Here is a 57,671-nt window from a genome sequence, read left to right on the forward strand (position 1 = left end):
GACGTCGCCCATGCCGTCGCCGTGGTGCGGGAGGACCGTCCCGGCGACCAGCGGCTGGTGGCCTACGTGGTGGCCGCGCCGGGAGCGGTGCCGGATCCGGCCGGGCTGCGGGCGTATGCCGCTCGTGTGCTGCCGGAGCCCATGATCCCGTCCGTGGTGGTGCCCCTGGACGCGCTGCCCCTCACCCCGAGCGGGAAACTGGCCCGCCGGGACCTGCCCGCCCCGGAAGCCGACGCACCGGCCGTCGGCCGGGCTCCGCGCACGGCCGCGGAGGAGATCCTGGCCGGTCTGTTCGCCGAGGTGCTGGGCGTCCCTGGCGTCGGCGTCGACGACGGGTTCTTCGACCTCGGCGGGCACTCGCTGCTGGCAACCCGGCTGATCTCCCGGATCCGGGCCGTGCTCGGGATGGAGCTTTCGGTACGGGACCTGTTCGAGGCGCCCACGGTGGCGGGCCTGGCAGCCCGGATCGACGTCGGGGGTGAAGAACGGCCTGCCCTGCGCGCGGCGGCCCACCGCCCGGACGTGCTTCCGCTGTCCTTCGCGCAGCGCCGGCTGTGGTTCCTGCACAAACTGGAAGGGCCCAGCCCGACCTACAACATGCCCTTCGCGCTGCGCCTGTCCGGGGACCTGGACACCGGTGCCCTGCACGCCGCCCTGAACGACGTCGTCGCCCGGCACGAGACCCTGCGCACGGTCTTCCCCGAGATCGGCGGGGAGCCGCGACAGGTGATACTCGGACCGGGCGAGGCGGAGGTGGAGCTGCCGGTCCACCAGATCGACGAGGACGGACTCACCGGGGCGCTGGCCGCCGCGGCCGGACACCGGTTCGACCTGACGACCGAACCCCCCCTGCGGGCCTTCTTGTTCGCGCTCGGCCCGGACGAGCACGTGCTGCTGCTGGTGATCCATCACATCGCGGGTGACGGCTGGTCGAACGCCCCGTTCGCCCGGGACCTCTCGGTCGCCTACACAGCCCGCTGCTCCGGCCAGGCCCCCCAGTGGGCGCCGCTGCCCGTCCAGTACGCCGACTACGCGCTGTGGCAGCGCGGCCTCCTCGGCAGCGAGGACGACCCGGACAGCCTGATCTCCGCCCAGATCGCCCACTGGGAGCGCACACTGGGCGGGCTGCCCGAGCAACTGGACCTGCCCACCGACCGGCCCCGTCCGGCGGTGGCCAGCCACCGTGGCGGGAGGGTGCTGTTCACGCTGGACGCGGGCCTGCACCTACGGCTCGCCGAACTGGCGCGTGAGCGCGGAGCGACCCTCTTCATGGTGTTGCAGGCCGGGCTCGCCACCCTGCTCAGCAGGCTCAGCGGGGGCACGGACATCCCGATCGGCAGCGCCATCGCCGGGCGCACCGACGAAGCCCTCGACAACCTCGTCGGGTTCTTCGTCAACACGCTCGCGCTCCGCCTGGACACGTCGGGGGACCCGTCCTTCGCCGGCCTGCTGGAGCGGGTACGCGAGACCGACCTCGCCGCCTACGCCAACCAGGACGTTCCCTTCGAGCAGCTGGTCGAACTGCTCAACCCGGTCAGGTCGGCGGCCCGGCACCCGCTGTTCCAGGTGATGCTGACGCTGCAGAACAACGCCGACCCCGAGTTCGCCATGCCCGGCCTGCGGGTGACCCCCGGCATCGCCGAAGTGGGCGCGGCCAAATTCGACCTGCTGTTCAGCCTCACCGACAGGTACACCGAGGACGGCGGCCCGGACCGGGTCGACGGAGTACTCGAGTACAGCGCGGACCTGTTCGACCACGGCACCGCCGAGACGTTGGCCGCCCGCTTCGTGCGGCTGCTGGAAACCGCGGCGACCGGGCCGGACCGGCCGATCAGCTCCCTCGACATCACCGACGCCGCCGAGCGCGAGCGCCTGCTCGTGACGTGGAACGGCACCGAGACCGAGTTCCCGCTGACGCTGCTGCCGGAGGCGTTCGAGGCACAGGCGGCGCTGACGCCACACGCCGTCGCCGTGACCGACGGCGGTACCGACCTCAGCTACCGCGAGCTGAACGCGCGGGCCAACCGGCTGGCGCATCTGCTCATCGGCCGCGGAATCGGCCCGGAGCAGGTGGTGGCGGTCGCCCTGCCGCGCTCCGCCGACCTCGTCGTCGCGCTGCTGGCCGTGGCCAAGGCGGGCGCCGCGTACCTGCCCGTCGATCCGGCCCACCCGGCCGCGCGGCTCCGCTACGTGCTGGCCGACGCCCGCGCGGCCTGCGGACTCACCCTGAGCACGCTCGCCGCGGACCTGCCGGAGACGGGCCTGAACTGGCTCGCGGTGGACGACCCCGAGGTGGCACGGGCCGCCGAGGAGCAGCCGGAGCACGACCCGTCCGACGCCGACCGGGAGACGGGGCTGCGGCCGGCGCATCCCGCGTACGTGATCTACACCTCCGGCTCCACGGGCCGTCCCAAGGGCGTGCTCGTCGAGCACCGCGCCCTGGCCGCCTACCTGGACTTCGCCCGCCGGGCCTACCCCGGCACAGCCGGGACCGCGCTGCTGCATTCACCGGTCTCCTTCGATCTGACCGTCACGGCGCTGTTCGCGTCGCTGACCGCGGGTGGACGGGTGCTGGTCGGCGACCTGTCCGACGGCTCGCCGGTTCCGGGCCCGTACACATTCCTCAAGGCGACGCCGAGCCACCTGGCCCTGCTCGGCGCCTCACCCGGGCAGGAGGCGGCGGTCGCGGACCTGGTCGTGGGTGGCGAGCAGCTCACCGGTGACCTGCTCGCTTCGTGGCGGCGGTCGCATCCGCAGGCCACCGTGGTCAACGAGTACGGGCCGACGGAGGCCACGGTCGGCTGCATCACGTTCCGCGTGCGGCCCGGGACCGCAATCGCGGACGGTCCGGTGCCGGTCGGGCGGCCCGTCCCGAACATGCGGGCATACGTGCTCGACGCGGGGATGCGGCTGGTGCCGCCCGGCGCGACCGGAGAGCTGTACCTCGCCGGGGCGCAGCTCGCCCGCGGCTACCTGAACCGGCCCGGCCTGACCGCGGAGCGGTTCGTGGCCGACCCGTTCGGCGGGCCGGGGGCCCGGATGTACCGGACCGGTGACCTGGCCCGATGGACCCGCGGCGGGGATCTCGTCTTCATCGGCCGCGCCGACGAGCAGGTCAAGGTCCGCGGGTACCGGATCGAACCGGCGGAGATCGAGGCGACCCTGTCCCGGCACGAGGCCGTGGCCCAGGCCGCGGTCGTCGCCCGGGAGGAGGAGCCGTCCGGCACCCACCTGGTGGCCTATGTCGTCCCCTCGGCCGACGGGCTGCGCAGCGGCGAGGCGGCCCGGGCCCAGCTCGGCGATTGGCAGGAGGTGTACGACTCCCTCTACGGCACCGAGCGCGCCGCCGCCGAGCCGGCCCCGTTCGGCGAGGACTTCGCCGGCTGGACCAGCAGCTACGACGGGGAGCCGATCCCGGTCGAGCAGATGCGCCAGTGGCGGGACGCCACCGTCGCGCGTATCCGGGAGCTGCGGCCACGCCGCGTGCTGGAGATCGGCGTGGGCAGTGGCCTGCTGCTCTCCCAGCTCGCGCCGGACTGCGAGGCCTACTGGGGCATCGACATCTCGGCGGACGCCATCGAACGGCTGCGGGCCCAGGTGGCCGAACGGGCCCTGGCCGAACGCGTGGAACTGCGTGTCCAGCCCGCCACGGACGCCGACGGCCTGCCGGCCGGCTACTTCGACACGGTGGTGATCAACTCGGTCGCCCAGTACTTCCCGGACGCCGGCCATCTCACCGACGTGATCGGTACGGCACTGGAGCGGCTCGCCCCCGGCGGGGCCCTGTTCCTCGGCGACGTACGTGACCTGCGGACGCTGCGGTGTCTGCACACGGCGGTGCAGTTGCGCCGCGCCACGCCGTCCGCCGACATCGCCGTGGTACGCCGCGCGGTGGAGCAGGCGGTGCTGCTGGAGAAGGAACTGCTGCTCGACCCCGCGTTCTTCACCGCGTTCGCGGGCCGGCGGGACGACATCGCCGGCGTCGACCTGCAGGTCAAGCGCGGCGCCTACGTCAACGAGCTGAACCGCTACCGGTACGACGTCGTGCTGCACAAGCGGCCGACCGCCGGTCTGCGGCACCTGGAGGCGGTCCCGGAGCTGCGGTGGGGCCACGACGTCACCGGACTGGAGGCACTCGAACGGAATCTCGCCGAGAACCGCGTGCCCGCGCTGCGGGTCACCGGGGTGCCGGACGAGCGGGTCGCCGACGAGGCCGCCGCCCTGCGCGCCCTGGACGAGGGACGGCCACTGCCCGAACTGCTCGCCCTTCTCGGGGCCGCTGAGCGGTCGTCGGCTCCGCGCCTCGGCCCGGACGACTTCTGCGAACTGGGCGAGCGCGCCGGCTACCGGGTGGCGGTGACCCGGTCGGGCGGTGACGCCGAGAGCCTCGACGTGCTCTTCGTGGACCCGGCCGCGACCGCGCTCGACGGTGTGCACCGCCCGGCCCCGTCGGCCGCGCCGCCGGCGGCGCTCGCCAACGACCCGGCGGCAGCGCGGCAGCGCGCCGAACTGGTCGCCGCACTGACCACCTCGCTGCGGGAGCAGCTGCCCGAGTACATGGTCCCCGCCGCCGTGGTGATCCTCGACGACCTTCCCCTGACCGCGCACGGGAAGCTCGACCGGGCGGCGCTGCCCGCGCCGTACCTCGGCTCGCCGGCGGGCTCGCGCCGGCCCGCCACGCCCCGGGAGCAGGTGCTGTGCGACCTGTTCGCGCAGGTACTCGGCGTGGCGGCGGTCGGCGTCGACGACAACTTCTTCACCCTCGGCGGGCACTCGCTGCTGGCCACCCGGCTGATCAGCCGCATCCGCGCCGCCCTCGGTGCCGAACTCGCCGTCCGGACGGTGTTCGAGGCGCCCACGGTCGCCGGGATCGCCGAGCGGCTCGGTGACGCTGAGGCACACCAGGACGAGGTGCGGCCGGCCCTGCGGCCGGTGCCCAGGCCCGACGCGGTGCCGCTGTCCTTCGCCCAGCAGCGCCTGTGGTTCCTGCACCGCCTGGAGGGACCGAGCGCGACGTACAACATGCCGATCGCCCTGCGCCTGCGCGGCGAAGTGGACCAGAGGGCGCTGCGGGCCGCGCTGGCCGACGTCGCGGCGCGGCACGAAAGCCTGCGCACCGTGTTCCCGGCGGCGGGCGGCGTGCCCCGTCAGCTCGTCCTCGGCGCGGCCGACGCCCGCCCCGAACTGATCGTCCGGCACCTCGAAGAGACCGGGCTGCGCGCGGCCGTACGCGAGGCGGCGCGCTACCCCTTCGACCTCGCGGTCGACCTGCCGCTGCGGGCCGAACTGCTGGTCCTGGGCGAGCGTGAACACGTGCTGGTGGTGCTGGTGCACCACATCGCCGGCGACGGATGGTCGATGGCCCCGCTCTCGCGGGACCTCGCGACCGCCTACGCCGCGCGGCGCCGGGGAGAGGCACCGTCATGGGCGCCGCTGCCGGTCCAGTACGTGGACTACACGCTCTGGCAGCGTGCCCTGCTCGGAGACGAGAACGACCCGGACAGCCTGTTGGCCCGGCAGGTGGCGCACTGGGCCGAGACCCTGACGGACCTGCCCGAGCAGCTCGTGCTCCCGGCGGACCGCCCCCGCCCCGCCGTGTCCACCTACCGGGGCGAGATGTTCGGCTTCGATCTGAGCCCCGAACTGCACCGCAGGCTGGCGGGCCTGGCCCGGGTCGAGGAAGCCAGCCTCTACATGGTGCTGCACGCCGGACTGGCCGCCCTGCTCACCAGGCTCGGTGCCGGTACGGACCTGCCGATCGGCAGCGGGATCGCCGGGCGGCGCGACGAGGCGCTCGACGACGCGATCGGGCTCTTCGTCAACACGCTGGTGATGCGGACGGACACCTCGGGCGACCCGACGTTCAGCGAGCTGCTGCGGCGCGTGCGGGAGACCGCACTGACCGCGTACTCCCACCAGGACGTGCCCTTCGAGCACTTGGTGGAGGCACTGAACCCGGTCCGCTCCCCGAACCGTCACCCGCTGTTCCAGGTGGCACTGGTGCTGCAGAACACACCGGCGGCCGGCCTGGCGCTGGCCGACGTCGATGTCACGCCCGAGCCGGCCAGCTCGGGGACCTCGCGCTTCGACCTGTTCTTCAGCGTCACCGAACGGCCCGCGCCGTCGGGTGCGGCGGCCGGCTCCTTCGGCGGGGTGCGCGCGACCGTGGAGTACAGCACCGACCTGTTCGACCGGCAGACCATCGAGGCGATGGCCGCACGGTGGATCCGGCTGCTGGAGGCGGTGACCGCCGACCCGGCACGGCCCATCGGCCAGGCCGACCTCCTCACCCCCGCCGAACGGACCCGGATGCTCGGCGCCCCCGACGACCGGATCGCCCCGGCCTGCCTGCCGGCGCTGTTCGAGGCGCAGGCGGCCCGGACTCCGGACGCGGCGGCCGTCATCGCCGAGGACCTCACCCTGTCGTACGCCGAGCTGAACGCGCGGGCCAACCGCCTGGCCCACCTGCTGATCTCGCGTGGCATCGGGCCCGAGCAGACGGTCGCACTGGCCTTCCCCCGCTCCGCCGACCTGATCGTGGCGGTCCTCGCAACGCTCAAGGCGGGGGCGGCCTACCTCCCGCTGGACCTCGGCTACCCGGCGGAGCGCCTCGCTTTCATGCTCGGCGACGCCCGCCCGTCGCTGCTGCTGACGGGCGGCACCGGTGGCGCCGAGGTACCCGGCGCCACCGGCCTGCCCAGGCTGGACCTGGACGCCGGCCCGCAGGTCACCGCGGACCTGGCCGCCCGGGCGGGCACCGACCCCGATGACGCCGACCGGGTACGGCCGCTGGCACCCGCCGACCCGGCCTATGTCCTCTACACGTCCGGCTCGACAGGCAGGCCCAAGGGCGTGGTGGTCACCCACGCCGGTGCGGCCGGCCTGGTGGCGACACAGACAGAGGCCTTCGGCGCCGGACCGGGCAGCCGGGTCCTGCAGTTCGCCTCGCCGAGCTTCGACGCGGCGTTCTGGGAACTGTGCATGGCGTTGCTGACCGGGGCGGCGCTGGTGGTGGCGCCGGCCGAGCGGCTGCTGCCCGGCCCGGACCTCGCCGCGCTGGCGGCCGAGCACCGCGTGACCCACCTGACGGTGCCGCCGGTGGCGCTCGGCGTGATGACCCCCGACCAGCTGCCGACCGTGACCACCCTGGTGGTGGCCGGTGAGGCCTGCCCGCCGGAGACGGTGGCGGCCTGGAGCCGAGGCCGGCGGATGGTCAACGCCTACGGGCCGACCGAGTCGACTGTCTGCGGGACGATGAGCCGGCCGCTGACCGGCGAGGGAGGCGTGCCGCCCATCGGCACGCCGATCCTCGGCACCCGGGCCTATGTGCTCGACGCCGGGCTCCGCCCCGTGCCGCCGGGCGTGGTGGGCGAACTGTACCTGGCGGGCGCGGGCCTGGCCCGCGGCTACCTCGGACGTCCGGGCCTGACCGCCGAGCGGTTCCTGGCCTGTCCGTTCGCAGAGCCGGGGACGCGGATGTACCGCACCGGGGACCTCGCGCGGTGGAACTCCGACGGTGATCTGGAGTTCGCCGGGCGCGCCGACCAGCAGGTCAAGGTCCGGGGGCACCGGATCGAACTCGGTGAGGTGGAGTCGGCGATGGCCGCCCATCCCGGCGTGGGGCAGGCGGTCGCGGTGGCCCGCCAGGACGGGCCCGGCGGAAACCGCCTCGTCGGATACGTCGTACCGGCGAAGGACACCGCGGAGACCGCGGACGGGGCGCGTGCCACGGACACCGGTGGTGCGCCGAACGGGTCGGACCGGGTGCTGGGCGAGTGGCGGCAGCTGTACGACACGCTGTACGGCGAGTCGGAACTCGCCCCGTTCGGCGAGGACTTCACCGGCTGGAACAGCAGCTACGACGGACAGCCCATCCCGGAAGCCGAGATGCGGCAGTGGCGGGACGCGACCGTCACGCGGATCCGCGAGCTCCGGCCCGGGCGCATCCTGGAGATCGGCGTCGGCCGCGGCCTGATCCTCTCCCAACTCGCCGCGGACTGCGACGAGTACTGGGGCACCGATCTGTCGGCTGCGGTGATCGAGTCCCTGGCGGCCCAGGTCGCCGATGAGCCGGCGCTGGCCGACAAGGTGGTGCTGCGGGCACAGCCGGCGGACGACCCCACCGGGCTGCCCGAGGGCTTCTTCGACACCGTGGTGCTCAACTCGGTGGCCCAGTACTTCCCGGACGCCGGCTACCTGACCGAGGTGATCGGCAACGCGATGCGGCTGCTGGCGCCGGGCGGCGCCCTGTTCCTCGGGGACATCCGCAACCTGCGGCTGCTGCCGATGCTGCAGGCGGCCACGGGCAACGCCGGGCAGGAGCGGGAGCTGCTGGTCGACCCGGACTTCTTCCCGGCCCTGGCAGGTGTGGTGCCGGAGGTCGGGGCCGTGGACATCCGCCTCAAGCGCGGGCGGTACCACAACGAGCTGTCCCGCTACCGCTACGACGTCGTCCTGCACCGCACGCCGCTGGCCTCACCGCCCCGGCCGTTCGGCGACGCACCGGCGGTGCGCTGGCCGGAGCTGGCCGGCGGAGTCGAGGAACTCGCCGCACTGCTGGACGAGGACCGGCCGGACCGGCTGCGGGTCACCGGGATCCCCAACGCCCGGCTGGCGGGCGAGGCCGCCGCCGCGCCGGTGGCGGCCGTGGACCCGGAGGTCCTGTGCGCGCTGGGCGAACGGCTCGGGCTGTGGGTGGCCGTCACCTGGTCGGGCACGGAAGGGGAGGACTGCTTCGACGCGCTGTTCGCCGATGCCGGGGACGGCGCCGACGCCAGGGACGATGGCGGTCCCGCGGTCACGGGAGGGTACCTGCCGGTGGTCCCCGCGGTGGCGGACCGTTCGTCGCTGCGGGCCTTCACCAACGACCCGGCGGCCATGACGGCGCCGGTCGCACTGGGCACCTCGGTGCGCGCCCGGCTGCGGCAGAAGCTGCCGGAATACCTGGTTCCGTCGGCCGTCGTCACGCTCGACGCCCTGCCGCTGACGCCGAACGGGAAAGTCGACCGCAAGGCGCTGCCCGCGCCGGAGTCCTCCGGCGCGCCGGCGGGCCGGCCGCCCGCCACCGCACGGGAGCGCCTGCTGTGCGACATCTTCGCCGACGTACTCGGCCTGCCGGCCGTCGGAGTCGACGACAACTTCTTCGACATCGGCGGCGACAGCATCGTCTCCATCCAGGTGGTCAGCAAGGCTCGCGCCGCCGGGATCGCACTCGCCCCCCAGGACGTGTTCCAGCACCGGACCGTCGCGGAACTGGCCGCGGCCGCCGGAACGCTCGGCGGGGAGCCGGCCGAGGCCGAGGCACCGCAGGCGGGCATCGGCACGGTGCCCCTGACACCGGCCCTCCACGCGCTGCGGGAGCGGGACCCCGATCCCGGCACCCGGTACGAGGCGGTGACCGTGGAGGTCCCGGCCGGGCTGGACGCGGAGCGGCTCGAAGCGGCCCTCCAAGCGGTCCTGGACCATCACGACGCGCTGCGCACGCGCCTGACCCGTGTCCCCGGCGAGGCCCCGCGGACGGGCCCGGACGAGTGGCTGCTGGAGGTGACGCCGCCCGGCACGGTCCGGGCCGGGGACCGCCTGCACCGGGTCACCGCCGCCGCGAGCGAGGACCTGACCGCAGCGGAGGAGCGGGCGGCGTCGGCCCGCCTCGCGCCGGAGTCCGGGGTGGTGGTCCAGGCGGTCTGGTTCGACGCCGGCCGCGGCCGGCCCGGGCGGCTGCTGCTGGTGCTGCACCGCCTCGTCACGGATCCGGAGTCCTGGCGGATCCTGCTGCAGGACATCGCCACCGCCTGCGCGGCGTCCGCCGAGGACCGCCGCCCGGAACTCCCCGCGGTCGGCACGTCGTTCCGGCGATGGGCCCAGCACCTGCGCGCCCAGGCGCAGGACGCGCGGCGGGTCGAGGAGCTTGCGCGCTGGACCGGCATCCTCACCGAGCCGGACGGGTCCCATGACCCCGGCCCCGAGCCGGACGAGCCGGGGCGGGACACCGGCGTTCGGCCGGTGGAGAGCTCCGGGGACACGGCGGCCGGGGCCGGCACGCTGACGATCACCCTGTCCGCCGAGCGCACCGAGGCGCTGCTCACCACCGTTCCGGCCGCTTTCCACGCCGACGCCGAGGACGTGCTGTTGACCGCGTTCGCGCTGGCGTTGGCCGACTGGCGGCGCCACCGGGGATCCGGCCGGCCGAGTGGCACGGACACCCCGGCGAGTGGCACGGACACCCCCGGCATCAGGAGCGACTCCGTGCTGATCGACGTACGGCGGCCCGGCCGGACCGGCATCGCCGAAGGCGTCGACCTGTCCCGCACCGTGGGCTGCTTCACGGCCGTGCATCCGGTCCGCCTGGACCTGGGCGGCGTGGAGTGGAACGAGCTGTGGAACGGCGGGCACGCCGTCGGCACGGCGCTGAAGCGGGTCAAGGAGGAACTGAGGTCCCTGCCGGACGGCGGCCTGGGATTCGGCCTGCTGCGCCACCTCAACCCCGAAACCGCCCCAGTCCTCGCCGTCCGGCCCTCGCCGCAGGCCGCGTTCCACTACCTGGGGCGGCTGCCGCAGACACCCACCGGCTCCTGGCCGGGCGAGCCCGGCATGCCGCCGGAGTACCGGATCGAGGTCAGAGCGGCAGCCGTGGAGCATCCGGACGGCCCGCGGCTGACCGCCACCTGGTGCCGGCCGCCGGCCCGGTTCACCGAGGCCGACCTGCGGCACCTGGCCGGCACCTGGGCGCGCGTACTGGAAGCGCTGGCCGCCCACGCCACCCGGCCCGACGCCGGTGGCCGTACCCCGTCCGACGTACCGCTGGTCCGGCTGAGCCAGGACAAGCTCGAACAGCTCGAGGCCGCATGGAGGAGAAAACGATGACGCAGGCGGACGTACAGGCGGAACTGGAGGACATCCTGCCGCTGGCGCCACTGCAGGAAGGGCTGCTGTTCCACGCGCTCTACGACGAGGCGGCGCTCGACCTCTACACCCTGCAGATGGCCTTCGACCTGGAGGGCGCCCTCGACGCCGAGGCGCTGCGCGCCGCCGCGCGCGCCCTGCTGCGGCGCCATGCGAGCCTCCGGGCCGGTTTCTGGCACGAGGACCTGGACGAGCCGGTGCAGATCATCCCGCGCGAGGTGGCGCTGCCCTGGGAGGACGCCGACCTCAGTGCGGTGGATCCCGCCGAGCGGGAGGCCGAGGCGGAGCGGATCGCGGTGGCGGACAGGGTCCGCCGCTTCGACCCGGCCCGACCGCCGCTGCTGCGGTTCACGCTCATCCGGCTCGGGCAGGCGCGGTACCGGTTCCTCCTCACCGCCCATCACCTGGTGCTGGACGGGTGGTCCGTGCAGTTGCTGCTGGACGAGCTGTTCCAGCTCTACACGCGGGGCGGCCGGGAGGACGCGATGCCCCCGGCGGCCCGGTACCGCGACTACCTGGCCTGGCTGGCCGGCCAGGACCGGGCGGCAGCCGAGGACGTCTGGCGCGAAGTGCTGAAGGGCGTCGACGAGCCCACCCGGGTCGCCCCCTCGGACCCGTCCCGGGCGCCGGAACTGCCCGGCCAGGTTCTCCGCGACCTGCCGAGCGACCTCGCCGCCGCGCTGGACGGCCTCGCCCGGCGCGAGGGCCTGACCCTGAACACGGTGTTCCTGGGCGCCTGGGCGATCGTGCTCGGCCAGCTGACCGGCCGGGACGACGTGGTGTTCGGCACCACGGTGTCCGGGCGCCCGCCCCAGGTGCCCGGAGCCGAGAAGATGATCGGCCTGTTCGCCAACACGCTGCCGGTCCGCGTCCGCCTCGACCCGGCGGAGCCGCTGACCGGCATGCTGACCCGACTGCAGCAGGACCAGACCCGCCTGATGGCCTGTCAGCACGTGGGTCTTGCCGGCATCCAGCGCACCCTGGACTCCGGTGAACTCTTCGACACGGCGACCGTGTTCGAGAACCTCCCGGCCGGCGAGAGCGAACTGGCCGCCGCAGCGCACGGCAGCGGACTGCGGGTGACCGCGAGCCGGAGCCACGGCGTCACCCACTACCCGCTCAACTTCATGGTGATGCCCGGCAGGCCGCTGCGGCTGCGCCTCGACCACCAGAGCGACCTGTTCGGCCGCGAAGCCGCGGAGGCGATCATGGGCCGGGTGGTCCGGGTCCTCCAGGCCGCCGTCGCTGACCCGGGCCGACGGATCGGCGCCCTGGACATCCTGACGCCGGACGAGCGGGCCCAGGTGCTGGTGGAGTGGAACGGTACGCCGGGTGAGCCGCCGTCGGTGCTGGTGCCCGAGGCCTTCGAAGCACAGGCTGCGCGGACTCCGGAGGCGGTGGCCGTGGCCGCCGGCGGGACGGAGTGGACGTTCGCGGAACTGAACGCCCGGGCGGACACGCTCGCGCGGCGCCTGGCCGGCCACGGTGTCGGGCCGGACACGCTGGTCGGACTGTGCGTGCGCAGGTCGGCCGGGATGATCGCGGCCGTCCTGGCCGTGTGGAAGGCCGGCGGGGTGTGTGTGCCGCTCGACCCCGGCTACCCCGCGGAGCGGCTGTCGCTCATGCTCGCCGACGCGTCCGTGCCCGTGGTGGTGACCGAGCGGGCACTGGCCGGACTCCTGCCCCGGAGCCGGGCCGCCCTGGTGCTGCTGGACAGGGACGATCTGCCCGACACGGACGTGGACGCCGGCGTGCCGCCGAACGCGTGCGCGCAACTGCCGGCGGTACGCGCGGACCACGCCGCGTACGTCGTGTACACGTCCGGGTCGACGGGCGTGCCGAAGGGTGTGGTCGTGACGCACCAGGGGCTGGCCAACCTGTTCGCCAGCCACCGCGACCGGGTGTTCGCCCCGGCCGCGGCCGCGGTGGAAGGGCGCCGGCTGCGGGTGGCGCACACCGCGTCGCTGTCCTTCGACGCGAGCATGGGGCAGCTCCTGGGCCTCGTCGCCGGACACGAACTGCACGTCGTGGACGACGACACCCGCCGCGACGCCGTCGCCCTCCTGGAATACGTACGCGACCGGGGCGTCGACTACCTCGGGATCACACCGTCGCTGCTGAGCGAACTGGCCGGGCTGGGAATGCTGGACGGCCCCGGCCACCGGCCGGGCGTGATCCTGCTCGGCGCGGAGGCCACGGGAGCCGCGCTGTGGGAGACACTGCGCGCGTACCCGGGCACCGAGGTGCACAACTACTACGCGCCGAGCGAGTGCACGGTGGACGCCGTCGGGGCCCGGGTGCGCGACAGCGACCGGCCGGTGATCGGCCGGCCGATCCAGAACATGCGGGTCTACGTGCTCGACGCACGGCTGCGCCCGGTACCTCCCGGCGTGGTGGGGGAGGTCTACCTCTCCGGCGTCCAGCTCGCCCGCGGCTACCTGAACCGGCCCGGCCTGACCGCGGAGCGCTTCGTCGCGGACCCGTTCGGCGGGCCGGCAGCCAGGATGTACCGGACCGGTGACCTGGCCCGCTGGACGACCGCCGGACTGCTGGAGTTCGCCGGGCGCGCGGACGAGCAGGTGAAGCTGCGCGGATTCCGTATCGAGCTCGGCGAGGTCGAGGCGGCGCTCGCCCGGCACGCCGCGGTCACGCACGCGGTCGCGACGGTGCGTGAGGACCGGCCCGGCGACCAGCGCCTGACCGCCTACGTGGTGCCCGCGCCCGGCGGCAGCGTGCACCCGGGCGAACTCCGGGAGCACCTCGCCGGGACGCTGCCCGAGTTCATGGTTCCGGCCGCGATCGTCGTCCTCGACGCGCTGCCGCTCACCCCCAGCGGGAAACTGGCCCGCCGCGAACTCCCGGCCCCGGGGCCCGGCCTCCACGGGGCCGCGGGCCGGGAGCCGCGCAGCCAGGCGGAGGAGATCCTGTGCGGCCTGTTCGCCGAGGCGCTCGGGATCGCGCGAGCCGGAATCGACGACGACTTCTTCGCTCTGGGCGGGCACTCGCTGCTCGCGACCCGGCTGGTGTCACGCATCCGCGCGGTGCTCGGCGCCGAACTCGCCGTACGGGACGTGTTCGAGGCCCCGACCGTCGCCGGACTCGCGGGCCGGCTCGACGCGTCGCGCGCGGGCGCCCGGCGACGGCCGCCGCTGCGCTCCGTGGGTGAGCGGCCGGACGACCTGCCGCTGTCGTTCGCCCAGCAGCGCCTGTGGTTCCTGCACCGGCTGGAGGGCCCGTCGGCCACCTACAACATGCCGTTCGCCCTGCGCCTGACCGGGAACCTCGACGTCTCGGCGCTGCGCGCCGCCCTGGGCGACGTGGTGGCCCGGCACGAGGCGCTGCGTACGGTCTACCCGGACGCCGGGGGCACGCCGCGCCAGCGCGTCCTCGCCCCCGCCGACGCGGCCGTCGAACTGCCCGTGCAGCCGGTCGACGAGACCGGCCTCGCCGCGGCGATCGCGGCCGCCGCGGCCCACCGGTTCGATCTCACGGCCGAACCACCCCTGCACGCCGTGCTGTTCGCCCTCGGCCCGGACGAGCACGTCCTGCTGCTCGTGCTCCACCACATCGCCGGGGACGGCTCGTCCAACCGCCCGTTCGTCCGCGACCTCTCCGACGCCTACGCCGCGCGGCGCGCGGGCCGCGCCCCGTCCTGGGCGCCGCTTGCCGTTCAGTACGCCGACTACACCCTGTGGCAGCGGCGGTTCCTCGGCGCCCAGGGCGACCCGGACAGTGTGCTCTCCCGCCAGGTGGAGTACTGGCGGGAGACCCTGAAGGGGCTGCCGGCCGAGCTGGAGCTGCGACGGGACCGGCCCCGCCCGGACGTGGCCGGCCACCGGGGTGCCACGGTGCCGCTGCGCCTGGGTGCGGACGTCCACGCGCGGCTCGCCGGGCTGGCCCGGGCGGGCAACGCCAGTCTGTTCATGGTCGTCCAGGCGGCCCTGGGGGCGCTGCTCACCCGGGAGGGCGCGGGCACCGACATCCCGATCGGCACGCCGATCGCGGGGCGCACCGAGGACGCGCTCGACGATCTCGTCGGATGCTTCGTCAACACGCTGGTGATGCGCACCGACACCAGTGGGAACCCGAGCTTCGTGGACCTGCTCGGCCGGGTCCGCGAGGCCGGCCTGGCCGCACACGCGAACCAGGACGTGCCCTTCGAGCATCTGGTCGAGGTGCTCAAACCGGCCCGCTCGGCGGCCCGGCACCCGCTCTTCCAGGTGATGCTGACCGTCCATCACGCCGAGGACCTCGCCGTGGATCTGAGCGGCCTGCACTGCCGCGCCGAGGAGGTGGAGTCGCAGTCGGCCAAGTTCGACCTGCTGTTCCGGCTCGCCGAGCGGCACACCGCGGACGGCCTGCCCGGCGGCCTGGAGGGCGGCGTCGAGTACAGCACGGACCTGTTCGACCGGCAGACGGTGGAGGACCTGGTGACCAGGTTCGAGCGTCTGCTGGACGCCGTGACCGCCGACCCGGACGAGCGGATCTGGCGGCTCGACACCCTCGCGCCCGCGGAGTGTGAGCGGGTCCTGCGGGCGTGGAACGACACCGCGCGGCCCCTGTCCCCGCTGACGTTGCCGGAGCTGTTCGAGGCGCAGGTGGCCCGCACACCGGACGCACCCGCCCTGGCCGCAGCCGGTGTCAGCCTGTCCTACGCCGAACTGAACGCGCGGGCGAACCGGCTCGCCCACGCCCTGATCGGGCGCGGCGCCGGACCGGAGCGGGTCGTGGCCGTCGCCCTGCCACGCTCGGCCGAACTGGCCGTGGCGCTGCTGGCCGTGCTCAAGTCCGGCGCGGCCTATCTGCCCATCGACACGAACCATCCGGCCGAGCGGATTCGCACCGTGCTCGACGACGCCCGGCCGGTCTGCGTCCTCGACGACCCGGACCAGGTACGGAACCCCGGCGACCAGCCGGACACGGATCCGGGCGATACCGCCCGCGCCACGCGGCTGACGCCGACGCACCCCGCGTACGTGCTCTACACGTCCGGCTCCACCGGCACGCCCAAGGGAGTGGTCGTCCCGCACGCCGCCGTGGTCAACCGGCTGCTCGGCATACAGGCCGAGTACGGACTGGAGCCCTCCGACATCGTGCTGTACAAGGCGCCGACGGCGTTCGACGCGTCCGTGTGGGAGTTCTTCTGGCCCCTGACCACCGGCGCCCGGATCGTGGTCGCCGAACCCGAGGGACACCGCGACCCGGTGTACCTGGCCGCGGTGATCCGCGAGCACGCGGTGACGACCGTGCACTTCGTGCCGTCGATGCTGCGAGTCTTCCTGGACGAACCCGCCGCGGCCGGCTGCACCAGCCTGCGCCGGGTCCTGACCGGCGGTGAACCCCTTCCGGCGGACCTGCGGGACCGCACCCTGAACGTGCTGGACGTGGCCCTGCATCATCTGTACGGCCCGACGGAGACCGCCATCCACGCGACCTCCTGGACCTGCGAGCGTGAGCCGGCCACCGGATCGGACGCGGCCGGCCGCCCGGTGCCGATCGGCCGGCCCGTCACCAACGTGCGCGCCTACGTGCTGGACGCGGGACTCGGCCCGGTGCCGCCGGGCACGGTGGGGGAGGTCTACCTGGCCGGCGTCCAGCTCGCCCGCGGCTATCTGAACCGGCGCGACCTCACGGCGGAGCGGTTCGTCGCCTGCCCCTTCGGCGCCCCGGGGGAGCGGATGTACCGGACCGGGGACCTCGCGCTGTGGACCGCGGACGGCGTGCTGCGCTTCGTCGGCCGTGCGGACGACCAGGTGAAGCTGCGCGGGTTCCGCATCGAGCTCGGTGAGGTCGAGGCGGTACTGGCCCGGCACGAGACGGTCGCGCGGGCAGCGGCGGTGGTACGCGAGGACGAGCCGGGACGGCGCCGGCTGGTGGCGTACGTGGTCGCGGCGCCGGGCGCCGATCCGCGGGAGACCGATCTGCGTGCCCACGCCGCGGCGGCGCTGCCGGAGTTCATGGTGCCGGCCCACGTCGCCGTGGTGGCCGCCCTGCCCCTGACGACCAGCGGCAAACTGGACCGGCGAGCCCTGCCGGAGCCCGGTCCGCGCTTCGTGACGTCCAAGCGGCCGGCGCGCACGCCCGAGGAGGAGGTTCTCCGCGGTCTGTTCGCCGAATTCGTCGGCGTGGCCGGAGCCGGAATCGACGACGACTTCTTCGAACTCGGCGGGGACTCGCTGGCGGCGATCCGGCTGGTGAGCCGGATCCGGGACACGATGGGCCTCGACCTGTCGGTCCGGGACCTCTTCGCCGCGCCCACGGTGAGCCGCCTCATGGACCGGCTCGACCTCGGTGTCTCGGGCGACGCCTTCGACGTGCTCCTGCCGCTGAGGACCTCCGGCGGACGCCCGCCGCTGTTCTGCGTACACCCCGCCGGCGGCCTGAGCTGGTGTTACACCGGGCTGCTGCGACTGCTGGGGCCGGACTTCCCGGTGTACGGGCTGCAGTCCCGCGGCATCGCGCGGCCCGATGTGTACCCGGAGACGATGGACGACCTGGTCACCGACTACGTGGCGCAGATCCGGTCGGTGCAGCCCACCGGCCCCTACCACCTCCTGGGCTGGTCGTTCGGCGGCCTCGCGGCCCACGCGGTCGCGGTCCGCCTCCAGTCCGAAGGCGAGGAGGTGGCCATGCTCGCCCTGCTCGACTCCTACCCCCGCGATCCCGGCACCCCGATTCCGCCCGCGGACGAGCGGGAAGTCCTCGCCACCCTGCTCGACTTCGCGGGCCACGCCGAGGACGGCGAGGGCGGCGAGCCACTGCGCATCACCGATGTCATGGAGATCCTGCGGAGCGGCGGCGGGCACCTGGCGGACATCGAGGAGCGCCGCGTCGTGGCCCTCACCGAGGTCTTCACCAACAACACGAAGCTCTCGGCGACGCACGTCCCGGGCCGGTTCGACGGGAACGTCCTGCACTTCACGGCCACGGCCGAACGCCCGCCCGGGGTGCCGACGGCGGCCGTCTGGGAGCCCGCCGTCACCGGGCGTGTGGAGCGGTACGCCGTGGACTGCACCCACCGCGAGATGTGCGGTCCCGAGCCGCTGGCCCGGATCGGCAGCGTGCTGGTCGAGCGGCTGAACGGCGCCGCATCGCCGGGCGGGCACACCCGGTAGCCGGAGAACCGGCGAAGGCCCGGCAGACCAGAGGACCGGCCGGTGATCCGGTCCGGGAAAGCAGAAGGAAGAAAGGAAGCACAGCCATGACCAATCCCTTTGAGAACCCCGAGGGCACGTACCTGGTGCTGGTCAACGACGAGGGCCAGCACTCCCTCTGGCCCTCTTTCGCGGACGTCCCGGCCGGATGGGAGGTCGCCCACGAGGAGGACACACGGGAGGCCTGCCTCGCCTTCGTCGAGGAGCACTGGACCGACATGCGTCCGAAGAGCCTGGCAGAGTCCATGGACCGGGCCGGTTCCTGACGCGTCGGTACACGCGCATCCGATCTTGAGGAGGACCGGTTTGCTGACTTACCAGGAGTCCGCCATCGGCGGCGTCGAGGAGGTGACGCTGGAGCTGACGGCGCAGGAGACGGAGCAGTTCCGGAAGGTCGCCGCCGAGATGGCCGACGGCCTGCCGCACCCGGGCCTGGCGAACCCGGCGCTGCTCGACGACTCCGACCTGCTCGCGGACATCGAGCTCGCCGCGCGCTGGCTCCCGCCGAGGCTGGCCCGGGCGCTCAGCCGCTTCCGGAAGGCGGGCAACGCGCACGGCACCCTGATCGTGCGGAACGTGCCGATCGACGACGACCTGCCCCCGACACCCGCCGAGGGTGTCGTTCCTGACTGGTCGCGGCTGTCCTTGGCCACCGCCGCCCAGCTCGCGACGGTGTCCTGGCTCGGCGACGTCATCGCCTACGCCGACGAGAAGTCCGGCCGTCTCGTCCAGGACATCGTCCCGGTCAAGGGCGCCGAGCGGCGGCAGGAGAACAGCGGCAGCGTGATGCTCGAACTGCACACCGAGGACGGCTTCCACCCCTTCAAGCCGGACTTCGTCACACTGCTGTGCCTGCGCGCCGACCACGAGCGCCGCGCGTTCACCATGTCCGGTGCGATCACCCAGGCGCTGCCCCGGCTGTCCGCCGAGTGCGTCTCGGTGCTGCGCCGGCCGTTGTTCCGGATCCGCCACAGCAGCTCGTTCGGCGGCACCGGCACCGACGACGTCTCGACGCCACTGCCCGTCCTGTCGGGACCGGACGCCGAGCCCGAACTGATCGCCGACTTCCACGCCATGGAAGCGGACGGCGAGAGCGCGGCGCGGGCGCTCGACGAACTGCGTGACGCCATGACCTCGGTGCTCGTGGGCACGGTGCTGGACGTCGGCGACCTGATCGTCGTGGACAACCGGGCCGCTGTGCACGGCCGCACCGACTTCCAGCCCCGTTATGACGGGCAGGACCGGTGGCTGCGGCGTTGCTTCGCGGTCTGCGACCTGCGCCTGTCCCGTGGCCTCAGGGCGGCCGGGTCCCACGTCTGCGAACCCTTGCCACCGAGGAGCCGTCCGTGATGACAGGACCGCTTGTCGACGCGGCGGGGGCCAGTGCCGGACCCCGAGCACCAGAAGAGGCCCAAAGGGTGCTCGACGTGAGAGGACTGCGAAAGTCCTACGGCGAGTCGGCCGTCCTGTGCGGCGTCGACCTGGAGGTCCGTTCCGGGGAGATCGTGTCCCTGCTCGGACCGAACGGTGCCGGCAAATCGACCTTCGTGTCGATCGTGGCCGGGCTGCGCCGGGCGGACTCCGGCTCGGTCACGATCGCCGGCGTCGACGCGTTCGCGCAGCCTGGGGCGGCGCGGCGGATGACAGGTCTGGCAGCACAGGACCTGGCCGTCTACCCCGTGCTGAGTGCGCGCCACAACCTGCAGCTCTTCGGCGAGTTGGCCGGCCTGCGCGGCAGGGAGCTCGGCACGCGCATCGGCGAGGTGGCGCGCGCGCTGCGCATCGAACCGCTGCTGAACCGCCCGGTGGGCCTGCTCTCGGGCGGCCAGAAGCGACGCGTGCACACCGCGATGGCGTTGCTGCACCGGCCGCGGCTGCTGCTGCTCGACGAGGCGACCGCGGGCGCGGACGTCGAGACCCGTACCTACCTGCTCGACGTCGTACGCGAACTGGCGGCGGACGGCTCGGCGGTCATCTACTCCACCCACTATCTCCAGGAGGTGGAGATGCTCGGGGCGTCGGTCGCTCTGCTCGAAGCCGGCACCGTGATCGCGCGTGGTTCGGTACGCGAACTGGTGGCCGGGCACTCCACCCCCGCGGTGGAATTCCGCTTTGCCGGGCCCGCGCCGCTCGTGGTGGCGGAGCCGGGCCGCGAGGGCTTCGCCGAATGCCACGACGACCTGCTGCGCATCGCCACACCGGACCCGGCCGCCACGATCGCGGCGACGATCCCCGCCCTCGGCGAGGACGCCGGGCGGCTGCGCGGTGTGGAGATCGTGCGGGCCAGTCTGGAGACCGTCTACCTCGCCCTGACCGGGCGCCGGTACGCCTCCGGCGGTGAGCTGTCGTGATGGGCCGCGCCGGCGCGATGATCATGCGCCACGAACTCCGGGTCATCGGCACCATGCCGGGCTCGACCCTCTTCGGGATCGCCATGCCGATCGTGCTCGCGGCACTGACGCAGGGCCTCTTCACAAGTGCCGTGCCGACCAACAGCGTCAGCGGCACCGGCGGGGCCGAACTCGCGGTCCCGGGGATGGCGGTGGCCTTCGCCGCGCTCGGCGCCGGGCGCCCCGGCTTCGCGTTCTTCCGCGACTACGGCTGGGGTACCTGGGACCGGCTCCGGGCCAGCCCCGCGTCGACACTGGACATCGTCGCGGGCAAGGTGTCTCCCTGGGTGATCATGTCGCTGGTCCAGATGCTCGGGCTGTTCGTCGCCGCGATACCCCTGCTCGGCTTCCAGGTCTCCGGTTCCTGGCCGGCCCTGATCCTGGTGTTGTTCGGCACCGCGCTGTGCCTGTGCACCTTCGGTGCTCTGATGACCGCCGTCTCCCGTACATCCCAGCAGCTCAACACGATCAGCAGCGTCTGCGGGCTCGCGTTCGCCGCACTCGGCGGAGCCTTCGTCCCGCTGTCCGCCCTGCCGGACTGGGTGGACGCCGTCGCCCCCTGCTTCCCGACGTACTGGGCCGTGCGCGGGCTGCACGCGGTCGTGCTGGAGCAGGGCGGCCTGGCCGAGGTGGCCCTCCCGGTCGGGGCGCTGCTCGGCTTCACCGCCTTGTTCGCGCTCCTGACCACGGCCCGGTTCCGAGCGGGGGAGAGCAAGGTCTACATGGGCTGAGCGGCCGCCCGGACGGCGAAGGCCGGTATCACGCGGCTGGTTCACCGGAACGTGAACGCGTCGACACCAAGCAGTTCGATGAAATGTGGAGGACTCAGTGCTCGGGACGGATGTTGGTGCCCAGGTCCAGGCGTTGGCCGAGGAACACCCGGATATTCATTCCTGCCTCGATCCCGATCGAGTGGAGGACCAGCAAAGACGGGCCTTGGAGCTCTTCGGCCGGACGGACGACTTCGGCGACACCGGCAGCGGCGGCCGGGGGGAGAGCTACGTCGTCGCTCAACGCTCGACCCGGACCCGCGCCCGCGGGATCAACCAGCTTGTCGACCTCGTCACCGGCAACAGCCGCGCCGCCTCCCGCATCCTGGTCGACCTGCTGGGCGGCGACGGACTGGTGAGCCGCGTGGTGGCGCTGACCGGGCGGGACGACGCCGTGATAGCCACCTGTGACGCCTCGCCCTTCATGGTGGAACAGGCCTGGGCGAGCGGGATTCCGGCGCTGCGGCAGCGGGCCGAATCACTGCTCTTCCGTGACGAGTCGGTCGGCGGTGTGCTGCTCGCCTACGGCAGCCACCACATTCCGGTGGCGGAGCGCGGCACGGTGGCCGAGGAAGCGTTCCGTGTCCTGCAGCCCGGTGGAATCTTCGTCCTCCACGATTTCCTCACCGATTCACCGGTGGACGTGTGGTTCAGGAAAGTGGTCGACGTGTACGCGGCGACCGGCCACGACTACCCCCACTTCGAGCGTGACGAGGCCGTCTCCTGTCTGGGTTCGGCGGGCTTCGAGGACGTCGTCCCCGTCCTCATGGACGACTCCTTCGTGGTTTCCGGCGCCACGAAGGAGCAGGCGGAGCTGGAACTGGGGCGGTACATGGCCGACATGTACGGCCTGGAGAAGCTCTACGACGAACTCGGCGCGCAGGACACTCACCGCCGCACGTTCGAACTCGTCTGCGACATCTTCCGCTACGAGGACGTCGCCGGCGCATACCGCGAAGTCCAGGCCTCGTTCGACGAGAGCAGGTCCGTGTGGACCGTGACGATGCCCCGGGAGGCACTCGTGGTCTCCGGACGCAAGCCGGCGGCCTGGTCATGAGGCTCCCCGGTTCACGGAGAGACACCTGAACCGTCGGCCCCGGTCTCCTGTCCCGCGACATTCAGAAATTCCATGGCGGTTTCCATGCTGATGTACCGATCGATCACCGAGGCGCAGATGATGCCCCGCCTCATCAGGCTCGGTCCCAACCTGTACGGCGCGTGCTTCACGCTGATGAAGCTGCTGCCCGCCCACTACATACTCGGCCGCGCCGTCCGGCGCGGCGACCTGGACGACGACACCGTGGTCGTGGAGACCACGTCGGGGACCTTCGGCCTCGCGCTGGCCATGGAGACCGCCTTGCTGGGGCGCCGGCTCGTGCTGGTCAGCGACCCGGCCATCGACGCAAACCTGCACCGCCGGCTCACCGACCTGGGCGCGGTCGTCGAGATCTGCCCCGAGCCCGCGCCGGTCGGCGGATTCCAGGAGGCACGGCTGCGCCGGCTCGCCGAGATCCGGGCCGAACTGCCCCTGACCTTCTGCCCCGAGCAGTACAGCAACCCCGACAACCCCCGCTCCTACGGCATGGTGGCGGAGATGATCACCCACACCCTGGGCACGGTGGACTGCCTGGTCGGACCCGTGGGTTCGGGGGGCTCGATGTGCGGCACCGCGGGCGGACTGCGCGAGTCCACCCCGCACACGCTCGCCATCGGCGTGGACACGCACCGCAGCGTGCTCTTCGGCCAGCAGGACGGCCCGCGCGCGCTGCGCGGTCTGGGCAACAGCCTGTGGCCCGCCAACCTCGACCACGCCACCTTCGACGAAGTCCATTGGTGCTCGCCCGCCGAGGTGTACGCCTCCACGCGCAAGCTGCATGCCACCCACGCCCTCTTCCAGGGGCCGACCAGCGGCGCGGCCTGTCTCGTCGCCCAGTGGTGGGCCGCGCGGAACCCGGACGCGCTCTGCGTGGTGATGCTCCCCGACGAGGGCTACCGGTACCAGGCGACCGTGTACGACGACGCCTGGCTCGCCGATCACGGCCACCTGCTCCCCGACCCGCCCGCCGAACCGGCCGTGGTGGACTCCCCGGCCGAGGCGGGCGACGACTGGACCCGTATCACCTGGGGACGACGCCGCTACGAGGACGTGCCCGGCACCGTACCGAGGACCGAGGACCCGCTGCCCGAGCGGGTGCCGTCATGACCGGCACCGGCCGGCTCGCCCGCACCCTCGGCCCCCGCACCCGCCGCGTCGTCTACGGCGAGCCGGGGCCGGACGACGTCCGCCGCGAGCTGGGCCACACCTCCACCGTGGACCTGGCGCACGTGGTCATGCTGACCGAGTGCGGGCTCCTGCCCGCGGACGCCGCCGCCGCGCTGCTGCGGGAGATCACCCGGCTCCGCGCCGACGGCTTCTTGGAGCTGCACGGCAAGGAGGCACCGCGCGGCCTCTACTTGATGTACGAGGGCCACCTGGTGGCCGTGCTCGGCGCCAAGGCGGGCGGCAAGCTGCACACCGGCCGTTCCCGCAACGACATCAAGGCCACCATCACCGCCATGCGCCTGCGCGCGGAACTGCTGGACCTGACCGGCGAGATACTGCGCCTGCAGGCGGTGCTGCTGTCCCGGGCCCGCGCCCACCAGGACGCGGTGATGCCGGTCTACACCCACTACCAGCCCGCCATGCCGGTCAGTTACGGCTACTACCTGGCAGGGATCGCCACCGCGCTGGACCGGGACATCATCGCGCTGCGCCACACCGTGGACGAACTGGACCGCTGCCCGCTGGGCGCCGGCGCCGTGTCCGGCACCGACCTGCCCATCGACACGGCCCGCACCGCCGCCTTGCTCGGCTTCGCCGAACCGCCGCTGCACGCCATGGACGCGGTCGCCTCCCGCGACACCCTGCTGCGTGCCCTGGCCGCGGCGGCCGGCGCGGGGCTCACCCTCAGCAGGCTCGCCACCGACCTCCAGCTCTGGAGCACGCAGGAGTTCGACTTCGTCCGGTTCCCCGAGCGGCTGGTGGGCGGCAGCTCCGCCATGCCCCAGAAGCGCAACGCCTTCCTGCTGGAACACGTCAAGGCCAAGGCCGCGGCTGCCGTCGGCGCCTGGACGGCGTCCGCGTCGGCGATCAAGTCGACGCCGTTCACCAACTCCATCGAGGTCGGCACCGAGGCGGTGGCCGGGGCGTGGGCCGCGCTGGCCACCGTTCGCGACTCGGTGCTCCTCGCCCAGGTCCTCGTCTCCGGAGCACGTCCGCAGCCCGAACGGATGCGGCAGCGGGCCAGGGACGGATTCGTGACCGCGACGGTCATCGCCAACCGGCTCGTGGTGCAGGGGGTGCCGTTCCGCACCGCGCACCACGCCGTGGGCGCCGCCGTGCGCGAGGCGGTAGAGGCGGGCGAACGCGAACTGACGAAGATCACCCTGCCGGACGGCGCGTCCGCCGGCGTCAGCACCGAAGTGTCCTCGCTCGCGGAGGTGGTCGCGGCCCACACCCGCGGCGGCGGCCCCGGCACCTGCGGCACCACGGTGCGCACCCTGCGCGGAACTCTCTCCGGGCACGGAGCGTGGCTGGAGAGCCACCGAACGCGGCTCGCCCGGGCGGAGGCCGCCCTCGACGCCGCCGTCGAAGAGGTCGCGACCGGAGGGCGTACGGGAACAGGAGACGCGGGATGAGCGCGACACAGCCGTGGCTGGCCTTCCTGGAGAGCAACACCACAGGCACCGGACGCGAGTTCTGCGTCATGGCCCGGGCGCGTGGTCTGCGGCCGGTGCTGCTCACCCGTGACCCCGACCGTTATCCGTACGTGGCCGAGCTGGGCATCGACACGGTGGTCCTCGACACCGGCGACGAGGCAGCCGTGCTCGACGCCTGCTCCGCCCTCGCCGACGGCACCGGACCGGCCGGAGTCGCCTCCAGCTCCGAGTACTTCGTGGCGACCGCCGCCCGCGTCGCCGCCAGGCTCGGTCTGCCCGCGGCCGACCCGGACGCCGTCGCACGGTGCCGCGCCAAGGACGCGCAGCGTGCCCTGCTGGCCGCGGCCGGCGTGCCGGTGCCCCCGTTCGTACCCGTCTCCTCTCCACAGGAGGCGGTCCATGCCGCCGGTACGATCGGCCACCCGGTGGTGCTCAAACCGGTCAGCGGTTCCGGATCCGCGGGGGTACGGCTGTGCCGTAGCCGTGCCGAGACCGCGGAATGGGCCCGCACGCTGCTTCAGCGGACAACGGACGAGCGGGGCGCCCCGACACCGGGCCGGATCCTTGTCGAAAAGGCGGTGGACGGCCCCGAGTTCTCGGTGGAGACGTTCGACGACACCGTCGTCGCCGTCGTCGCCAAACACACGGGCGCGACGCCGTACTTCGTCGAGACGGGCCACGACGTGCCCGCGCCCGTGCCGTCCGGCGATGCCGCCGCCCTGGGCAGGACAGCACTGAGGGCACTGGCCGCGCTCGGCCTCGGCTGGGGGGCGGCCCACACCGAACTGCGCTGGTCCGAGGCGGGACCGGTGGTCATCGAGGTCAATCCGAGACTGGCCGGCGGCATGATCCCGGTCGCGGTGGCCTCCGCGACCGGCACGGACCTCGTGGACGCCGTCGTCGCGCGCGCCGCGGGACAGGACCCGCCGTCCCCCGGCCGCGGGGCCGGACACGCAGCCGTCCGTTTCGTCATGGCGGCCGGCGAGGGACTCGTCGTCCGCGTCGAGGGGACGGCGGCCGCGAGCGCGGCCCCGGGCGTCGTGGTGGCCCAGGCCACGGCGGCCGTCGGGCGGCAGGTGCGGATCACGCACTCGTTCCAGGACCGCCTGGGCTGCGTCGTCGCCACCGGCGCGGACACCGGGGAAGCGGGCCGACGGGCGGAGAGCGCCGCCCGATTGATCAGATTCGAGCTGGTGGAACCGGCAGTGCCGGCAGCGCCGGCCGGACCGGAAGAAGGAGCCAGGGGCAGATGAGCGAGCACCACATTCAGCACACGTTCACGACGATCCCGCGGTGGACGCTGCCGGCGGTCGCCGAGCACGGTACGGGGGAGTGCCGGACACAGCTGTCCACCAGGGTGACGGACGAGCTACGCCGGATCGCCGCCGAGACGGCAGGGGGGCTGCCGGCGGTGCTCTTCGCCGCCCACGCCCGGGTCCTCGCCACCGTGACCGCCGAGCCGGACCTGCTCATCGGCCGGGCCGCGGGCCGGGGCACGGCGCCGCTGCGCATGACCGTCACCGACGGCACGTGGACCGAGATGACCGCCCGTGCCGCCGACGCGCTGAACGCCGACCATCACGCGGAGGCTCGGCCGGAGGTGGTCCTCGACCTGTCCGCGATCGAAGAGGCGGACGGAACGCCCCATGACGGAGGCGGGGAACTCGGCGAGGGCGTCGTCCTGCGCGTGGTCTTCCTTCCCGGCGGCGACGGACTCGGGCTGCGCGTCCTGCACGACCGGGCCGCGTTCAATGCGGAATACGCGCAGCGGCTCGCGGGATATCACGTAACGGCTCTCGAACTGCTCGCGGCGGACCCGGGGCGAAACCACCACACGCAGAGCCTGCTGTCCCCGCAGGAGGTGGAGACCCAGCTGTACGGTCTGGCCGGGCCGCGCGAGGAACCCGGCGAGCGCACCTTCGTCGACCTCTTCGAGGAGAAGGCGCGCGAGGTGCCCGACGCCGTCGCGGCCGTACACCGCGACACCCGCTGGAGTTACCGCGAGCTGGACGAACGCGCCAACCGGGTGGCCCGCGCGCTCCTGGACGCCGGAGCGCGGCGCGAGGACGTGGTGGCCGTCGTCATGGACCGCACCCTCGACTGGATCGCCGCCGCCCTCGGAGTGTTCAAGGCCGGCTGTGTCTACCTCCCGGTACGCCCGGACTTCCCCGCCGACCGGGTGGCCGCCCAGTTCGCCCGCAGTGCCTGCGCGTTCGCGCTCATCGAAGAGGGCAGCGAGCAACTGGTACGGGACACCTTCGCCCAACTGGCCGACCCGCCGGGCATCCTGTCGGTGCCCCGGATCCAGGCTTCGGGCGCCTCCGCCGCACCGCCCGGGGTTCCGCTCGAACCCGGCCAGGCCGCGTACATCTACTTCACGTCCGGATCCACCGGAGCCCCCAAGGGGGCGCTGTGCGAGCACGCGGGCCTGCTCAACCACCTGCACATGAAGATCGACGACATGCAGATGACCGGCGGCGCGGCGGAGGTGGTGACACAGACCGCCTCGCAGTGCTTCGACATCTCCCTGTGGCAGTTCGCGGCTCCCCTCCTGGTCGGCGGCAGCGTACGCATCGTCGACACCGAAGTGCAGCTCGACGTCGCCGCGTTCGCCGACGAACTCGTCAAGGGGCAGGTCACCGTCGCGCAAATCGTGCCCTCGTACCTGGAAGTGCTGCTCACCCACCTCGAGCAGCACCCCCGCGACCTCGGCGTGCTGCGCACCCTGTCGGTCACCGGCGAGGCGCTCAAGTACGAACTGGTGCAGCGGTGGTTCGCTGCGCACCCGGACATCAAGCTGGTCAACGCCTACGGCGCCACCGAGGTGTCCGACGACACCATGCACGAGGTCCTCGACCGGGTGCCCGACCGCGACTTCGTGACCGTCGGGAGGTCTCTGCGCAACGTCAACACCTACGTGCTGGACGAGAACCTGGCTCTCGCCCCGCTGGGCTCGCCCGGGGAGATCGCCTTCTCCGGGGTGTGCGTGGGCCGCGGGTACATCAACGACGAGGAGCGCACCCGGCAGGCTTTCCTGCCCGACCCGTTCCGCCCGGACACCCGCATGTACCGCACCGGCGACTTCGGCCGCTGGCTGCCCGAGGGACGCATCGAGTTCCTGGGGCGCCGCGACGAGCAGGTCAAGATCCGTGGATTCCGCATCGAGATCGGCGAGATCGAGAACAAGCTGCTGACCATGGCGGGGGTGCGCGAGGCGGCGGTCGTCATCGACGGTGGATCCGGCGAACTGCGCAACCTCGTCGCGTTCTTCAGCGGTGACGACGAACTGACGCCCGAGCGCCTGCGGGACTTCCTCGCCGGGCTGCTCCCCGACTACATGGTGCCCGCCTACATCCACCAACTGGAACGACTGCCGCTCACCGAGAACGGCAAGGTCGACAAGAAGGCGCTGGGCCGGCTGGCCGGCACCCTCGGCCACGCCGACGCACCCTACGCCGCGCCCAGCACCCCCGCGGAACGGCGGCTGGCGATGCTGTGGGCCGAGGTGCTGGGGGTACCGCTGGAGCGAATAGGCCGGGCCGACAACTTCTTCGAGCTGGGAGGGACCTCACTGGCCGCCGTACGGCTGCTGGTCCACCTGGACCGGGCACTGTCGCTGAAGGACCTGGTGGCCAACCCCGTGCTCAGTGATCTCGCCCAGGCCCTCGACGGGCAGGGCGGCGGCACCCACAGCGGTCTGCTGCAGCCGCTGTCCCAGGTACGCGACCCGCACCACACCCTGGTGTGCTTCCCCTACGCGGGCGGCAACGCCGTCAACTTCCGCTCCCTGGCCGCGGAACTGTCGCGGGACGGCATCGCGGTGCTGGGCGTCGAACTGCCGGGCCACGACTTCGCCGGCGCGGACGAGCCGCTCGCCGACGTCGACGACGTCGCCCGCCGGGTACGGGACGAGATCCTCCGGCAGGTCCGCACGCCGGTGCTGGTCTGGGGACACTGCGCCGGGGCCGCTGCCGCGCTGGAGACCGTCCGCTTGCTGGAGGCCGAACGGCGGCCCGTGGAACGGGTGTTCATCGGTGCGTTGCTGCTGGAGGACACCGGGGCGCTGCGCGCGGAGATGGCCGGGGTGACGGCCGCGGACAACCAGGCTCTGCTGTCCCGGTTGCGAGCCGAGAATGCGTACGTCGAACTGGACGACCTCAAGCCGGAGCGGGCCGACGTGGTCGGGCGGGCCTACCGTCACGACGTCCTGACCGCCAACAGCCACCTGATCGCGATCCGTGAGAACGCGCAGGCCCACCACGTCGACGCCCCGCTCGACATCGTCCTCGCCCTCGACGACCCCTCCACCGCGCGTTCGGCGCGGGGAGACGAGGAGTGGAAAGCCGTGTCCGACCGCGTCACCCTGCACGAACTCGACCAGGGCGGCCACTACTTCGTCAGCACCCGGTCGGCACAGACCGCCCTGCTGGTGCGGGCGGCCTGCGCGGCCCCGGAGCAGCGGGGCCGGGAGGAATCCATCAAGTGACGACGAGCCAACCGGCACTGACGCCCGATGCGGACTACCGCCGCGTCGCCGCCACCGGGGTCAGCGCGGCCTTCGGCACCTTCGGAGAGCTGCTGCAGGGCGTGCTGCCCGAGGAGGACGGGGACTTCCTGGTCACGCTGCCGGTCGCCCGCTGGGCCATGGCAAGGTTCGAACTCGTGCCGGACTCGGCGGCGTTGCAGGTATGGCCGGCGCACAAGAGGAAGGCGTTGTGGCTCACTTCGATGATCATGGAGGATGCGCGGCGATCCGCAGGAGGTGTGCTGAAGATCGACAGCACCATTCCCGAAGGCAAGGGGCTGGCCAGTTCCTCGGCCGACCTGGTGGCCACCGCTCGGGCGGTGGCCAATGCCTTGGACGAGCCGATGCCGCCCCGGCGCATCGAGTCGTACCTTGCGAGGATCGAACCCACCGACGGCGTGCTCTACCCCGCGGTCGTGGCCTTCCACCACCGCAGCGTCCGGCTGCGGGCCCGGCTCGGCTCGCTGCCGTCGATGGCCGTTGTCAGCGTCGACGAGGGCGGCGCGGTGGACACGGTCGACTTCAACAGCATTCCCAAGCCGTTCACCGCGGCGGACAAGCGGGAGTACGCCCGGCTGCTGGAGCGGGTCACGCGCGCGGTGGCCCGGCAGGACCTGGCCGAGGTCGGCCGGGTGGCGACCGCGAGCGCGCGGATGAACCAGGTGCTGCGCCACAAGTGGTCGCTGGACCCACTGATCGACATCTGCCGGGAGGTGGGTGGCCTCGGAGTGGTGGTCGGGCACAGCGGCACCACGCTCGGAATCCTGCTGAACACGGCGGCTCCCCACTGCCCCGGCCAGTTGGCCGTCGCCGCCCAGGCATGTCAGGAGCTGGTCGGAAACGTGACGGTGTACCGCACGCTGAGCTTCCCCTGAGACCGCGCAGCTTTCCGAGGGCACCCGTCTGCCTGAGCACGGTCGGTGAATCCGCCTCGCTGGATCTCGTCCAGCGGGGCGGATCGCCGCGAAGGGCGGGATCAGGGACGGAACGGCTCGCCCATGCCCACCAGGATCTCGCGCTCACCCCGGTAGGGCTCTCGGCTGTGCGCCATACGGACGTTGTCGACGACCATGAGGTCGCCGCGCCGCCACGGCTCGCGGATGGTGTGGGCCTCGTACACCTTGTTGATCAGGTCGACCGTGGCCCGGTCCAGGGGCGTTCCGTCGCCGTAGAACGTGTTGAACGGTAACCCCTCGGGGCCGAACTCGCCCACCAGGAAAGCGCGTACCTCGGGGGCCATGGTCCACTCGCTGAGAAACGCGATCTGGTTGAACCAGCACCGCTCACCGGTGACGGGGTGCGGGACCACGGCCGGGCGGGTCTGAACCGTGCGCAGCCCGCCGTCCGCCCCCCAGCTCGGTTCGATGCCGTGCTGGGCGCAGTAGCGCTCCACCTCGGCGCGGTCGTCGGTGCCGAACGCGTCCTGCCAGGAGGTGCCGACGTACGGGTTGTAGTGCCGGGTCAGTCTCCAGCCGTGGCGCTCGAAGCGCTCCACGAGGTCGTTCGGCAGGTCGCGCAGCACCGCGCGGCTGTCCGCGACCGCTGTGACCCCGGCGCTCGTCGGCGGTGTCAGACAGGCGAAGGCCATCGTCCGCGGCGCCTCGGAGGCGTAACTGAGCTCATGGTGCATGCACATCGGCTGGTCGGCCGGCCAGTGCGAGGACGAGTACACGCCGGGTCCGTACGTGTCCCGCGGGGCGAACCCCTCGCGTTCGGTCATGCCGTCGCCGACGACCGCCCGGATCGCGGCGACAGCCGTCTCCCGGGTGTCCAGGACCAGGCCGCGGACGAGGACGGCTCCGTGCTCGTCCGCCGCGGATCGTATCGCGTCGAGGTGTTCGCCTATCCAGTCGGCGGCGTGCGGCGGCGCCGACGAGGCGTCCAGGAGCGCAAGGGGGCCGGGGCGGTGGTCGGTCATGAGTGCTGGCCTTTCCAGATCAGGGGTTCGGCCCGGCCGTCCGTGGGATCGGGAGGACACCAAGGGCACCGGACAGGGCTTTCACGGGCGTGCGATGGTGGGGGCTCGGAGAGACCGGCCACCCGGTGCCAGGCCACGACTCGGCCGGTCCTGGCGAATCACTCCGTGCCAGGAAGCTGGTGAGGAAGGGGCATGACTCCTGCCGACCGGAGCCGGTCCGGGTCGGCGCGTCCAAGAGCACCACGCCCACGGAGATCAGGATAGCCAACCGGGCGACGGCGCGCAGGCCTTGGCGGAGCCGGTACCCCCAGGCGACGGTGGAGCGGTCCACGCCGAACCAGCAGGCCGGCACGGAGCGGGTGGCCCCGTGACGGACGTGGGCGAGGGTGGTCGGCAGCCGGTCGACGAACACCGGCCGGTGCCGCGCACCGGGCTCGCTGACAGTCGGCGAGCGAGGCTGATGACGCTGGACCGCACGCCGGGTACCACGCGTCGCACCCTGGCCGACGCGAAAGCGAGGCGCCTGGCGGGCAAAGGCCCAGCTCAGGCGCCGTTTTTCGCGTTCTTAGAAGAAGCCCAGCTTCTTCGGCGAGTACGAGACGAGGAGGTTCTTCGTCTGCTGGTAATGGTCGAGCATCATCTTGTGCGTCTCGCGGCCGATGCCCGACTTCTTGTAGCCGCCGAAGGCCGCGTGGGCCGGGTAGGCGTGATAGCAGTTGGTCCACACGCGGCCCGCCTTGATCTCGCGGCCCAGGCGGTACGCCGTGTTGCCGTCACGGGTCCAGACGCCCGCGCCCAGGCCGTACAGCGTGTCGTTGGCGATTTTCAGGGCCTCGTCGACCGAGTCGTAGGTGGTGACCGAGACGACCGGGCCGAAGATCTCCTCCTGGAAGATCCGCATGTCGTTGGTGCCGCGGAAGATGGTCGGCTCGATGTAGTAGCCGCCCTCGAGCCCCGGCACGGCGCGCGGGTTGCCGCCCGTGACCAGTTCGGCGCCCTCCTGCTTGCCGATCTCGAGGTAGGACAGGATCTTCTCGTACTGGTCGTTGCTGGCCTGGGCGCCGATCATGGTGGCCGGGTCCAGCGGGTCGCCGCCCACGATGGCCCGGGTGCGTTCGACGCACCGGGCCATGAACTCGTCGTAGATGGAGGAGTGCACCAGGGCCCGGGACGGGCACGTGCACACCTCGCCCTGGTTGAGAGCGAACATCACGAAGCCCTCGACGGCCTTGTCCAGGAAGTCGTCGTCGGCCGCCATGACGTCGGGCAGGAAGATGTTCGGGCTCTTGCCGCCCAGCTCCAGCGTCACGGGGATGAGGTTCTCGCTCGCGTACTGCATGATCAGACGCCCGGTCGTCGTCTCGCCGGTGAACGCCACCTTCGCCACGCGAGGACTGGAGGCCAGGGGCTTGCCCGCTTCCACGCCGAACCCGTTGACGACGTTGAGCACGCCCGCCGGCAGCAGATCGGCGATCAGATCGATGACGTAGAGGAGGCTGACCGGCGTCTGCTCGGCCGGCTTGATCACCACGCAGTTGCCGGCCGCCAGCGCGGGTGCCAGCTTCCAGGCGGCCATGAGGATCGGGAAGTTCCACGGGATGATCTGCCCGACCACGCCCAGTGGTTCGTGGAAGTGGTACGCGACGGTGTCGGCGTCGATCTCCGCGATGCTGCCCTCCTGGGCGCGGACGACTCCGGCGAAGTACCGGAAGTGGTCCACGGCCAGCGGGATGTCGGCGGCCAGGGTCTCGCGGACCGGCTTGCCGTTGTCCCAGGTCTCGGCGACCGCGATCTTCTCCAGGTGCTGCTCGATGCGATCGGCGATCTTGTTGAGGACGCCCGCGCGTTCCGCGGTGGACGTACGGCCCCAGCGGCCGGCCGCCCGGTGCGCGGCGTCCAGGGCCAGGTCGACGTCGGCCGCGGACGAGCGGGCGACCTCGCAGAAGGACTTGCCGGTCACGGGGCTCGGGTTCTCGAAATAGCGGCCCTCGACGGGGGCGGCCCAGTCTCCGTCGATGAAGTTGTCGTAGCGGCGGGCGAAGGTGACGATGCTGCCGTCGGTTCCGGGCTGCGCGTACACCATGGCGGCTCTCCTCGGTGAGATGACGGGCGAGTGACGGTTCACGCCGTCGTGACGCCCTCACTGTGCTGCCGGGAGGTTGGCGCAAGGTTGGTGCCGGACCGTGGCCGTCAGTCACGCCCTGGCCGTCAGTCGCGCCAGGCCGTGGTCAGCCGGCCCGCGGCGATCGCCCGGCGGGCGTCGTCCGGGCCGAGCAGACGGAGAGCGTGCTCGTGGATCTCCGCGTCGTACGGGGCCCGTTCGCCGTAACGCAGGGCGTGTTCCGGGCGGGTGCTCGCCAGTACGGCCTCGCGGACGGCCACTTCGAGACGGGTGCGCCACTCCTCGATGCCCGGTGCCTCGGAACGGGGGAGCAGGGGGCCGCCGTAGAGGCGCAGGGCGGTGTCGGTGTCGCCCTGCTCAAGAGCGGTCAGAACGTCCGCCGCGTCGCAGGACACCGGGACCGTCAGCGCGTAGCGGCGGGCGGCGATGCCGCCGTCCAGGGCGCGGCGCAGGTGGGAGATCTCCGCCTTGAAGGTGGACGCGGTGACCGGCCGGTCGCCGTACAGGGCGGCGCGCAGCCGGTCCGGCGGGAAGCCGCCGGGCGTGAGCGCGAGCAGGGTGAGGATCTCCAGCTGGCGCGGGCGCAGGGCCATTCGACGTCCCTCCCGCTCAGCCTGTTCGGTGCCCAGGCACGCCAGCCGCACCGGGCCCGGACGAGGCTGTTCCGTGGCCAGTCGGGCCTCGATCGTGGAGACCAGCGTGCGTACGGTGGACATGGCCAGCGGGTGCGAGCGGTCCCAGGTGGTCGACAGGTCGAGGACGCCGAGGACACGGCCGTCCGGGCCGTGCACGGGGGCGCAGTAGCAGACCCAGCCGTGCAGGGCCGACACCAGGTGCTCGGCCGAGAACACCGAGCTGGGGCGGCCGGTGCGCAGGGCGAGGGACAGCGCGTTGGTGCCCATGGCCTGCTCGTCCCACCGGCCGCCCGGTGCGAAGTTGACGCGCTCGGCCCGGCGGCGCATGGCCGGGCCGCCGCAGGTCCACAGGATGGTGCCGGACTCGTCGGTGACCGCCGTGACGAACCCGGCGTCCTCGGCGATGCTGCGCAGTTCCCCGGCCAGGCCGGAGACCGGCCGGTACAGCGGCGAGGACGTCCAGCGCTGGTGCACCGGGCCGCCGTCGGTGGCCGGGGCGCTGTCCCGCCCGGGGTCCACACTGCTCAGCGAACGCGCCCAGGACTCGGTCACCTCGTGGCGCAACGCCGCGCTGCCGCCCGGCCGCGCGCCCGCGACGCTCAGCCGCGGCACCCAGCGGGACCACTCGTGCTCCAGCACGGCCCTGCGCTGCCGGAGGTCAGGTGACATGGCCTCTCCCTGCCGTCGTCCCGGGAGGACCGGCTCCGGGCACGGGCCGGGCACGGGCCGGTCCTCGGCCTGAGGTCAGTGTTACCGGACGCACGGGGCCGGGGTCGAGGAAACCGTCAGAGCCGGAAGCCGCCGTTCCGCGGGAACGGCCGGGGAGCGACCCCGTGGCCGGATCGAAGCGGCTCGGGGACCGGCCGGCCCACAGCGGCCCTGCTCTGGACTCGGGGTCCGCGTGCCGCCGTACGGGTGACGGGTTCACTCGACCCGACGGACGGAGCCAAGCACGCGTACCAGCGCCGGGCCGTGCCGCGTTGCCCTGGCATGGACAGCAGTGAGACGGCGCGGCGTCCTCTCGGGACCGACGCCGCGCCCCGGTCGTACGCCGAACTCACCAGCGGATACGGCGGGCATCCGCCCCTCTGCGCGCCGCTCGTCGCCGAGTGGCGGGCCCGGGGCCGAGTCGTCCCGGAACACCGTGACGGCCAGTGGGTCTCCTTCGCCGCCCCGTCCGCGAGCGAGACCTGGGCCGCCCTCACCACCTGGACCGCCGGCGGGCAGCCGGGAGCGGCCACTTCCGACGGCCTCCGCCTCACCAGCAGTCGGCCGCCGCGTGCTCCGCGCTGACCGGGGCCAGCACCGCGAGCGTGCCGGTGGCCTCCCGCAAGGCCGACTCGAGCGCGCCGGGGGTGTGCAGGGTGCCGGTTCCGTCCGGCGGGACGAGCCACTCCAGGCGTCCGGCGGGCCGGTACGGCGGCGGCACGGCGACCCAGGAACCGCGCCCGACATGCCGGACGCCGAACCCGACCCACTCGCTCGCCGGATCCGGCGGCAGGAAGAACCCCACTCGGCGTGCGACGCCGTCCACCAGTGTGGGGCCGGGTGCCTTCAGCGGGTCCCGCCACAGGATGTCCAGGGCGAGCAGGCCGAGCCGGTCGGGAACACTGAGCACGTCCCAGTACCGCCCGGCCTCGACGAGTACCGTGCCCATGCCGTGGTCCCACTCCCGTTTGCACTCCTGGGGGTCCGTGGCGGCCGCGGCGAGCCACTCGACGGCTTGCTTCCACATGACGCTCTGCATGGCCACCCCAGGCGCAGTCGGCCGCGCCACGGCGGGCGCACGCTGGACACGGGCCGGTGACCCGTGGGGTTTCGACCCCGCGCGCCGGTCCGGCACCCCCATGCTCGTAGATATTTCTACTCACTGGAAAGGGTGGCGCGGCCTGGCGTTTGCGTCGGCCGTCACCAGCGGGGGAGCTTCAGCCCGTACTCCGGCTGGAGGCGGCGAACACCCGATCGTAGGTCTGGGCGGACTCCGGGGCGCTCCGGGTCCACACCTCCAGGGTGTTCGAGCGTGGCTGCCGGGCGGAGCGCGCGGCGGAGCCGCTGCGGATCGATCACTCGCCATGTCAATACATGGCTGGGAGATCTCACCGGCGCCACACGCTGCCGGTTCGATGCCGGAGAAACGACAACGGCCCCCACCGGGAAGGCCGGTGGGGGCTGTGTGAGCGGGCTTCGAGGTCAGCCGTTGCGCTCGGCGTTCCTCTTCTTGATGCGGGCGGCCTCCTTGCGAACCTCCGCCTGGGTGGCGCGCTCGCGCACCAGCCACTCGGGGCTCTCCTGCTTGAGCGTCTCGATCTGCTCGGTGGTGAGGGGCTCGGTGACACCGCCGCGGGCGAGTCCGGCGATGGAGACGCCGAGCTTCGCCGCTACCACCGGACGGGGGTGCGGACCGGTGCGCCGCAGGTCCTGGAGCCACTGCGGCGGGTTCGCCTGGAGCTCGTCGAGCTCGGCGCGCGAGACGACACCCTCCTGGAACTCTGCGGGGGTGGCCTCGAGGTACACACCCAGCTTCTTCGCCGCGGTCGCGGGCTTCATGGTCTGGGTGCTCTGGTGCGACGTCATGCGGTCCAGGGTATCGAGCACGTGCACGAGCTCCGACCACGGCCGGTAACCTGGCCAGGTGACAGGCTCGGAAGTTCCCTCCTCGTTCCGGCTCGTGTACGCCCCCGGGGTGATGCCCGACAAGTGGGTGCGCGTCTGGAACGAGCGGTATCCCGGTGTCCCGCTGCACCTCGCGCAGGTGCCCGCCGCGGCGGCGGCCGGGCAGCTGCTCGGCGGGGAGGCCGACGCGGGTCTCGTACGGCTGCCCGTGGACCGGACGGTCTTCAGCGCCATCCCCCTCTACACCGAGCAGACGGTCGTCGTCGTACCCAAGGACCACCTGGTGACGGCCGTCGACGAGGTGACTTGCGAGGACCTGGCCGACGACATCGTGCTGCACCCGCTGGACGACGTCCTCGACTGGGAGACACTCCCCGGGCGGCCCGCCTTCGAACGCCCCGCCACCACGGCCGACGCCGTCGAGCTGGTCGCGGCCGGCATCGGCGTCCTGATCGTCCCCCTGTCGCTCGCCCGCCTCCACCACCGCAAGGACCTCACCCACCGTCCCCTCAGGGACGCCCCGTCCTCGAGCGTGGCCCTGGCCTGGCCGGAGGACGCCACGACGGACCGGGTGGAGGACTTCATCGGCATCGTCCGCGGCCGGACGGTCAACAGCACCCGGGGCCGCAGCCAGCCTCCGGCACAGGAGAAGAAGACCGGCGGCACGGGCAAGGACGGGGCCCGGCGGAAGCCGGCGGCAGCCGGGCAGCCGGGCGCGAACCGGCGCGGGGGCGGACCCGGGGGAACGTCCAAGGGCGGCAAGAGGGGCAGGCCCCGACGGCGGTCCTAGGGCCGGTGCAGGTGACGTTTGCCCGTCGAGGAGCGGCGTCCGGTGCGTGCTCTCGCCGTGCCGAGCTCCACGCACCATGCCCCGCTCACCGGCGTTGACAAGCGCTGCCGATTCCCCGCGCCGTGATCCGAACGACAGACCCGAGCGCTCGGAAGGGCACCCGGCTCCCCGCCGCGCGAGCCCCGCTGGCCGACGGCGAGGGGCGCTCGCCTGAGCCCGGCGGGCCCCACCGCCCTTGCATCCGGGCCGGCCCCGGACCGGGGCCGGCCGCCCTCGCTCAGCCCGCCGACGGAGTCGGCTGCGGCTGCCCGAAGGACGGGTTGGGAGCGACGGTCTGGAAATCCTTCAGTTCTTCCGGGACCGGCAGTACCTTGATCGGCGCACCCTGCTGCGGCGGCGGCGGTGTCGTCTGGTCCTGGGGCAGCTTGGCCGGGGCGGTGATCTGGAAGCTGACCTGCTCCTGGTTGATCAGGCCGGTCTTCTCCAGGACCGTGATGTGGTCGAGAACGGTGTCGTTGGTCGTGTCGGCGAGCTCCCGCACCAGGCTGTTCCGGGTGGTGGCCCGGATCTTGGCGATCGTCGGGAAGATGCCCCCGTGCGCGACGCGCATCGTGGTCACGGCCGTGGACTCGAACTCCTTGCCGGTGGCCCCTTCCGCCGTCGCCACGAACTGCTGCTGCTGCGGCGACGCCTCGTTCGGCAGGGTGATGCCCATGTCCGTGGCGATCTTGCGGCAGCCCGCGTCGAGCCGGCCGTGACCCACGAGCAGGTGCTTGGCGACTTCCTGCATCTCCGGCGCCGTGCTCCGCTGCTTGATCAGCTGCGCCATGGGGTACTCCCACAGTCCGGCCGCACGCACGCGGACGACGAAGTCGCGGTCCGCCTCGGTCAGCGGACCCCACTGGGTGTTCGCGATGATGCGGTCCTGGCCGGAAGCCGTGTTCTGCACGCCCAGCATGCTCGGGTAGGCGAGTGCGGTGAGCGTCAGGATCAACGCGCCGCCCACGAACGCGGTTCCTGCCGTGCTGCGCGAGATGCGCATCGTGCCTCCTGGGATATGAACGGCCCAACGCCAGGAAGTACGGATGCCAGGAGCGAAACAATCACCGCTCCCGCAAAAAAGTTCGTAAGTTCGCGCGGGCCGTTCAAGTTCCTGAACGGCCCGCCGCGCGAGGGCGGTTCAGGGCCGGTACGAAGCCGCGCCCGCCGTGCTCACCACCTTGACGCCGTCCGCCCTGCCCAGGAGCCCGGCCTCCACCCACGCGTCCACGGTGGACCGCACCCGGGCCACCAGTGCCCCCTTGTGCGGGAACGGAGCCCCGGCCCAGATCTCGTCCAGGAGTGTGGTGCCGCCGGTCTTCGCCGGGTTGGCGATGCCGGAGTCCAGGCCGCCGAACACGACCTTCGGCTCCGAGCGCCGGAAGTAGGCGTGCGTCGGGTCCTGCGTCCCCTCGAAGAACGGCGCCCACTCGGCCCCGCCCAGCGTGAAGTGCAGCGGCTTGCCCGGCACCGGCGTGAGGGAGTGCCGCAGGTCCCCGGACAACCCGGCGTCGCGGTACAGCCCGACCTTCAGGTACTCCGTGGCGGAGTCGCGGGCGACCAGGTTGACCGGGCCGTGGAACAGGGTCTGCAGGGACGGGTCGTCCAGGGCTTCCTCCACCCGCGTCCGGAACGGCATGACGATGCGGACGGTGTCACCGGCGCGCCAGGTACGGGACACGTCGAAGTAGCTCCCCGGCCTGGGAGTGCCGGACACCGCACGCCCGTTGACGGCCACCCGGAACCCGGCGGTCGCCCACGCCGGCACCCGCAGCCGCAGCGTGAACGAAGCCCGGCCTCCGCCGAAGGTGAGCGTGCTGCCCTGCTCCCTGGGGAAACCGGTGCTCTGCGTGACCGTGACCCCTCGCTCGGCCCAGGTCAGCGTGGACGGGCTGTACAGGTTGACGTACAGGGCGCTGCCGTCGGAGCTGGTGAAGTACACGGACTCCTGGTACTTCGTGGCGCTCTCCATGCCCGTGCCCTCGCAGCAGGTCGTGCCCTGCTTGGGCGTGTAGTCCCGGACATGACCCGGCGTCAGCCCGATGAAGTACGTGACGAGCGGCTTCTCCGAGTCCGGCCGGTCCTGCTTCGAGCCGAGCACCTGGTTGTACAGGGCCCGCTCGTAGTACTCCATGTACTTCGGGTCCTGCTCGTGGAAGAACAGAGTCCGGCTGAGCTTGAGCATGTTGTACGCGCAGCAGGTCTCGGCGGTGGTCGCACCGATCGTGCCCGCGATCACGCCCCGGGCCTTCCAGAACTCCTGGGTGCTGGTGCCGCCGATGCCGTACATGCGGTGCGGTACGACCATGTCCCAGAAGTTCTTGGCCGCCGTGAGGTAGCGCTCCTCGCCCGTCTCGTCGTACAGCCGCACATGGCCGGTGAAGATCGGGATGTGCTGGTTGGCGTGCAGCCCGTCCAGGATGTCGGTGTTCGCGGCACACGCGTCGATCAGCCGGTCCAGGTCGAACAGCTTGGCCAGCGCCAGGTGTTCGGCCTTGCCGGTGAGGGCGTGCAGATCACAGATCGCCTCGACGATGCCGCCGAACTCGCCGCTGGAGAAGATTCCCCACATGCGCTGGAGCGTGGCCTTGGGCAGCTTCGACAGCCGGGAGTACATCCAGTCGCACATGCCGGACGCGAGATCCAGGGCCCGGTCGTCGGCCGTGGCGGAGTACGCGTCGAGCAGACCCCGCAGGATCTTGTGCGCGGTGTAGTACGGCGCCCACACCTTGGTGTAGTCGGACGTCGTCCGCGACTCCAGGTCGATGAACTGCGTCTCCGGGTAGGCCGCGAGGAATCCGGGGTGGCTGGGCGCGCCCCAGGTGCGGCGCAGGGTGGCGTTGAGGTCACGGCCGGAGGCGTCCGCGAAGGAACCGCCGGTGGTCTCGTCGAAGGCGTACGAGGCGAGGTCGCCCCGGCCCGTGGAGGCGTCGGCGGCCCGGCGGGTCTGCAGCTCGGTGATCTCGGCCGCGGTCAGGGCCCGCGAGAAGACGTTGAACTCTTGGCAGGCACCGGAGAAGACCGGGTCGGCGGAGTAGTTCGAGCGGCCGAGCCAGTTGTGCTTCGGCGTGCCGAGGGCCGCGGGGGTGAGGCTCATCGCGGTGTTCCGCGCGACGGCCGTGCCGTCGACGTACAGGGTGCCGGTGCCGCCCGCGATCGTGACCGCCAGGTGGCTCCACCGGTTCAGTGGCAACGGGGCGGTGCCGTCGAGCCCCTGCTCGCCGCCGGCTCCTGACGTGGTGATGGCGAAGCGCGGCACCCCGGCCTGGTTGCGGGCGGCCAGATACAGGTACCGGTGGGTGTCGTCGCCGAATTCGAAGACCCGGGCCCAGTCGGCGTCGTGCGTGGGCCGTACCCAGACGGACAGGGTGACGGCCGACGCGTCGCCCAGCACCGCGGCCGGCACGTCCACGTACTGGTATGAGCCGCGTACCTGGTCGGCGGCGGTCCCGAACCTGCCGGCGACGGTGAGCACCTCGGGAGCTCGCCGCAGCGCCGCTCGCACCTCGGTCAACGCCCCGACCATGGTGCCGATCCGGTCGGCGAAGACCTGCTCTCCGGTGCCGCGGTACGCCTGCGCCAGCATGGTCAGGAAGTGGCCGGTGTAGTGGCCGCGCAGGTTGCCGTTCGCCTCCCCGTCCAGGCCCTCCCAGCCGCCCGGGGCGACCGCGCCACCGGTGCCGAGACCGGCGTTGGCGCGGAACACCTGCAGCAGCCGGTCCACGTCGTAGCCCCTGGCGAGGTCCAGCATCAACCGCCGTTTGTCGGCGAAGACGCCGGGTCCGAGGCTCACGTCCTCCAGGGCGAAGGGCCGTACGGTCCAGGCGGACGGGATGCCGGCGGCGGCAGCGGTGACGGCGGCCACCGCCGCGGCGCGGCCTGACGTGGTCCGGTAGATCGCCGGCGTGGCCGTGGCGACGGCCGCGGCCTGGAGAAGGGCTCGTCTGGAGAGAGGCCGTGCCATGTGTGCTCCTCCACGGGGTCCACGGTGCTCGCCTGTTCGAAATAGCGAACTCTGTGCGAGTGATCGACCAGACCCTAGGGAGGGGGCGGGGGAGCGTCAACGGTTCGGGGGCGGCGAGTTCAGGAAACTCCGGCCGAGGCCACGAGCCAGTCGTATGCGGATCGTGCCGTGAACTCCCGTTGCCCGCCCCGCAGAAGCAGCCCCGCCGTGGCGAACTCCAGGGCGTCGGCGTGGGCCGCGACGTACGGGACTGCGATGCACCGCATACCGGCCGCGTGCGCGGCGGCGGCACCCGGGGGTGCGTCCTCCAGCACCACGCAGTCCTCGGGGCGTGCCCCCAGTCGCCGGGCCGCTTCCAGGAAGACGTCGGGGGCCGGCTTGCCGTGCGGGACCTCGTCGGCCGAGACCGCGGTCCGCAGGCAGGCGTCCAGGCCCGTGCCCGCCAGCACCGCCTCGATGGCCTCGGGCGACGACCCGGAGGCCACCGCCATGGGCACGCCCTCGGCCGCCAGTACCTCGACGAACCGGCGCATCTCGGGGTAGGCGCGCGTGGAAGCGCGGGCGAGTTCGAGATACCGGTCGTTCTTGGCGGTGAACAGCTCCTCGACACCGGCCCGCAGGCCGTACCGCTCCTTCCAGTCCGCGACCGTCTCCCGCGTGGAGATGCCGACGTACCGCTCGTGGTCCGCCCAGGTGAAGTCGGTGACGCCGTGTTCGGCGAGGGTCTGCCGGCCTGCCTCGTAGTAGTTCGGCTCGCTGTCCACGAGCGTTCCGTCCAGATCGAAGATGACCGCCGTGCCGCCGAGGTCGCTCATGGCGCCAGCATGTCAAAGGGCCGTGATCCCAGGCCCCGGCGGGTCAGGTCCGCACCGCCCGCCCGATGGACTCCACCAGCGGCAGCATGCGGTGGGCGACCCGCTCGCGCAGGGCGACCTCGGTGCGCGTGCGGACGACGCCCGGCATGCTGATCAGCTTCTGGACGACGTCCTCCAGGTGTGCGTTGTCCCGCGCCACGACCCGGGCGAGCAGGTCCCCGCCGCCCGTGATGGAGAACGCCTCGACGATCTCGGGCACCGCGGCCAGCGCGTCGCCCACCTCGTCGAGATGGCCCTGGGTGACCTCGATGTGCACGAACGCGAGCACCGGGTGTCCGAGCGCGGCGGGGGAGAGGGCCGGTGCGCTGCCGGTGATCACACCGTCGCGCTCCAGACGGTCGAGCCGGGCCTGGAGCGTGCCCCGGGCGATGCCGAGGAGCCGGGCGTACTCGCGCACGCTCGTGCGCGGCTGCTCCAGCAGCAGCCGCAGGATGCGGGTGTCGAGCTCGTCCACGGGCATGCCGCGTCCTCCTCGTCCGTTGGCCCTGCCGCGGCCGCCCTCCGGCCTCTTTCACTGTACCAATGGACCAGTCTGAGAGGAGGCTGTTGAGCCAGTGGCGCCCGGGGTGCTGATATGGGTACGTCGATGGCGCTGCGGACCCCGCGGCGCCTTTTTCATGCTTTCTCCTGCCGGCGTTTCGAAAGGGGCGGTAAGCGGTGCTGAAGAGGGTGTTCGTGGCTCCGGATCCCGGGCGGACGCGGTTGCGGTTCGCCACCCGTGCCGTGCTCGGTATCGCGCTCGCCGTGGCCGTGTGCGGATCGACCGGGCACTCCCTCACGGGCGCCGTCACCGGCGGTCTCGCCGCACTGCTCGCCCTGTTCACCGTCACCGACGCCACGGTCCGCGGCCAGGCGGTCACCACCGCGCTGCTCCCGGCCGTGGGCCTGCCCGTGCTCACCGTCGCCGCCGCACTGCACGACCACCCCGTGGCGCGGGACCTGACCTTCCTCGCCGTGGTCGGCGCGGGCGTGTACGCCCGCCGCTGGGGCCCGCGCGGGCACAGCCTCGGCGTGTTCGCCTTCATGACCTTCTTCGTGACGCAGTTCCTGCACGCGACCACGGACCAGCTGCCCGAGCTGTACACGGCGGTCCTGCTGTCCGTCCTCGCCGCCGCCGTGGTGCGCTTCGGTCTGTGGTGCTACGAGCGCCGCCTGCCCCCGCCCGCCGTGCCCGCCCCGCCGGGAGGCACCGGCCTGGCCCGGGTGACCACCCGCCAGGCGGTCCAGGCGACCGCCGGCGCCGGCTTCGCCCTCGTCGTCGGGCAGCTGGTGTCCGGCCAGCGCTGGTACTGGGCCGTCGGCGCCACGTGGTGGATCTTCGTCAACACCACCTCGCGCGGCGAGACGCTGGTCCGTGGCTTCCGCCGGCTGCTCGGCACGGTGGTCGGCATCGTCCTCGGCCTGCTCGTCGCCGTGCCCGTGCAGGGCGACCCGGTCGTCACGGCCCTGCTCGCCGCCGCTTGCGTCTTCGGCATCTTCTACACGGCCGCCGTGTCCTACACCTGGATGATGCTCTGGGTCACCCTCCTCGCCGGGCTGCTCTACGGCCTGCTCGGCGTGCTCGGCCCCGGCCTGCTCGCCCTGCGGCTCGCCGAGACCGGCGTCGGGGCGCTCGGCGCCGCGCTGGCCGTGATCCTGATCCTTCCCGTCACCACCCACAGCGTCACCGACGCCTGGATCCAGCGGGCCCTGCGCTGCGTCCACGCCTGCGCCGCCGAGACGGCCCGGCGCCTGGCGGGTGTGGCCGGCGCCGACCCGGCCCCGCGGGTCACCGAGCTGGAGCAGCTGCTCGCCCGGGTGCGGCTCTCGGTCGCCCCGCTGGTGCATCCGCTGAACCCGATGCTGAGCCGCAAGCGGCGGGCCCGGCACGTGCTCGCCCTCCTGGACGACTGCGCCCGGGAGATCCGCGGGCTGGTCAGCGTCGCCGCCGACCCGGAGGCCTCTCACGACGCCCGCCTGGCCGCCGCCTGCTGGCGCGTACAGGCCTCGGTCGAGGCCCTCACCGAGGGCGGCGAGGCCCTGGCCCAGGCCGTGGACGCCTCGCCCCTCACGGACACCCCGGCGGTGACGGACCCGGCACTGGCTCACCTGCACGGCCTGGAACGGGCCCTCGCGGAACTGGCCCGGCCGCTGCGCACCCCGTCGGGGTCACCGCTGGTCGGGGCCTGAGCGCCGTACGGGGAGCGCTGCTCCTGGGGCTCCTCGCACTCCGAGCGTCGACCAGGGCGCGCTGACCTGGTTCGCCGCCGCTGACGGGGGTGGGGACTCGCCCCCAGCAGGGGGTGCGGCGAAGGGCCCGCCCAGCCGCATCGCCACTCGCACCCGGCCGGCTTCCTCCACCGCGAGTGGCGAAGGCCCGCCCCCGGACGGGGACGGGCCTTCGCCACTGCGGGCGGATGTCAGCGGACCGGCGCGCCCTGCGCCTGCTGCGGAGTGATCCCCAACGCGGTCGTGTACTTGGCCAGCACCAGCTTCCCGACCGCCGGGTACGGACCCAGCGACTCGGCAGCCGAGCACTCCGCCTCCTTCGCCGCCTCCTCGACCAGACCCGGCTCGATCTCCGGGCCGATCAGATACGGCGCGAGAGCCAGCTGCTGCGAGCCCGAGGAGCGGAGCTGCTCGGCGACGGACGCGATGGAGCCCTCCTGGTCCAGGGCCGCCGCCATCACCGGCACCGCGAGGCGCGCGGCGAGCAGCATGCCGGTGATCCCGGCCGCCTGCACGGCCTCGTCACCGCCCACGGACGCCAGGATGATGCCGTCGGCGGCGGTGGCCACGGTGAACAGCCGGGCACGGTCCGCGCGGGCCAGACCGGCCTCGGAGAGCCGCACGTGCAGCGCCTCGGCGAGCAGCGGGTGCGGGCCGAGGACGTCGGTCAGCTCGGCGGCGATCCGGCTCTCCATGACGGCCTGGCGGACCCGGCGCAGCAGCGCGCTGTCCGGACCCGCGAGCAGCGGCACGACGACGGCGACGGGCCCGTCGGGCTCCCTGACGTCCATGCCGGCGGCGCGCGCCTGCTCGAAGCGAGCGGTGCGCTCCTCCGCGGCGTGCACGAGCACGGCCCGCAGCGCGGGGAACTCCGCGTTGTCCCCGTCGAGGTACCCGATGCGGGCGTCGAGGCCGGGCAGCTCGGAGCGGGCGATGCTCACGACCTCTTCGGCGAGGCTGCGTGTGGCGCTACTGGGCGTGCCCGGCACGGCGAGGACGAGCGCGGGCGCGCCCTCGGGAGCCACCAGCGGCTCGGGACGGCGGTGCCGTCCCGGCTGGCGGGGTCGCGGCATTCGTACTGGGAGGCCGGACTCGGGTCCAGTGGGGGAACTCATGGCGCCGCATGTTACTGGCTTATTGGGCTCCCCTGTTCGGGGAGGGGGCAGGTGAGCGGTATCCGTCCGGTTTTGTCTGATGAGTTGCGCACGGTTCGGGCGCGTTCGAATCAATCGCCCGACAGGGTGGTCACGTACAGCATCGTGTCGTCACCCCCCGGCAGGGTGAGCGGGCCGGCGCACAACTCGGCCGCCATGCGCACCGAGCCGTGCAGCGGATCGCCTTCGGCGGGCACCCGCCGTGCCTGCGGGAGCCGTTCGGTCAGTTCCTCGTCGAGGGGCACGAGGAGCGGGTCGCCCATCCTGAACAGGCCACCGGTGACGGTGACGCGCGGTTCGCCCTCGGCAGGGCACACGGCCGCCGCGGAATCGGCCATGTGCCGGGCCGCCGCGCGGAGAATGCCCGCGGCGACCGGGTCCCGGTCCGCGCAGGCGGCCACCCGGGGGGCGAAGGACGCGAGGACGGCGGGCCGGTCCGGCCGCGGATACAGCGCGCCGGGCAGTCCGGCGACGGGCCCGAACGCGTCCTCGGCGCACGCCAGCAACCGGGCCGAACCGCCCTCCCGCCCGTCGTGGGCCCGCAGCGCGGCCTCCAGCCCGGCTCGCCCGATCCAGGCGCCGCCCCCGCAGTCGCCGAGCAGATGCCCCCAGCCGTCCGCCCGGCGCCAGCCGGTCAGGTCCGTGCCGATCGCGATCAGACCCGTACCGCCGGCGATCACGGCACCCGGCCGGGACCCGAGGGCCCCCACGTACGCGGTCACGGCATCGGCGGCCAGCGCGACCCTCCGTACCCCGAACTCCCGGGCCAGGGCATCCGGCAGCTCGGCGCGCAGCGCGTCACCGAGCGAGGCCAGTCCCGCCGCGCCGACGGCGGCGGCCGTCAGCCGCACCGGTCCGGCCTCGGCGGTCAGGGCACGCACCAGAGGCACGAGCTGCGCCATGAAGTGCCCGGGGTCGATCCCCCGGTCACCCGTGCGTACCGGCCCGGCGGACGCCCGGTGTGCCAGCGGCCCGCGCTCGGCGGTTCCCACCACCACGCGGAGTCCGGAGCCGCCGGAGTCCACGGCGAGGAAGCCCGGGCCCTCCGAGGCGCCGGGAGCGGCAGGCGCCGGTCGACCGGCCGGCCGCCCTGGCGGATGTTCGACCACTGGACGCGCCAAGCTCCCCTCTCCTTCCCGGTGACCGGTTGCGCCGTCGCCCGACCGGCTCGAGGGCCCCGGCGAAGAGGAAGAGTAGCGCCGTGAGGAGCCCCGGCGTGCCAGTAGAGTGACGCGTTGTGGCACCACGACCCTTGCATGAACTGGTTGAAGCGGGCTGGGCGAAGGCTCTCGAACCTGCGGCCGAACGCATCGCGGCGATGGGGGACTTCCTCCGGGCCGAGATTGCGGCCGGCCGGACGTACCTCCCGGCCGGGGCGAACGTCCTGCGGGCCTTCCAGCAGCCGTTCGACGACGTCCGTGTCCTGATCGTCGGTCAGGATCCCTACCCGACGCCGGGGATGGCGATCGGGCTGAGCTTCGCCGTGGCGCCCGAGGTGCGCTCGCTGCCCGGCAGTCTGGAGAACATCTTCAGGGAGATGCACTCCGACCTGGGGCTGCCCAGGCCGTCCAACGGGGACCTGACGCCGTGGACCCGGCAGGGCGTGCTGCTGCTCAACAGGGCGCTCACGACTGCTCCGCGCAGTCCTGGCGCGCACCGCGGCAAGGGCTGGGAGGAGGTCACCGAGCAGGCGATCCGGGCGCTGGTGGAAAGGGACAAGCCGCTGGTGTCCATTCTGTGGGGGCGCGACGCGCGCAACCTCCGGCCGCTCCTGGGGGATCTCCCCGCGATCGAGTCGGCTCATCCGTCGCCGATGTCCGCGGACCGGGGCTTCTTCGGCTCCCGCCCGTTCAGCCGGGCCAACGAGCTGCTGGTGCGGCAGGGCGCGCAGCCGGTGGACTGGCGACTGCCGTGATCCGCACCGCCCCGTCTCAGCGGGAGGAGGCCGCCGGGGTGGGCTCCTCCCGCGGGACGGACGGGGCGGCGACGCCGCTTCGAGCGGCCAGCGCCTGCTCCAGTCGCCGGATGTGGTAGTACTGCACCCGCGTGGTGCGCTGCAGGGCCATGACGGCGCTGAGGAACTGGTCCATCTCGGCGGCCCGGGTGAGGATGTCGTCGGGCACCTGCTCGTCCGACAGGCAGGCTGCTGCGTCCTGGGTGAGCACGGCGTGTGCCCAGCCACGGGTGATCGGCTTGAACAGGTCAGGGTGGTTGGCCACGATCCGGGCCCGGATGGCCAGGTCGTTCTCGGCGGCTTCCAGGTGCAGCCCGGTGTCCTTGTTGCGGGCCCCGAACAGCGGCTCATGGATGTGGTGGGCGTCGAAGCCGTGCTCGACGCAGCCGATCCAGAAGTCCCAGTCCTCTCCGGCCCTCATGGTCTCGTCGTACCCGCCCACGGTCTGCCAGGCCTCCCGGCGGTACAGCGAGCAGTAGAACATGATCAGTCGCTGGAGCAGCAGTTCCCTGCTGTAGGCGGGGAGGGGCATCGCCTGCGGGGGCAGATCGTCGTCGGTGAAGGTGAACACATCGGTCGAGGCGATGGCGATGCCGGGGTCACGGTCCAGTACCTCGACGGTCTTCTCCAGCATCGTGGGCGCGATCACGTCGTCGGCGTCCAGCGGAAGGATGTAACGGCCCACACTGGCCTCGATTCCGGTGTTGCGCGCGGCGGAGACCCCGGCATTGGCCTGTCGGAGCAATCTGATGCACCGGTCGGGGTGGTGTGCGGCCAAGTCCTGGGCCACTTCGACGGTGTTGTCGGTGCTGCCGTCGTCGACGATGACCAGCTCCCAGGCGCGGAACGTCTGGGCGATGACGCTGGAGACCGCCTCGGGCAGGTAACGGGCGTAGTCGTGGCAGGGGATGACCACCGAGACCACAGGGTCGGATCTGTGGGGCATGCGCCATCTTTCGTTTTGGAGCGGAACGGGATGGAGGGATCCGGGCGGCACGAGCGGCGGACCGAGCGACATCGGGCGCCGACGCCCCCCCGGGGGGCCCTGTCACGGGACCACGTCGCGGCGGACCAGCCGGATCACGTGCTAGCTGTGCAGCAGTGGACGCCCAGGAACGTGATCGGGGCGGTGGTGTCCGTTCTCCTGATGGTGTCCGTAGTCACAGATGGTCACGTTGCCGACGGGCGTGCAGCAGTGGCCGTAGTCGGTGACGGTGATGTTGCCGACGGGCGTGCAGCAGTGGCCGTAGTCGGTGACGGTGATGTTGCCGACGGGCGTGCAGCAGTGGCCGTAGTCGGTGACGGTGACGTTTCCGATGGGCGTGCAGGGGTGTCCGTCCCCGGAGGTGAGGGTGACGTCGCCGCCTATCTGCTGTCCTTGGTGCGTGTACGGCGACGCGGCCGGTGTGTCCGGACCGAGGGCGGCCGCGTAGGCGGCCTCCGCGGTGTTCAGCAGTCCGGCGGTCGCCAGTGCGGCGGGCAGGGCCAGGGAGGACATGACACGGGCTTTCACGGTGAGGCCTTTCCTTCGGGGGCTGGGAGTTGCCCTCCACCGCTGGTGAGCAGCGGGGCAGGGGCAGCAGCACCACCGTAGGGAAATGTTACTCAACGTACCAAAGTGATTACTCCGTGTGGGTTGCTCGTGGCCCGAGCGGTCACGAAGGGGCCATGACCCCCGCGTCCGCCAGGTCCGAGGCGTGGTGCGGGTGCAGCACCTCCAGATCGGGCAGCGCCCAGCAGGAAGTGCCCATGTCCCGGGCCATCGCGGCCAGACCCTCGGTCTCGATGAGGTGCTGGTAGGGGAAGGAGGGGAAGATCAGGCCGTCCCGGTGCAGGTCGGCGCGTACCAGCAGCGCGGTGCCGCCGACCGAGTCGACGCGGACGAGCCCTTGCCCGCGCAGTTCCTCGAGATATGTGCGCCCGAACCCCCTGGGTGGCTGCAGAATGCCGTCACGCAGCCACTGGGACCAGTTGAGCGTGCCGGCCCTCGGGTGCAGGACGAATGTGTTGAGGTCGTATGTGGGTCCACCGGTCGTCGTGGCGCAGTGCGGGACGACGATGTCCTTGCCCGCTCCGAGCAGGCGCTGGACGAGGTCGGGCGGGTAGCCCGTGACATCCACGTCGAGCCACAGCACCCATTCCTCGTCGACGAGGGCTCGGGAGAGCAGATGGTTGCGCACCTTGGCCAGCACGGACCGGCGCCGGCGCTGGATGCCTGGCTCCCAACGGGGTCCGGCCAGCTGGAGGCCGAAGTCACGGTGTACGAGGGTGACCCGCCGGTATTCCGCCTCGAGGCCGGGCAGCACCTCCCGGAGCAGATCCGGCGTCATGTCCGTGCTGTCGCCCTCCAGCAGGCCCAGGGAGATCGCCTCGCGCGGGTAGTCCAGGTCGCGAAGGCTCTTCACATAACCCGGCAGGAAGGCCGCCGCGTCCTTGAGAGGGGTGAGCACCAGGACCGGCGGGCGCTCATCCGCCGGGCCGGGGGCGGGTTCGAGAGCCCTGTGCGCTCTTCGCTCGGAGGCTTGCGCGGCGGGACCGGCCTCGGCGTGGACGATGTCCTCCGGTCCGATCGGCAGCCGCGTCGCCATCGCGAGCAACCGCTCGGCGTATGCGCCTGGCTCGGACCAGACCTCGGTCGCCACGTCGAAGTGCTCTGCGAAATGCGCCTCGTCGAACGTGTTGCCGCCATGGCACACGTACGTGTAGAGCTCGGGTGCGTCGACCGACACCACCCGGCGGGTGCGGACCACCTCTTCCGCCACCGGGGTGTCCTCGCCCCGGCGTAGTGCGGGGTAGCGCGGGAGGCGGTCCTTGGCGCACACCATGGACCCTTCCCATACGCGCGCGCAGGAGATCGCGAGCTTGTGGCGAGCGGGCCACCACAGCCGTTCCCGTGCGAGGAAGCAGGCGTCGGCGCCGAGCGAGAGGATGGCCGCCATCTGGGTCTCGACCCGCTCCGGGTCGTACAGGTCGTCGTCGTCCCACTGGCACACGTAGGGCCCGGTGGCCCGGTCCACCGCCTCGTTGCGCAGTTCGCCCAACGGCCGCCCGTCCGGGGGGAGCCGGTGATGGCGGATCCGCGGGTCGCCCAGCTCGCGAATGTACTGCTCGAGGGCGTCGTCCGTGCCGTCCTCCACGACGACCAGTTCCAGACTGAGATAGGTCTGCGTACGGAAGCACGTGATCGCGCGGCGGGCCGTCGACGAACGATCCTTCGTCACCATCAGGCATGACACCGTCGGTGCGGGCGCGCCCGAGGTCCAGCGACGGCGTTGCGCGTCCAGGCTGAGAAGGCCGTCGGCGAGGGGGTGCAGCTCCTGGCTCGCCCAGAACGGGAACCGCTTGCCGGCCGATGTCCGCGGAGTCCCGGGGGCGTCGCGCGTCCAGCTGCCGGACCAATGGTGCACGGCGAGCGCACGCCCGTAGTCGGATTGCTGACGGCCGAACAGCTCTGCCGCGTAGGGGCTCACCTCGGGGTACAGGACCTCCGGGTCGAGGATCGTGATCGAGGCGGGCTCCGGGGCGTTGTCGATCGCTCTGCTGAGGAAGAAGGGGCCCGTGGCATCCAGTGCACCGGGCATTCTGTGGGCGCCGACCAGTTGGCGGTGCACATGAGCCCAGAAGGGATGGCCCGGTCGTGACGCCATGAACGCGTTGCCGACGATGCGGCTGAGTCCGCGCCGGCGGGCCAGCAGCAGCTGTGTGTGCGCCTGGGGCTCGCAGCCGAGGACGAGTTCCCGCCCGTCAAGGATTCCGTCGACCGGGCTCAGACACTCGAAGTCCAGGTCCACATAGAGACCGCCGAAATGGTCGAGCAGGAAATAGCGAATCGCGTCGGCCCGCATGATGGGTTCGGCGTAGCCGTCGTAGACCGGCAGGAACCAGGGATAGTGCTCCTGGAGGAATGCGCGGTTGTCGGAGTCGGTCCACAAACGGTATCCCCAGTCCGGGTGATGAAGGCGCCATGAATCGGCCCATTTCCGCCATTGTTCGGGGACGTCGGCGTCTTTCCAGGTCTGGTGAATCAAGGCGGGAATCGTCCGCTGCATCCGCATTCACGCAGTATGCCGATCCGCTTGACCGACAAGGTCTCCCGTGGGGCCGGCCGGTGGAACATTCACCCGCGCAGCCCCCCGGGGGGAGGCAGCGCTGCTGGTTCCGCCCGGTCCTCACCTCATCCGACGAACGCGGCCCGCACACACAGCACGTCCGGCAGATGCGAGGCGAGCTGCTGCCAGCTGTCGCCGTCGTCCGCCGAGGCGAACACCTCGCCGTTGCGGTTGCCGAAGTAGACGCCTGCCGGGTCCCCGTCGTCTGTGCACATCGCGTCGCGCAGCACCGTGCCGTAGTGGTTCTCCCGGGGCAGTCCCGCCGAGAGCGGCTCCCAGCTCCTGCCGGCGTCCGCGGTCCGGTAGACCCGGCACCGGTGGTCGGCCGGGACCCGGTCGGCGTCGGCGTTGATGGGGAACACGTACGCCGTGTCCCCTCTGCGCGGATGCGCGGCCACCGCGAAACCGAACGTGGACGGCAGGCCCTCGCCGATGTCCGTCCAGTGCGCGCCCGCGTCGTCGCTGCGGTACACACCCCAGTGGTTCTGCAGGTAGAGCCGGTCTGGGGTCGCCGCGTCCCGGGCGATCTTGTGCACGCACTGGCCGAACTCCGGGTCGGGGTCGGGCAGGAACACCGCGGAGACCCCCGAGTTGGAGGGCGCCCAGCTCGCGCCGCCGTCCAGGGTGCGGAACACGCCGGCGGTCGACACGGCGACGGTCACCGCCTTCGGGTCCCGCGTGTCGGTGAGCACGGTGTGCAGGCCCTCACCGCCGCCGCCCGGCATCCACTTCGACCGCGTGGGGTGCTCCCACAGGGGGCGGACGAGCTCGAAGGTCTCCCCGCGGTCCGCCGAGCGGTACAGCGCGGCCGGTTCCGTGCCCGCGTACACGACGTCCTGCTCGGCGGCGGCCGGGTGCAGCTGCCACACCCGCTCCAGGGACGCACCGGTGTCCTTGGGGAACTTGACGGCCGGCCGGGCCGGTTCGGTCCACGTCCGGCCCAGGTCGTCGGAGTGGAACACGGACGGGCCCCAGTGCGCGCTGTCGCCGCCGGCCAGCAGCCGCGGGCTCTCGCCCCGGGTGTCGATGGCGACCGAGTACACGGCCTGTGCGTTGAAGTAGGGACTCTCGTCGAACTCCCAGGCGCCACCACCCCGCCGGCGCCCGATGAACAGTCCCTTGCGCGTGCCCACGGCGAGCAGTACCTCGGTCATGCCGATCACCTCCGCGGCGTCGTCATTGACGCCTTCGTCCCAGACACCGGCCAGTCTGCACCCCACCACTGACAGTCACCTCCGGAACCGGCTCCGGCGCAGGTCAGGGCCGTGTCGCCGACGGGGCCCGGCCTGCCGCCCGTCACCGCACACGCCGAGGGGCCCCGGCGCGGCGGTGCCTGTGAGGCCGTCCCGAGGTACGTGCAGTGAGCATCCAGGGGTCCCGTTCCGTATGGGGAGGGCGGCGGGATGGTCATGCGTGCATGAGGAGGATGCCCGATGGCGTTGCGTGGTCCGAAGGTGTGGCTGTGGCGCTGGCGGCGCAATCCGCTCAAGCGCCGCGCCGACAGAGTGGAGGCCTGGGTCGTGCTGGGTGTCTGGACGCTCACGGTGCTCGTCGGGGTGCTGGCCGGCACGACCGTGAGCCGCTCTGTCGAGGACGGGCTGGCCCGAGAGCGCGTCGAGTGGCGCCCCCTCGTGGCCCGGCTCGCCGAGAAGGCCCCCGGCAGGGCCTCCGGGAACGGCTCCGTGTCCCGTACCGAGCACGTGTGGGCGCAGGCACGGTGGACCGCCGCGGACGGCTCGTCGCACTCCGGCCAGGTGCGGGCCCTGGCGGGCAGCGCCGCCGGGACACCGGTCACGGTGTGGACGGATCGCGACGGCCGCCAGGTCAACCGCCCCGTCACCGAGACCCAGGCCCGTGTACGAGCCGTGCTGATCGGCGGCGTGGCGGGCTTCCTCACCGCCGCCGTGCCACTCGCGGGCGGCCGTGCGGTACGCCGCCGGCTGGAGCGCCGCCGCATCGACCAGTGGGACGCCGAGTGGTCCCGCTTCGGACCGCTGTGGGGACGTACGGCGGGGTGACGGCAGGTGGGCCCCTCGCGAGGCAGGGCGTGCCCGGGCAGGGCGGGCACGTCCTCCGCGCCGCCGTACGCGGACGGCCGTGCGCAGCGCCCGCCGGAACGCTGCGCACGGCCGTCTTCACCGTGGGGGGAGTGCTGCCCCGGGCTACCTGTAGGTGACGTCCGAGGTGGAGTAGAGGCAGTTCCTGCTGTCGGGGCCGGACCCGACGGCGGTGTTGTTGTTGTACTTCTGGCAGGGGACGACCTTGCGGCCGGAGTCGTTGCGGATCGTGATGCCCCGCAGCGTCGCCACGTCGTTGCGGTTGACGTTGATCCCGACGAGCCGCGCGGTGGAGCCGGTGCCGGTCACGTCGATGGTGTTGAGATTGACCTTGCGGGTGTACTGCGTGGAGCAGTCACCGCAGGAGCGGTACAGCGTCTTGAACTCCTGCACCGCGAAGTCGGAGATGGTCAGCGTGCCGCCGCCGTTGTGCTGGAAGACCTTGTCCGCGGCCTTCTTCGCGCCGCCGCCGATCACCTGGTAGGTGGCGCCGTTGCCACCCCGGAAGGTGGCGGCGTCCTCGCCGACGTCCTCCCACCAGACGTTCTGCAGGGTGCAGCTGCCCTCGCAGTGGACGCCGTCGGCCGCGGGGGCGCCGAGGATGACGTTCTTCAGCACCGCGCCGTCGGCCAGCTTGAAGATCGGGTCCTGGCCTTCCTCCTGGCCGTCACCGGCCAGGCCTCCCGTCCCGTAGAACCGCTTCATCCCGTAGTCCTTGGTGCCGGACACGGAGATGGTGGCGGAGGTCCCCTGGCTGCCGTTGGGGGCCGGCCAGGTGGCGGCGCTCGCGGTGGGTGCGTTGATAGTCATGATCATGCCAACCGAGAGGCCGAGGGTGGCCAGCGCCCCGGTCAGTGCGCGCCTGCGGGCGCGCGGAGGTGTCGCAGAAGTCATGTCCCGGTTCCTTCTGTCGTCTGAGCGGATGTGGGTGTCGGGCGGACGGGGTGTCAGAGCTTTCCGGCGCCCGCACCCGTCGTCACCGAGGTGGCGACGGACGAGGCCGGTTCCGCCGAGTAGCCGTAGGGCGGGTTGGTGAAGGTGCCGACCCGCGAGACCTCGGTCGCGGCTCCGCCGAGGTCGTTGCCGCGCAGGTTGGCGTATCCGTCGACGTCGCTGCTGCGGTTCGTGGTGACCGCGACCTTCGTCGAGCGGAAGACGTTGTTCTCGACCAGCAGCTGGGCGCCCATGCGCGAGTGGCAGGCCGTCTCGGCGCCCTCGACGTAGTTGTTGTAGAAGTGCCCGGTGCCGAAGCGCAGACTGGGGATGCGCGAGTACACGTTCGCGAAGTGGTTGTGGTGGTACGTCACCCTCAGGTGACCGGTGTCCTGGCTCGCGTTGTTGTCGCTGTGGCCGACGAGCGAGCCCTTGAAGTGGTTCCTGAAGGTGTTCCAGGACACCGTGACGCCGTCCGCGCCGTGGTTGATGTCCAGCAGGCCGTCGTAGTGGTCCTTGTCGTGGTCGCGGTCGGCCGAGAAGGAGTTGTGGTCGATCCAGACCTTGGTGGACGCCTCGACGGTGATGCCGTCGGCGGGCGCGACCGGCTTGCTGATGTTCAGGTTGCGGACGACGACGTTGGAGACCTTCTTCAGCCGCAGTCCGCCGCCGGTGATCCCGGACGACGAACCCATGCCCAGGACGGTGGTGTTGGATCCGACGTCGACCTGACCGCTCAGCGAGATCAGGCCGTTGACCCGGACGACCTTGGCGGAGTTGCCGGTGACGGCCGACTTGAAGGCGCTCAGCGTGGAGACGGTGACCGCCGGGGCGGTACCGCCGCCGGTCGTGCCCGCGCCGAACCCGGCGGGTGAGGCCTCGGCGGCCCCGGCCGGCTGGGGAACGGCCAGGACCGCCAGGGTCGCCAGCGCGGATGCGGCGACCGCCAGGGGGGATCCGGGTAAGCGGGTGCGTGGGGGATGAGTACGCATGTGGGGTGCGTCCCTTCGGGTCCTCAAGTGTGTACATATGCTGGCCATCTATGTGAATAGTGTTCAGCATGCTGTCCGGCAGTGTCGTATCCCACCGGGCAGAACGGCGTCGGCGGGTCACACTGCTGAACGGAACGTAGGGGGTAAGCGCTTTCTAGTCAACGCCCCGCGCAGGCGGCATTCAGTCACCCTGGTGGTGGCGGGCGAGGAGGGTGGGAGCGCTTCCATGAAAGCCATGTCCATGCCACCATGCCGGTCGGACGCTTCCCCGCCCGTGCTCGCGGCGGTCGGCGTCCGGACGTATCCCCCACGTGCTCGACCGCGAACGACGTCCTGCGATCCGCACCTCGAACGGAAGGGACACGGACGTGCCTGCCACTCCCCACCACCGCACGGCGAGGAGACCGCTGCGGTCGGTGCTCCTCGCGTTCCTCGCCGCCCTGCTGACGCTGCCGGCGGGCACCCTGGTCACCGCTCCGGCGGCCGCCGCCCGCGGGTTGGTCCGTGAGGCGGCCGTACCCGCCGCGACCCTCACCGAGGTCGCGGACTTCGGTACGAACCCCAGCAACCTGCGGATGTACCTGTACGTACCGGAAAGCGTCACACCGAACCCGGCGGTCATAGTCGCCGTGCACTGGTGCACCGGCTCGGGCCCGGACATGTACAACGGCACCGAGTACGACACGCTGGCCGACCGGTACGGCTTCATCGTGCTCTACCCGTCCGTCACCCGCAGCAGCAAGTGCTTCGACGTCTCCTCGCCCCAGGCCCTGCGCCGGGGCGGCGGCAGTGACCCGGTCGGCATCAAGTCGATGATCGACTGGGTCACCCGCACCTATGACGCCGACACCGGGCGGGTCTTCGCCACAGGCATCTCCTCCGGCGCGATGATGACGAACGTCCTGCTCGGCGACTACCCCGACGTGTTCGCGGCGGGTGCCGCCTTCTCCGGCGTCCCGTTCGGCTGCTTCGCCACCACCGACGGCTCCGAGTGGAACAGCGCCTGCTCGGGCGGCACGCTCACCCGCACCCCGAAGGAGTGGGGCGACCTGGTCCGGAACGCGTACCCCGGTTACACCGGTCCCCGGCCGCGGATGCAGATCTGGCACGGCACCCAGGACGACGTCCTGCGCTATCCCAACTTCGGGGAACAGATCAAGCAGTGGACGAACGTCCAGGGCGTGAGCCAGACCCCGGCCGCCACCGACACTCCCCAGTCCGGCTGGACCCGCACCCGCTACGGCGGAACGGGCGACCGGGCCCCGGTGGAGGCCGTCAGTCTCCAGGGCGTCGGCCACAATCTGTACGCCCAGGGCATGGCGTCCCGCGTGCTCACCTTCTTCGGCCTCGACAGGCCGGGCCCGGCCCCGCAGCCCCAGCCCGGCGCCTGCAAGGTGACGGCCGCCGTGAACGCCTGGAACACCGGCCTGACCACTTCCGTGACCATCACCAACACCGCTACGACGGCGGTCAACGGCTGGAAGCTCGGCTTCACGCTGCCCGCGGGCCAGACGGTCACCGGGGGCTGGGGCGCCACCTACACACCCACGTCCGGGTCGGTGACCGCGGCCAACGTCTCATACAACGGCACCATCGCGCCGGGCGCGAGCGTGAGCATCGGCTACCAGGCCAGTCACAGCGGCAACAGCGCCGCCCCGTCCGCGTTCACGCTCAACGGGACGGCGTGCGCGACCGGTTGACGTCGCCGCGGCTCCGCGAAGTCCCGCGTGACGCCCGGCGGCGCCGGGTCGCCCACGGGACGCCGCGGGTCCGCCCTCGCCGGCGCGCCCTCGGATGCCGGACCGGACCGACCGGTGGTACTGGTCCGGCATCCGCACACCACCGCACGACTCCCGCGCCCCAGGCTC

Annotated in this window: 36 protein-coding genes; 19 read left to right on the forward strand and 17 right to left on the reverse strand. The window is 72.4% G+C overall.

Features of this window, described 5'->3' with window-relative positions; translation table 11 throughout:
* The 12 genes from IE212_RS25265 to IE212_RS25320 form a co-directional block, all read left to right on the forward strand.
* On the forward strand, positions 1-10,863 hold a 10,863-nt coding region (locus IE212_RS25265; RefSeq protein WP_190200240.1), incomplete at its 5' end, for a non-ribosomal peptide synthetase.
* Positions 10,860-18,017, forward strand: a complete 7,158-nt coding sequence (locus tag IE212_RS25270; protein ID WP_190200241.1) for a non-ribosomal peptide synthetase — start codon at positions 10,860-10,862, stop codon at positions 18,015-18,017. The genes IE212_RS25265 and IE212_RS25270, both read left to right, overlap by 4 nt.
* 86 nt (positions 18,018-18,103) lie before the next feature.
* Positions 18,104-18,322 carry an MbtH family protein gene (locus tag IE212_RS25275; protein WP_190200242.1) on the forward strand — a complete coding sequence of 73 codons (219 nt, stop codon included), beginning with the start codon at positions 18,104-18,106 and terminating at the stop codon, positions 18,320-18,322.
* Positions 18,323-18,362: 40 nt separating this feature from the next.
* Positions 18,363-19,406, forward strand: a complete 1,044-nt coding sequence (locus tag IE212_RS25280) for a TauD/TfdA family dioxygenase (protein WP_190200243.1) — start codon at positions 18,363-18,365, stop codon at positions 19,404-19,406.
* A gap of 77 nt (positions 19,407-19,483) precedes the next feature.
* Positions 19,484-20,407 carry an ABC transporter ATP-binding protein gene (locus IE212_RS25285; RefSeq protein WP_190200244.1) on the forward strand — a complete coding sequence of 308 codons (924 nt, stop codon included), beginning with the start codon at positions 19,484-19,486 and terminating at the stop codon, positions 20,405-20,407.
* Positions 20,407-21,177, forward strand: a complete 771-nt coding sequence (locus tag IE212_RS25290; protein ID WP_190200245.1) for an ABC transporter permease — start codon at positions 20,407-20,409, stop codon at positions 21,175-21,177. Before IE212_RS25285 ends, IE212_RS25290 begins: the two co-directional genes overlap by 1 nt.
* A gap of 205 nt (positions 21,178-21,382) precedes the next feature.
* Entirely contained in the window at positions 21,383-22,273 is an 891-nt protein-coding gene (locus tag IE212_RS25295) for a class I SAM-dependent methyltransferase (protein WP_190200246.1), read from the forward strand.
* 84 nt (positions 22,274-22,357) lie between these two features.
* Complete coding sequence (locus IE212_RS25300; RefSeq protein ID WP_190200247.1) at positions 22,358-23,419, forward strand: pyridoxal-phosphate dependent enzyme; 1,062 nt, start codon at positions 22,358-22,360, stop codon at positions 23,417-23,419.
* The gene (gene argH / locus IE212_RS25305; protein ID WP_190200248.1) at positions 23,416-24,894 is read left to right on the forward strand and encodes an argininosuccinate lyase; all 1,479 of its coding nucleotides are present in this window, start codon (positions 23,416-23,418) and stop codon (positions 24,892-24,894) included. Before IE212_RS25300 ends, argH begins: the two co-directional genes overlap by 4 nt.
* Complete coding sequence (locus tag IE212_RS25310; protein ID WP_190200249.1) at positions 24,891-26,168, forward strand: ATP-grasp domain-containing protein; 1,278 nt, start codon at positions 24,891-24,893, stop codon at positions 26,166-26,168. The genes argH and IE212_RS25310 overlap by 4 nt, the downstream gene beginning before the upstream one ends.
* Positions 26,165-29,401, forward strand: a complete 3,237-nt coding sequence (locus IE212_RS25315; protein ID WP_190200250.1) for a non-ribosomal peptide synthetase — start codon at positions 26,165-26,167, stop codon at positions 29,399-29,401. The genes IE212_RS25310 and IE212_RS25315 overlap by 4 nt, the downstream gene beginning before the upstream one ends.
* A complete protein-coding gene (locus tag IE212_RS25320; RefSeq protein ID WP_229864582.1) occupies positions 29,398-30,315 on the forward strand; it encodes a GHMP family kinase ATP-binding protein in 918 nt (305 codons plus the stop codon). Before IE212_RS25315 ends, IE212_RS25320 begins: the two co-directional genes overlap by 4 nt.
* Positions 30,316-30,416: 101 nt before the next feature.
* Here the strand turns inward: IE212_RS25320 and IE212_RS25325 are convergent, their stop codons facing one another.
* On the reverse strand, positions 30,417-31,358 hold the full coding sequence (locus tag IE212_RS25325; protein WP_190200251.1) for a TauD/TfdA family dioxygenase: 942 nt from the start codon (positions 31,356-31,358) through the stop codon (positions 30,417-30,419).
* Between the two features lie 179 nt (positions 31,359-31,537).
* On the opposite strand from IE212_RS25325, the gene IE212_RS25330 reads away from it, so the two are divergent.
* Positions 31,538-31,729 (forward strand): hypothetical protein, encoded by a 192-nt coding sequence (locus IE212_RS25330; protein ID WP_190200252.1) that lies wholly within the window; start codon positions 31,538-31,540, stop codon positions 31,727-31,729.
* Between the two features lie 194 nt (positions 31,730-31,923).
* On the opposite strand, the gene adh is transcribed toward IE212_RS25330, so the two are convergent.
* Together adh and IE212_RS25340 are read right to left on the reverse strand one after the other, a co-directional pair.
* Positions 31,924-33,441 (reverse strand): aldehyde dehydrogenase, encoded by a 1,518-nt coding sequence (adh, locus tag IE212_RS25335; protein ID WP_190200253.1) that lies wholly within the window; start codon positions 33,439-33,441, stop codon positions 31,924-31,926.
* Between the two features lie 125 nt (positions 33,442-33,566).
* A complete protein-coding gene (locus tag IE212_RS25340) occupies positions 33,567-34,784 on the reverse strand; it encodes a transcriptional regulator (RefSeq protein ID WP_190200254.1) in 1,218 nt (405 codons plus the stop codon).
* 321 nt (positions 34,785-35,105) lie between these two features.
* Between IE212_RS25340 and IE212_RS25345 the strand changes: the two genes are divergently transcribed.
* Entirely contained in the window at positions 35,106-35,408 is a 303-nt protein-coding gene (locus IE212_RS25345) for a hypothetical protein (protein ID WP_190200255.1), read from the forward strand.
* Here IE212_RS25345 and IE212_RS25350 read toward each other — a convergent pair.
* Together IE212_RS25350 and IE212_RS25355 are read right to left on the reverse strand one after the other, a co-directional pair.
* Positions 35,374-35,862: a hypothetical protein gene (locus IE212_RS25350; RefSeq protein ID WP_190200256.1), complete on the reverse strand. Its 489-nt coding sequence runs from the start codon at positions 35,860-35,862 to the stop codon at positions 35,374-35,376. The genes IE212_RS25345 and IE212_RS25350 overlap by 35 nt on opposite strands.
* Before the next feature lie 443 nt (positions 35,863-36,305).
* Positions 36,306-36,689 (reverse strand): DUF5997 family protein, encoded by a 384-nt coding sequence (locus IE212_RS25355; RefSeq protein WP_190200257.1) that lies wholly within the window; start codon positions 36,687-36,689, stop codon positions 36,306-36,308.
* A gap of 58 nt (positions 36,690-36,747) precedes the next feature.
* On the opposite strand from IE212_RS25355, the gene IE212_RS25360 reads away from it, so the two are divergent.
* A complete protein-coding gene (locus IE212_RS25360) occupies positions 36,748-37,518 on the forward strand; it encodes a LysR family transcriptional regulator substrate-binding protein (protein ID WP_190200258.1) in 771 nt (256 codons plus the stop codon).
* A gap of 277 nt (positions 37,519-37,795) precedes the next feature.
* Here IE212_RS25360 and IE212_RS25365 read toward each other — a convergent pair whose 3' ends face one another.
* The 4 genes from IE212_RS25365 to IE212_RS25380 all read right to left on the reverse strand — a co-directional run bounded on the left by IE212_RS25365 (position 37,796) and on the right by IE212_RS25380 (position 42,856).
* Complete coding sequence (locus IE212_RS25365) at positions 37,796-38,560, reverse strand: DUF4142 domain-containing protein (protein WP_190200259.1); 765 nt, start codon at positions 38,558-38,560, stop codon at positions 37,796-37,798.
* Between the two features lie 138 nt (positions 38,561-38,698).
* Complete coding sequence (locus IE212_RS25370) at positions 38,699-41,521, reverse strand: beta-L-arabinofuranosidase domain-containing protein (RefSeq protein WP_190200260.1); 2,823 nt, start codon at positions 41,519-41,521, stop codon at positions 38,699-38,701.
* A 119-nt stretch (positions 41,522-41,640) separates the two neighbouring features.
* Positions 41,641-42,336: an HAD family hydrolase gene (locus IE212_RS25375; RefSeq protein WP_190200261.1), complete on the reverse strand. Its 696-nt coding sequence runs from the start codon at positions 42,334-42,336 to the stop codon at positions 41,641-41,643.
* A gap of 43 nt (positions 42,337-42,379) precedes the next feature.
* Positions 42,380-42,856: an Lrp/AsnC family transcriptional regulator gene (locus IE212_RS25380; protein ID WP_190200262.1), complete on the reverse strand. Its 477-nt coding sequence runs from the start codon at positions 42,854-42,856 to the stop codon at positions 42,380-42,382.
* Positions 42,857-43,053: 197 nt separating this feature from the next.
* Between IE212_RS25380 and IE212_RS25385 the strand changes: the two genes are divergently transcribed.
* The gene (locus IE212_RS25385) at positions 43,054-44,565 is read left to right on the forward strand and encodes an FUSC family protein (protein ID WP_190200263.1); all 1,512 of its coding nucleotides are present in this window, start codon (positions 43,054-43,056) and stop codon (positions 44,563-44,565) included.
* 230 nt (positions 44,566-44,795) lie between these two features.
* Here the strand turns inward: IE212_RS25385 and IE212_RS25390 are convergent, their stop codons facing one another.
* Complete coding sequence (locus IE212_RS25390; protein WP_190200264.1) at positions 44,796-45,719, reverse strand: sirohydrochlorin chelatase; 924 nt, start codon at positions 45,717-45,719, stop codon at positions 44,796-44,798.
* 110 nt (positions 45,720-45,829) lie between these two features.
* Positions 45,830-46,783 (reverse strand): N-acetylglucosamine kinase, encoded by a 954-nt coding sequence (locus tag IE212_RS25395; protein WP_190200356.1) that lies wholly within the window; start codon positions 46,781-46,783, stop codon positions 45,830-45,832.
* Between the two features lie 212 nt (positions 46,784-46,995).
* Between IE212_RS25395 and IE212_RS25400 the strand changes: the two genes are divergently transcribed.
* Positions 46,996-47,673 carry a uracil-DNA glycosylase gene (locus tag IE212_RS25400; protein WP_190200265.1) on the forward strand — a complete coding sequence of 226 codons (678 nt, stop codon included), beginning with the start codon at positions 46,996-46,998 and terminating at the stop codon, positions 47,671-47,673.
* Positions 47,674-47,689: 16 nt separating this feature from the next.
* Here IE212_RS25400 and IE212_RS25405 read toward each other — a convergent pair whose 3' ends face one another.
* The 4 genes from IE212_RS25405 to IE212_RS25420 all read right to left on the reverse strand — a co-directional run bounded on the left by IE212_RS25405 (position 47,690) and on the right by IE212_RS25420 (position 53,044).
* Positions 47,690-48,658 carry a glycosyltransferase family 2 protein gene (locus IE212_RS25405; protein WP_229864583.1) on the reverse strand — a complete coding sequence of 323 codons (969 nt, stop codon included), beginning with the start codon at positions 48,656-48,658 and terminating at the stop codon, positions 47,690-47,692.
* Between the two features lie 141 nt (positions 48,659-48,799).
* Positions 48,800-49,225 carry a hypothetical protein gene (locus IE212_RS25410; protein ID WP_190200266.1) on the reverse strand — a complete coding sequence of 142 codons (426 nt, stop codon included), beginning with the start codon at positions 49,223-49,225 and terminating at the stop codon, positions 48,800-48,802.
* 142 nt (positions 49,226-49,367) lie between these two features.
* Entirely contained in the window at positions 49,368-51,767 is a 2,400-nt protein-coding gene (locus tag IE212_RS25415; RefSeq protein WP_190200267.1) for a glycosyltransferase, read from the reverse strand.
* A 119-nt stretch (positions 51,768-51,886) separates the two neighbouring features.
* Positions 51,887-53,044: a WD40/YVTN/BNR-like repeat-containing protein gene (locus IE212_RS25420; RefSeq protein ID WP_190200268.1), complete on the reverse strand. Its 1,158-nt coding sequence runs from the start codon at positions 53,042-53,044 to the stop codon at positions 51,887-51,889.
* A 210-nt stretch (positions 53,045-53,254) separates the two neighbouring features.
* On the opposite strand from IE212_RS25420, the gene IE212_RS25425 reads away from it, so the two are divergent.
* Positions 53,255-53,839, forward strand: a complete 585-nt coding sequence (locus IE212_RS25425) for an Rv1733c family protein (RefSeq protein WP_190200269.1) — start codon at positions 53,255-53,257, stop codon at positions 53,837-53,839.
* Between the two features lie 144 nt (positions 53,840-53,983).
* Here IE212_RS25425 and IE212_RS25430 read toward each other — a convergent pair whose 3' ends face one another.
* On the reverse strand, positions 53,984-54,772 hold the full coding sequence (locus tag IE212_RS25430; RefSeq protein WP_190200270.1) for a pectate lyase: 789 nt from the start codon (positions 54,770-54,772) through the stop codon (positions 53,984-53,986).
* A gap of 53 nt (positions 54,773-54,825) precedes the next feature.
* The gene (locus tag IE212_RS25435; RefSeq protein WP_190200271.1) at positions 54,826-55,803 is read right to left on the reverse strand and encodes a pectate lyase family protein; all 978 of its coding nucleotides are present in this window, start codon (positions 55,801-55,803) and stop codon (positions 54,826-54,828) included.
* Between the two features lie 368 nt (positions 55,804-56,171).
* Between IE212_RS25435 and IE212_RS25440 the strand changes: the two genes are divergently transcribed.
* Positions 56,172-57,503 carry an extracellular catalytic domain type 1 short-chain-length polyhydroxyalkanoate depolymerase gene (locus tag IE212_RS25440; RefSeq protein WP_190200272.1) on the forward strand — a complete coding sequence of 444 codons (1,332 nt, stop codon included), beginning with the start codon at positions 56,172-56,174 and terminating at the stop codon, positions 57,501-57,503.
* Positions 57,504-57,671: the final 168 nt, after the last annotated feature.

The sequence above is a fragment of the Streptomyces djakartensis genome, from assembly GCF_014651075.1.
Classification (GTDB): Bacteria; Actinomycetota; Actinomycetes; order Streptomycetales; family Streptomycetaceae; genus Streptomyces; species Streptomyces djakartensis.

What these genes read in the sequence shown, in the direction of transcription:
- IE212_RS25405 (WP_229864583.1), bottom strand. Translation starts at nt 48,658, where the DNA reads ATGCCCCACAGATCCGACCCTGTGGTCTCGGTGGTCATCCCCTGCCAC.
- IE212_RS25350 (WP_190200256.1), bottom strand. Translation starts at nt 35,862, where the DNA reads ATGCAGAGCGTCATGTGGAAGCAAGCCGTCGAGTGGCTCGCCGCGGCC.
- IE212_RS25340 (WP_190200254.1), bottom strand. Translation starts at nt 34,784, where the DNA reads ATGTCACCTGACCTCCGGCAGCGCAGGGCCGTGCTGGAGCACGAGTGG.
- IE212_RS25425 (WP_190200269.1), top strand. Translation starts at nt 53,255, where the DNA reads ATGGCGTTGCGTGGTCCGAAGGTGTGGCTGTGGCGCTGGCGGCGCAAT.
- argH (WP_190200248.1), top strand. Translation starts at nt 23,416, where the DNA reads ATGACCGGCACCGGCCGGCTCGCCCGCACCCTCGGCCCCCGCACCCGC.
- IE212_RS25430 (WP_190200270.1), bottom strand. Translation starts at nt 54,772, where the DNA reads ATGACTTCTGCGACACCTCCGCGCGCCCGCAGGCGCGCACTGACCGGG.
- IE212_RS25365 (WP_190200259.1), bottom strand. Translation starts at nt 38,560, where the DNA reads ATGCGCATCTCGCGCAGCACGGCAGGAACCGCGTTCGTGGGCGGCGCG.
- IE212_RS25355 (WP_190200257.1), bottom strand. Translation starts at nt 36,689, where the DNA reads ATGACGTCGCACCAGAGCACCCAGACCATGAAGCCCGCGACCGCGGCG.
- IE212_RS25270 (WP_190200241.1), top strand. Translation starts at nt 10,860, where the DNA reads ATGACGCAGGCGGACGTACAGGCGGAACTGGAGGACATCCTGCCGCTG.
- adh (WP_190200253.1), bottom strand. Translation starts at nt 33,441, where the DNA reads ATGGTGTACGCGCAGCCCGGAACCGACGGCAGCATCGTCACCTTCGCC.
- IE212_RS25315 (WP_190200250.1), top strand. Translation starts at nt 26,165, where the DNA reads ATGAGCGAGCACCACATTCAGCACACGTTCACGACGATCCCGCGGTGG.
- IE212_RS25375 (WP_190200261.1), bottom strand. Translation starts at nt 42,336, where the DNA reads ATGAGCGACCTCGGCGGCACGGCGGTCATCTTCGATCTGGACGGAACG.
- IE212_RS25415 (WP_190200267.1), bottom strand. Translation starts at nt 51,767, where the DNA reads ATGCGGATGCAGCGGACGATTCCCGCCTTGATTCACCAGACCTGGAAA.
- IE212_RS25290 (WP_190200245.1), top strand. Translation starts at nt 20,407, where the DNA reads ATGGGCCGCGCCGGCGCGATGATCATGCGCCACGAACTCCGGGTCATC.
- IE212_RS25435 (WP_190200271.1), bottom strand. Translation starts at nt 55,803, where the DNA reads ATGCGTACTCATCCCCCACGCACCCGCTTACCCGGATCCCCCCTGGCG.
- IE212_RS25310 (WP_190200249.1), top strand. Translation starts at nt 24,891, where the DNA reads ATGAGCGCGACACAGCCGTGGCTGGCCTTCCTGGAGAGCAACACCACA.
- IE212_RS25300 (WP_190200247.1), top strand. Translation starts at nt 22,358, where the DNA reads ATGCTGATGTACCGATCGATCACCGAGGCGCAGATGATGCCCCGCCTC.
- IE212_RS25380 (WP_190200262.1), bottom strand. Translation starts at nt 42,856, where the DNA reads ATGCCCGTGGACGAGCTCGACACCCGCATCCTGCGGCTGCTGCTGGAG.
- IE212_RS25370 (WP_190200260.1), bottom strand. Translation starts at nt 41,521, where the DNA reads ATGGCACGGCCTCTCTCCAGACGAGCCCTTCTCCAGGCCGCGGCCGTC.
- IE212_RS25325 (WP_190200251.1), bottom strand. Translation starts at nt 31,358, where the DNA reads ATGACCGACCACCGCCCCGGCCCCCTTGCGCTCCTGGACGCCTCGTCG.
- IE212_RS25390 (WP_190200264.1), bottom strand. Translation starts at nt 45,719, where the DNA reads ATGAGTTCCCCCACTGGACCCGAGTCCGGCCTCCCAGTACGAATGCCG.
- IE212_RS25345 (WP_190200255.1), top strand. Translation starts at nt 35,106, where the DNA reads ATGGACAGCAGTGAGACGGCGCGGCGTCCTCTCGGGACCGACGCCGCG.
- IE212_RS25275 (WP_190200242.1), top strand. Translation starts at nt 18,104, where the DNA reads ATGACCAATCCCTTTGAGAACCCCGAGGGCACGTACCTGGTGCTGGTC.